This window comes from Geitlerinema calcuttense NRMC-F 0142 (assembly GCF_030285425.1).
This window is the reverse complement of sequence record NZ_JASVEJ010000012.1, coordinates 1-45,001: the sequence shown is the minus strand read 5'-3', so window position 1 is coordinate 45,001 and position 45,001 is coordinate 1. Positions and strand designations below refer to the sequence as shown.

Genomic DNA, 45,001 nt, shown 5'->3' with positions numbered 1-45,001 from the left:
CAAAGTTCCGAGTTCCTAGTAGGAAGACAGTTGCCTGAGTTAATCGTTACCAAGTTTTCCTATCTCTTCTTCCCCCAACTCCTAACTCCCAACTCCCAATTCCCTTCTGCCCCCATCCCCCACCTCCTCATCTCCCCATCCTCTTCTTCCCCCAACTCCCTCTTCTTCCCCTATGCCAAAACCCCGCAACCTAAAAGGCTACGGGGCTAAGTGCTATCGGAATTTGGTGGCGGGGAGCGGATTTGAACCACTGACCTTCGGGTTATGAGCCCGACGAGCTACCAGACTGCTCTACCCCGCGTCGGCTTTTCTAGTATAAACCCAAGTTCCTAAAAAGTGCAACCCCTAAAACTCACTTTTTTTGAAAAAAGCCCGAAATGCTTACAGCAAGGACAATTCGCCGATGACCTCTAAGCGCTTGTAGCGATCTAGAGTCATATAGGTTTCTGAGAGGGATTCTGCAACCGCCGGGGCGATCCAACCCATCTGCTTGAGTAAATGAATCGCGACGGCGTGCTTGGCGCGTTTGGAGCCATCTAGGGCTTTAATCGCTAATCCCATTCCTTCCCCGACGCGGCTAATGGCTTGAACGCCTTCTGCACCACCTTTACTGACTAACTCGCCACTACTCAGGCGCATCAACTCGGTGTCAAAGGCACCCTCCCCTGCTACGAGGTGGGGGTGGTGGCTCATGGCGCGGACAACGCGTTCCATATCTAAATTTTCGCCAGAAGCCAGTTGCGCGTAGAGGGAGGCAATTTGACCGAGTTGCATCACGTAGGTGGGCGCGCCGCAGTCGTCGCGGGCGCTGATGAATTCTTCCCCCGGCATTTTCAACAATTCGGCAATTTTACTTAAGATCAGTTGTTGAACGGGGTGCTTGCGCCGCAGGTAACTTTCGGTGGGCCAATTGCATTGCTGACAAACGGCGAGCATTCCGGCGTGCTTGCCCGAACAGTTATGTTGCAAGCGGCTATGTCCGCCTTCAGGGACGGGACATTGCAGGGCGGTGGGATCGATGTCGCAACGCCACAGCACGTTAAACACTTGGCGGGCGTGTTCGGTGGTGCCTTGATGGGAACTGCAAATAATCGCTAAGTCGCGATCGCTTAAATCGTAGCGCTCTAAAACCCCCGTTTTGGTAACGGCAAGAGCCTGAAAGGGTTTGAGGGAGGAACGAGCAAAGGTTGCTGTTTCAGCACTTCCCGCAACAGACAGAACGCGCCCGCGATCGTCACAAACGACCGCTTCAACGTGGTGAATGGATTCAATAATTCCTTCTCGGAGCAGCCTGACTTCTAACTCTGCTGCTTGAGTGCGTTTTCCCCTCGTCATATTAATTACTAATGGTGTTGAGCTAAATAAATGGTTTCAGTTTAGGGCAAGCAATACCAAACTAAACCCCCGAAGCAAAAACTACCGGCTAGCCCAGCAAATGTCCACCGCAAACGTTTAAGGATGGGTTGAATTTGATAGGTCGCAATTAAGCGATCTTGCACGAGAACTTCAGGGGTTTTTGTCCAGATTTGTCCATCATACCAGCCGGATTCTTCATAACAGATCGCAGGGCGATTGAGGCGATCGCTCACGTAAGCCCATCCTAAGTAAAGCTGCAATAACACTAAGGTCAGCAAGATGTTAGCCCCAAGGGTTCCCCACAGGAAAAAGGAAACCGGATGCTTGGCAATGGGAAAGCTTGCGGCTGCAACTGGCCCGGAAATCAGCCAACTGAAACTCCAGATACAGGTGAGTTTGGCGAGATAGCGTTTCAAACCGAGGGTTCCCCAGCTAAAAAACCAAGATTCGCTGAGGGTTTTGTACTCATTGAGGGGCTGTTGTTCCGATGGAACGGGGCAAGCGGAAACCGAAGACTCCATCATGATCGCGATCGCTTATGAGTTGGCAAGGCTGGTATATTCAATCCGTTCTGCGTGACCCCAGAAGGCTTCTAAATTATAGAACTGACGTTCCTGGGGCATAAAGATGTGAACGATGACTTCGCCATAGTCATGCAAAATCCAACTGCCTTCGGCTTTTCCCTCGGTTCGCAAGGGGTAGCGCTGCCAATCTTCTTCGACTTTATCTTCAATGGAACGCGCGATCGCCCGCACCTGAACGTTAGAAAATCCCGTAACCAAGACAAAGTAATCTGCCAGGTAGGAAACTTCCGACACGTTCAGTAGAATAATATCCGAGCCTTTGCGATCGTCGGCGGCTTCAGCAATTGTTAAGGCTAATCGCTTGCTCTCTTCTAAGCTAAGGCTGTCGGGTTGTTGGATCTCTGTCGGGGCAACAGAGGAAGAAGAAATCGGAATAGGAGAGTAATCAGACATGCAAAGGTATCTTTTAAAAGGACAGTTAAAGCGGAAAACTTAGGCGATCCGTAGCTGGAATCGCGTTAAGCTGAAAGGGAATCTGACCGGCCAGAAGCGGGTCTGCCAGCCTGTTGTAAAAACCAATTGCGCGTTAAAAGGGTGCGCGGATGGATAGAACGGCGCGTTTCCAGTAAATAGCGAATGGAATAATCGCAGGTTAGCCAGACCGCTTGGGTCAAGTTTTGCTGGCTGGCGTGTCGCAACTGCTCTAATTCTGGGGTATTTCCCCGACCGGGTTCTAGGGTATCTGCGAGAAAGACAACGCAGCTTAAAGGACTCATGCCGGGACGACCCAAGGTATGATTGGCGATCGCCTCGATCACCTCTGGATCGTCAACCCCGAATTCTTGGGTGGCAACGACAGCACCCACCTCTGCATGTAAGAGATGGGGATGGAGACGATCGACCGGATCGATCGCGATCTCGGCCGCTTGAGCGATCTGCAATAACCGTTGCGGTTTAAAGTATTTGGCCAGATCGTGTAAAAGCCCAGCTTGAGCTGCCTTAGAGGGGTCTAAATCATGGTGGCGAGCGAGTTCAATCGACATTTGCTCGACTCTCAAAATATGTTGAATTCGAGAGTCGGGCACGTTTTGAGCCAACCACACCAGGACGGCTTCGCGTAAAGAACCATTGGGGCAGTCGCGCATTGACAGAGGCAAACTCCTAAGTATCGCTTTGATCGGGACTAGCCGATGATTTCGATCTTAGCTTACGCGCCCCTATCTGCTTCAGATGCGATCGCCCCGCTCGCAATTTTCAGCGCGAAGAATCTCCCGGAAGCTCGCGACCCAATTCCGGAAGCGGCTGCATCTGAGGTTGGCGACGCTTGGTTAAACTCATAAACAAGTTTTCGTATTGATTGAGGGCTTGTTCTAAGGAATAATGCTCTAAAGCGTAGCGCCGACCTTGTTCGCCTAAGTGCTTCACCTTTTGGCGATCGCGATAAAGCGCTAACACCTGATCGGCAAGGGCTTGCGGATCTTCCGGCGGCACAATTACGCCACCACCACTTTCTCGAATGCCTCGCGCGGCGGTTCCATCTAAAGGTACTGATGCAATAATGGCGCGTCCGCTAGCCAAGAGTAACGGAATTTTAGAGGGCATATTAAACGACGTGACGCGGTGCTTTTGCACGACTAACCCCACATCAGCAGCGGCAAGCATTTCCGGTAACTGAGCGCGAGGTTGGAACGGCAAGAGCAAGACATTGGTCGCTTTTAAGTTATGGCAATCTTGCTCTAATCCTCGTAACGCAATCTCTTCTCCCACAATCACAAACACAATATCTTGATACTCGCGCAAACTTGCGGCAGCTTTAATGACCGTTTGTAACCCTTGAGTTAAAGCAATATTGCCGGAGTAAAGAACAACAAACTTGCCCTCAAGATGATGCTTTTGCCGAAAAGAATTATTTTCTTGAGGCAGGGGCTTGATAAAGTTTGTATCCACCCAATTCGGAATGCAGACAATTTTGTCAGGCGATACGCCCTGAGAGATTAATTTATCTTTAAACCCCTCGGCAATCACGCTGACTTTACTAGAAGTTTTGTAGGCAAACCGTTCGAGAGCATCAACCGCCCAACTCAGCCAACTCCCTTTTTTGAGCAGCTTCACGCGTACGGCTGCTTCTGAAACAATATCTTGAACGTTCAGAACAATCGGACATCCTCGCAACCAACCAAACAGCGCCACAGGAACGCACACGGGAAGGGGAGGAACGGTAACGAAAACCACATCCGGCCGCCAGCCGCGATACGCTTGCAGAAAACTGGAACAGACGAAACTGCCATCAAGTAAAAAACGATCGAGCAGGGTGGGATGCGGCCCGCGAACGCGAACATAACTGCGCTGAATCGTGACGTGATTTCTTTCTTCAGTCAGATAAAATTTGCCTTGATATTCCTCGTAAATTTGTCGTTGAGGATAATTCGGCATTCCGGTAACAACTCTGACTTGGTGCCCTCGCCTTACCAAATTCTCTGCCAATTCGGTCATTAAAGGAGCGATGCCGATTGGTTCTGGATAGTAGTTGTACGAATAAATCAAAATACGCATAATCGCTTCGGTAAGTTGGGTAAAGATGGCATTCAATCACCAGGCAAAGGCGCAAGTTAGAGGAGTCATGAAGAACGAATTTCCATTCTTAAGGTTCCCAAAACGATTATGACTCAACCAGGGAATTGCAGGTATGGGCCAACTCTTTTGGGTCTCGGTAGAGAATAATCTACAACGGGGAGTTCGGTGGGTAGGCGGATACCTTAGCATTTCGTGTAAACAGCAAGATCGATATTCCCTTCTTTTCAAAATACAGACCATTTTCTTTCGATCCGGCTAGGTTCTTCACCGATTGCACCTAGAAAAGCGAACGTTTGAGCGACAGCCTGTGGAGACAAACAGGTTGAGGCTAGATATACTGTACCCTCATAGTAAAGAAATCATAGCAACTTCATGATTGCCCTTCGCAACCGGAAAGATGGCCAGAAGGCTTGCTCGATGTGGGATTTAGCCTGATTCCAAGAAAAACCCGCCCTCGGTTGAAAGCGGGAAGACTTTAAAAATTGAGGGGACTTTTCGAGCCTCTAGAAGCTGATTTCCACGCTCATGAACCGACCACTGAGTTGATCGGGTCGCACGTTATCAACGACAGCCAGGTAAGTGTTGGATTGGGAAATGCGGATCGCTGTACCGTTTGCAAGTCCTTCTAGCACTAGGTTGGTGGAGGTTAAGCCGTCTGTTAACCCAATCCAGTCTAAATTGACTTGAAAATCGAGGATGCGATCGCTATTTTCTAAAGTCTTGCTACTCATAGGCGTGCGGAGGATAAACCAATCGCTCCCACCCCCGCCAATCAGGGTATCTTGACCGCGATCGCCAATTAGGGTATCGTTGCCATCGCCTCCTTGCAGCCAATCGTTACCTTTACCTCCCCACAGCACGTTATTTCCGGTCACGCCGTAGAGGAAGTCATTGCCATCATTCCCCATCAGGGAATCATCGCCCCTGTCGCCGTAAAGGGTATCGCTGCCTTGGTCGCCAAAGAGGGTATCGTTATCTTTGCCGCCAAAGATGATGTCGTTGTCTTTGCCCCCAAAGATGATGTCATTCCCCTGACCGCCAAAGAGAATATCATCGCCTTGGTTGCCCAGGATTGAGTCATCGCCCAGTTGACCGTAAACGGTATCGCAATCTTCGATCGCCGCTGAGGGTATCGTTATCTTTACCGCCGTAGATCAGGTCATCGCCTTTACCGCCGTAGATGGTATCGTTACCGCGATCGCCAAATAGGGTATCGTTCCCCTGGTTGCCTAAGATTGAATCATCACCCAAATGACCGTAAACGGTATCGCTGCCTTGGTCGCCGGATAAGGTGTCGTTGCCTTTTCCGCCAAAAATTAGGTCATTATTCTTGCCACCGTGAATGATATCGTTACCGCGATCGCCATATAAGGTATCGTCGCCTTGGTTGCCCAATAGGGAGTCGTCGCCCTGATGGCCGCGAACAACATCATTATCGCGATCGCCTAACAGAGTATCGTTGCCTTTACCCCCAAACAACCAATCATTCCCTTTACCGCCATGCAACCAATCATTCCCCAAATCGCCAAACAGCGTATCGTTATCCTGGTTGCCTAACAGCGAATCATCCCCGATATGACCAAACAGCAAATCGTTATGTTTGCCACCATGAATCGTATCGTTGCCTTTGCCGCCATAAATCGTGTCATCGCCTTGATTCCCCAACAGCGAATCATTGCCCAAATTGCCAAAAATCTCATTATTAGCCACTTCGGGGAAATTAATCGTGTCATTCCCTTCGCCTCCAACATGAGCAATATATAGCGTTGTCGGACTCGGACGAGCCGGTGGTGCGACAAACGGAGGATCGTCGGATTGGGGAACACATTTGCAATCGCAATCTTTCTTGGGCTGCTCGGAAACAGGTGGAGGCGTTGGCGAAATTGGAGGAGTGGGAACCCCCGGAGGCGCTGGCGGAGGAGTCGGTTGGGGTTCGCCCCCAAGATCGGGAATCGGACGCGGCGTTGGAGTGGGAGGGGCAATGGGTGGCGGCAAAATACCTCCCAACAGGGATACCGTTCCTGCTGCCGGGGCTACTAATCCTTCATTATCCGTTGCCCTGTAGGTAAAACTGGCTCCTGTAAACTGCCCGGTCGGTCGGAAAAACAGTTGATTAATTTGAGCGGGTGTAAGTTGTTGACCGAGGGTAATGGGAACTCCCCCTTGTCCTGGATCGCCCAGGTACAAAATCCCCTGCTCTGGGGGCGGTAAAGTCTCAATGGTATAGAAAGCAATACTGCCATCCGGGTCTTGACCAAACATTCCAGAAATGGGCAGGACTTGACCGGGAACAACGGGCGTATTGACATTTCGGACAATCGGCGGCTGATTCACTTCTGGCGAAATCAGCGCGACTGTGGCGCGAGCAGGGGTGCTTTCGCCGCGATCGTCTACGGCACTATAGGTAAAGTTAGTTCCGGTAAAGTTGCCTGCGGCTTGGAAAAAGAGGCGATCGCGATCTTCTGGGTTAATCTGTTGACCCGCTTGGACGGGGACTAACTGGTTGGTGAGCGGATCTCGTAGGAATAAGGTTCCTTGGGCAGCAGGCGGTAAAGTATCAATTCGGTAAAAATCAACTTCACCATCCGGATCGGTCGCCAATAAACCCGTTACCGGGATGAGCGAACCGGGAAGGGCAGACACATTAACATTATTGGCAACGGGGGGCTGGTTGATAGCTGGGGAAGGCGTTAATGAAACCGTTCCATTCGCTGGAGTAGTTGCCCCGCGATTATCGGTGGCGCTGAAGGTAAAGTTTGCCCCGGTAAAGTTACCCGTCGATTGGAAGAATAACTGACTGGCTTGTTGGGGAGTCAGTTGCTGTCCCGCTGTGACCGGCGTTCCCCCGTTATTCGGATCGCCCAAGTATAAAATCCCTTGGTTTTGGGGGGGAAGATTGGTAATCGTGTAAAACTGAATCGAACCATCTGGATCGTTGGCAGAGAGGGGGAGTAAGGCAATAGCACTATTAGGTGCAATGGGGTTCGCTGCATTGTCTGCCCGTGGAGGTCGATTGGCGATCGCGGGCGGCGTTAAAGCAACCGTTGCAGGATTCGGCGAGGGTTTTCCGTCATTATCCAGCGCGCTGTAGGTGAAGTTTGCCCCCGTAAAGTTACCCGTCGATTGGAAGAACAACTGATTGGCTTGTTCTGGAGTCAATTGTTGTCCCGGCGTGACGGGCGTTCCTCCGTTATTGGGATTGCCTAAGTACAAAATTCCCTGATTGGCAGGCGGTAGGGTATCAATCCGATAAAACTCTACCTCTCCATCCGGATCGCTCCCCGATAACCTGGGAACTGGAACCGTACTGCCTGGAAGTACGGGATTATTGAGATTCTCGACTACTGGCGGCTGATTGGGAATTGTTCCTAAAGTAACCGTCGCTGGCAGCGGATCGATTGCCCCATTATTGTCAATGGCTGCGTAGGTAAAAGTGGTTCCTGTAAATCCGGGCGTGGATTGGAAAACCAGGTTATTGATTTGATTTGCTGGAATATTTTGCCCGACTGTCACCGGCTGACCGTTGAGCAGCAAGGTTCCTTGCTCTGGCGTCGGAAGCGAAGTAATCCGAAATTGGTTTACCGTGCCATCTTCATCGGTTCCCCCTAATCCAGTAATCGGCGTGCTGCTGTTGGGCGGAATATTCCGGGCTGCATCTAAGGTATTAGGTGGCAGATTAGCCGGACTCAAGGTGACAGGAGCCGGAGTGGGATCGACAACGCCTTGATTATCGATGGCTGCGTAGGTAAATCCCGTACCGCTAAATCCGGGAGTGGATTGAAACTGTAAATTACCAATCTGGTTCGCGGGTATTTCTTGACCGACGGTTACAGGTTGACCGTTAAATAGTAAGGTTCCCTGCGTAGGATCGGGTAGAGAAGTAATCCGAAAACGGTTTACTGCGTCGCCTGCATCGGGATCGTTGCCACCGAGTCCGGGAATGGGGCCTGTCGTGTTAGGCGCGATCGTTTCGGTGACGGGAGTCGTATCGGGGGGACGATTTGCGGCTGATACAGGAATGGTAACGTTTCCAGGTTGGGGGCTTACTGCCCCTAGAGTATCGACTGCTGCATAGCTAAAGGTTACATTCCCCGTAAAGTTCGGATTGGGAACAAAAGTTAGCTGGCTGGCTTGTTCGGGTGTGAGAGACTGACCTGGGGTAACTGGATTGCCGTTGAGTAATAGGGTTCCTTGCTCGCTAGGGGGTACGGTACTGATGATAAAGCGATCGACGCGATCGCCAGGGTCAGGATCGCTTCCAGTCAATGGGGGAAGGGCAACTGGAGTATTGTTCGGCGTACTCGGTGCAGTAATGTTATCAGTTTGAGGCGGTTGGTTAATCGCCGCCGGGTTGAGGGTCACTTGTGCGGGAGTCGGGTCTACAGCACCTTGGTTATCAATTGCTGCATAGTTAAAGGTGGCTCCTGTAAACCCTGGAGTCGATTGGAACTGCAAGTTACCAATTTGGTCAGCCGGGATTTCTTGATCGAGGGTTACAGGTTGTCCGTTGAACAGCAGTTGACCTTGGGTTGGGTCGGGTAACGAGGTAATCCGAAACCGTTGAACGGTACCGTCGGGGTCAGTTCCCCCCAATTGAGTTAAAGCAGTAGTGGTGTTGGGTGCTAGGGTGTTGGTGGCTGGGTTGGTGTCGGGTGGCTGGTTCGCTGCTGCTGTAACGGGAATTCTAATTGTTGCAGGGGTTGGATCGGTAGCACCGCGATTGTCGGTTGCGGTATAGCTAAAGGTGGCATCTCCCACGAATCCAGGAGCAGGTTGAAAGGTGAGTTGAGCTGCTTGAGCTGGGGTGAGGTTCAGGGGTTGGCTGGTGTCTACTGGGATACCATTAAGCAGTAACGTTCCCTGGTTAGGGGGTGGAAATCCAGTAATGGTAAAACTCGCAATGGGGTCGCCATCGGGATCGGTGGCACTGAGGGGAGGTATAGGCGCGATCGCATTATTAGCAACAGGATCGGCTGTTTTACTGTCAGCAACTGGCGGTTGGTTGGCCGGAATGGGGACGATAATTGTCACTGTGGCGGTATCGCACAGCGCTGGGTTTCCCGTATCGCAAACTTGGTAGGTAAAGGTATCTGTTCCCTCAGTAAAACCAGGGTTTGGCGTATAAGTAATTGCTCCTGTTACTGGATTGATGGTGACTGTACCATTCGCGGGTTCTCCCCCTTGGGGAATCCTTACGGACGCTGGATTAAGATTGTTATCTGGGTCGGAGTCATTTGCCAGAACATCAATCGTAACAGGGGTATCTGGCTCGGTAGCGGCTCCATCATCGCTTGCTTGGGGAGGGCGATTTGCTTGGGTAACGGGGAGGGTAACGGTTGCAGGCGTGGGATCGACTGCCCCACGGCTATCTGTGGCAGTGTAGCTAAAAGTTGCATCCCCAACAAAGTTAGGATCGGGTTGGAAGGTCAATTGAGCCGCTTCAGCAGGCGTTAAGACCTGATTGGGACTAACGGGTTGTCCGTTGAGTAACAGCGTTCCTTGATTAGCTGGAGGAATTGCTGTAATTGTGAAACTGGCGATCGGATCGTTATCAGGATCGGTAGCGCTTAAGGTTGGAACTGTGACGGGTGTATTGTTTGGCGTAGATGGGGCGGCTAAATTAGTGGCATTGGGAGGCTGATTGGGGATTGCCGTCACAGGAATGGTGACGGTTGCAATGTTGGAATCTGCGTCACCCAAAGTGTCTGTTGCTAGAAATCTGAAGGTAGCGTTGCCTTCAAAATTGGAATTGGGTTGAAAAGTCAGTTGAGCGGCTTGAGCTGGGGTCAATATCTGACCGTTGGTAACGGGTTGACCATTCAGGAGCAATGTCCCTTCAGTGGGGAGGGGAATTTGAGTGATAGTGAAATTGGCAATGCTATCTCCCGGATCGTTCTCAGTGGCGGTGAGGGTAGGAATTGCGATCGCCGTATTATTCGGCGTTGAATTCGTTAAAATATCTGTTGCGATCGGCGGATTATTATCATCATCAATAATAATTCCCAGTGCTTCCCTCGCTGTTGGGTCAATTGCTGCTCCTTGAGAACTATTCAATCTGACCGTAAAATTTTCATCTGGTTCAACGCGAGTGTCGCCAACAACTTGAACAACAATCGGTTTTTCCATTTCCCCAGTGGGATTGTTAACCCCACGAGGGGCAAAGGTTAAGGTGCCATTATTGGGAATAAAATCGCCATCTGTAACCGTTGCTGTTCCATCATTCGTCGTATACTCAACAGTAACGGGGATATAACTAACGTCGGTAAGTTGTGCTGTATAGGTGTAGAATTTTGTCCCCGTATCGCCTTCTACATCTGAAATCTCTTCAGGAATGAGTCTAACTGTGTTGTTAAAAACAACATTACTTAGGAGTGCAATTCCATGAGGATCTGGGTTGGGACGAGAAGTAGGTCCTTCACGGAAAATAATTTCAAAGCTACTGACAGGCGTCTCAAACCAAACGGTCAGATTACCTCTGGCTGTATCTACTAAGGCGACATTATTAGGACCTCCTGGCTGGTTAGGAGAGTTTCCAGTACCTGTAATAACATTCCCGTTAATTTCGTAGGAGCGATTAGCTGACGGAAGAAACAGGGGATTAACAGTTGTTGCCCCATTGAAGCCAGTAACTACAACTTCATCCTGCCAAAGGGGTGGGTTTTGGGTGGTATCAATATCTATGTCATAAATCTGGAAATTAACATCAAAAACGGGCTGATTGAATGTTACCGTTAGTACCATTCCCCGCTCAGGTTTAACATTTTGTGGGGACTGAAGTTGAAAGTGTAAGGCTTGGGGTGCCGTTGGATAACCTGCGTTAAAAAAGGAAAAATCATTAGGAGTAACGGTTTGACCCGGTAAAGCAACTAGGGTAGTTCCCTGGTTTAACTCCACATTCATATTAATATTGATGCCGCTGCCACCAACGTTGGTATAGGATGCAGAAAGCGCACCCGCACTAGGCCAGTTTAAAACAGACCAATCTAGGGTAGGAAGAATACCGGGGTAGGTTTGTAGGACGCAAGTATTAAAGGGTAGAGCTGTATTAATATTGCGAGTTTGATAGGCTAAATTCCAGGTGCCTCCTAGGTTGGAGTTGCCAACGGGGGTTTTTGCGGCGGCAATTGTTGCGCCTGTGAGTTGGCTGAGGTGGCGAACGAAGGTTTCTCCGGTTTCACCCTGGGCCACGTTACAGCCGTACAGTAAAATTTCGGCTTGGGGGGCGAGCGATGCAGCCCATTTTTTGAGTTGAGGGGCGTAATGGGGTAAGGTGGTTTGATTTAAGCTCCCCGTACTGAAATCTAGGCTGGCAGGCTTTCCGTGGGTAACGAGGTGCAGGCTATCGATGCGTTGGCGTTGTGCTAAAAGTTGCGTAATTTGCTCAATGGCATTTTGAGCGGGATTGAGGATAATGACTTCTATGCCAGGTAAAGCGCCTTCAGCCAGAATTTTGTAGTCTGCAATGCTTTCATCGATGAAGAGAATTTGGTGAAGTTGGATTGGATTGGATTCTGAAGCGGGCTTTTGTTTGAGGTTGCTAGGGGTGCAGCGAGATAGGACGAGAGATGCAGAAATTTCCCGATTTTGGGTTGAAGCGAAAAGATTGTGTGACATACGTTTGACGATCTGGCAGATACACGAAATGGAGACATCATGCATGTAAGGCGATCGCATCCTTGGTTTGCATCACCCCGAAACGGTTACTCGCTGGTGGTGTCTGCAAGGATTCAATCGCTGTTCATGCGACCCTTGATAAAGTAAAAACGTTGCACCCCTGGCTTAGGATGCCCTATTTTCCCATCTTTCTTAACATTAACTGCCTGTAAATGCCCAGAAAAAACTGAATTTTTTGTATAAAAGGGTAAATCTTATTGAATTGAGTCGCTGTCAAGTCATTATTAATACAAACTTTAATAGAACGCTGTTGGGTATTCTATTCCGGCTGAGGGGATAGTTGACGATAGACCCATCTGCGGACTCAAAATTATAGATTACTTATGAGCTTAAATTGAACTTCTAAATGTTACCAATCGCAGTCTAGAAAGTATCCAATGACACAGGGTCTGATTGTCGTTGAGACCAAGACTCGCCTGCGCTAAAGGCAACAAACGGATCGTCTATCACAACGTCAACCAGACCCTACAAGCGGAATCAGCTAAAATTTTAGGATTTAACTGAGCGATTGGTTAACTCTAGCGTCTGCCGCGTACGGGGACTTTGTTCAGATAATCAATATCGTGAGCCGAAACCCGTTGCGCGTAGTTGCGCGAGTTAGAAACAGAGGCTGCCATATTGCGGAACTTGCGCGGATCGCCTTCGGCCAGCTTGGATTCTTGATACTTGCGAGAGTAGAATTTCTCCAAGGTAAAGCGCCAGTCGGTTGTAACCGTACCTGCTTTTTCGCGGAATTCTTCGCCGTAACGAGGAGTCACGAGGTTAAAGGGACGCCCTTCTTTACGTTTGCGTTGGTAAGGAACGGTGTAATCCCCAAAGCTGTTGGTATACTCTTCGCTATCGAGTAGCGCATCTACAAAGCCGTAGAAGCCAACGGTAGCAATTTTAATCGACCAAGCAATTTTTTCGTCCTGATTGTAGGCTGACCGACCTAAGAAGCGGCGCAAGCAAACATCAACAAGACGGTAGTTGTCGTTAACTGAAACAACGAGACGATAAAAGGCTTCAGATTTGGCTAAACCCCGGATGAAATCGCGAACGGTTAAGTTACCATTTTTGATTTGCGATTCGATATGGGGTTGGCGGTTAAATTTGAGAACTTCGTGTTCGCTGAAAACTTGGCGATACGCTGCACCAATTAAGGTATCCACATCGGAAGCAGAGCCGCAATCTTCTAAACGGTAGATGTAAGGTGTATCTTCGTTAAGATCGGCAACACCAAAGCTCTTAACCCGTTGATTTTGCGTGGTTGGTTTGTAATCCAGTAATGGCAGTGCCATTGAATATCTCCTAAATAAACTAGAGAGGCAAAATGAATTGCAATGGAAAAGCTGTTAACTCATGGAGTTAACAAGCAAAGATCACAAGGGAAAACTCGCAGTAGGGCTAATGGAAACCGGAACGTTGGGTTTCGTTTCCCGCGTCGTATCAGGAATGGTGATATTAGCGGTGGTGACATTTGTATTTGTTGTTCTGGCTTTGGGCTTAATTTCCCGTGCCATATCTAAGAAGTTCCGAACATCGCCCCACTTGTAGCGTTGTTCTTCGAGCTTATCACGCCAGTATGACCCATAGCGGGGAGTGACGAGATTAAAGGGTCGATCTTTAAACCGACGCCGTTGATAAGGAACGGTATTATCCCCAAAGTTTTGGGTATATTCTTCGCTATCAATGAGGGCGTCAATAAAACCATCAATGCCTTGGGTGGCAATTTTGATTGACCAAGCAATTTCTTCGTCTTTGTTGTAAGGAGCGCGTCCTAACAGCCGTTTGAGGGAAACTTCAACGAGGCGATAGTTGGAGTTAGATTCAACGACGAGGCGATAGAAGGTTTCGGACTTGGCTAAACCGCGAATGAAGTCGCGAACGGTGATGGCTCGGTTCTTCAGTTGAGATTCGAGGTTGGTTTGGCGGCTGCTTTGCAGGATGACGTGTTCGCTGAAGATTTGGCGATAGGCAGCCCAAATCAGTTCTTGGACATCGCCAGCATCGAGGCAGTCTTCGATGCGATAGATATAGGGGGTATCTTCACCGGGAACTTCATAACCTGCAACCCGTTGATTTTGGGAAGAGGGTTTGTAAGTAAGTAAAGGGATGGACATGATGTGCTTGTAATAATGGATTTTTGGCGTTAAGCAATCCGTTGAGGGCGCTCAAAGATTAAGTTTGAGCGGGACTCAAAGCTGTCCGCACCTAGGATTTAGGTGTGGTTGGCAGATAGCGGTAGGGTAAAGCAACATTGTTCCGACCAACGAGGGGTTGATTTTCAATTTCCCGCGTGGTGTCCAGAAGGGGGTTATTTCTGACGTAGTTGCTGGCGCGGTCTGCCATTTGTTGATAGTTTACGCCGGTGGGGGTCAATCCGCGAGCCATTTGGAAGAAGGTATCGGGGACGGAACGACGAGCAACGCGTTTGTCGGGGTTGCCTTGGCCGGCGAGGCGCACTTGGTAGTAGCTGCCTTCGAGGTTGATTTGACGGGTGCGCCAGTAGTCGCTGTAGCGGGGGTTAACGAGGTTAAAGGGGCGTTCTTTGAATCGACGGCGTTGGTAGGGAACGATGTCGTCGCCGAAGTTTTGGGTGTATTCTTCGCTATCAACGATGCTGTCGATGAAGCCGTTTAAGCCTTGGGTGGCGATGATGATGGATTGGGCGATTTGCTCGTCTTTGTTGTAGGTGGCGCGTCCGAGAAGGCGCTTGAAGGTGATATCGACGAGGCGATAGTTGGAGTTGGTTTCGCCAACTAAGCGACGGTATACGTCGGATTTTCCAAGGCCTCGGACAAATTCGCGGACGGTGATGGCGCGGTTGCGAAGTTGGGATTCGAGGTTGGGTTGGCGGTAGCTGTCGAGGATGAGGTGTTCGCTGAAGATTTGGCGATAGAGGGCCCAAATCAGTTCGTTAATGTCGGTGTCTGTGGTGGCTGCGGAGAGCCGATAGATGATGGGGGTGTCTTCGTTGCCCACTTCGTAACCTTCGACGCGCTGGTTTTGGGTTACGGGGGTGATGTTGAGAAGGGGTATGGACATGGTGTTGTTTCCTATTTTGGGTATAGGTTTAGGCGCGAACTGTAGGAGGGTGGAGTTGCTGGCTGGCGAGTTGGATTCGCGATCGCACGCTCAGGTCTTGCTCGGTATTGAGCAAGGTTTCAAGCTGTTGGGCGATGGGGGTGCGAATCTCTGAACCGCTCTTCAGCGCCAGGGCTTGCAGGCCGACAACTGCGGCATAGCGAATTGCCCAGTCGGGGTCTTGGGCAATGGTGAGGAGGGCTTGGTAAGCTTCTGTTTGGGCTGCAAGCAGGGCTTCGGGGGCGAGTTGCTGCCAGTTGAGCATTCCCAACCCTTTACAGGCGGCGCGGCGGACGCTGGGTGCAAAGTCAAATTGCGCGGCCTGAAGTAAGACTTCTAAGGCTCGCGGATCGGCGATCGCCGCGAGGGCGCGAGTTGCGTAGGCTCTTGCCCCGTAGTTATAGCCATCAAGCTGTTGCAAGATGGGGGTAACGGCAACTTCGCCGAGTTGAACTAAGCCATCTACGGCAGCTAACGCTGCGCCGGGATTGTTATAGCCCAAAACCGCGATTAGGGTAGGAATCGCGGCTTGGGTTTGCGCTTGGCTGAGGGCTTGGACGGCCTGGACAAGGCGCTGGGGGGTATCGGCTTGTTCTACGGCTTGGATGAGTTGTCGTTCGGTCTGGGACATAGGCTCGCACAACAGAGTCATAGCGTGATTAATTCTCGATCTCGATTTGACTCTAGGGAAATAGCGTTTGATGCTCCTAGAGTAAGGAGTCCATCAGATGCATGACTCGGATGGTGGCATCGGTTAGCTCGCCAGAGGAGCTTTGACCCACTTGATGTTCGAGGATGCCTTTGAGGGCGAGGAGTTTAAAGCTATTTTCTACGGGCGCTTGGGCGATCGCATCGGCTGCGGGTAGGTAGCCAGTAGCGCCGAGGTCTGATAGGGCAACGCGACGGAGTTTCAGGTCAGCTCCGGCGAGGGCTTGAATCAGCTTCTCAGCATAAAAAGCCTCTCCTGTCAACTGGTACATGGCTCGCGCGGCGGCGTAGCGTACTCGTTCTACAAGATGGGCTGTAAAGGGTTGAATCAGCGCGATCGCTTCTGTGGCTTGGAGTTGTCCCAAGGCTTCCATGACGGCTTCGCAGGGCTGGGTTAGGTGAGGGCGGCCCGGAACCTGTTGATTGGCTTCGACGCCACCAGAGAGCAAATGCATCAAAGGCTCAACTGCACGTCGATCTTGAAGCTGTCCCAAGGCTTGGGCTGCGGCTTCTCGAACGTAGAAGTCCGAACAGGTCAAGCATTGAATGAGTTCTGGAACGGCTCGCGGGTCGCCCAGCTTTCCCAAAGCACGGGCTGCATTGCGCCGCAGCGGATACCCTCCCAACTCTGTACGGTCTTCTTCGTCCGTCAGGGCAAGTATAAGGGCATCAACTGCGGCCGGGTCTTGGATGCGGAATTTTCCAAGCCACCAAGCGGCGTAATAGCGGAGACTCGTGTCCTGATGGCGCAGATTCGCGATCGCCTGTTCAACGGTTAGCTGAGGTGCTGCAACGTCGGTTGCAAGACTAGGCTCTGACATATTTGGCTCAGTTACAAGTTTTAAGGGCTATGCGGGCGAATGCTGGCGTTCGGACAATGGCAGTTAAAGCTTATTCAGATTTTTTCGCTTTTGCCGCTTTTCCTTTGCTTTCGCTATCAGGCTTGAGGGCAGATTCTGCCGTCATCGGTTCAATATTAACAATCCGACCGCCGAGGCGAGAAATGCGTTGCATTTCTTCGTTCATGCGGTCGTAGGGAACGGTAATAAAAACACTACCGCTACTGCGAATAGGATATTTATTGCGATCGGTGCTTTGGTTTTGGCGCAAGCCGACGACTTCGTAGCGAAACATCCGGCTAGCTGCGGAGTTCAATCCACCTGTACCAACAACGGTCTGACCACGCATGATTCTGATATCTCCTACAGAAATTTTTCGCTGATTGGCATCTGGCTCAACGTTAAGGTTACGCTGGGCTAATGCTGACGATTTTTGCCCCAGTTTTCTGTAACTCTTGCATTTTGCTGGAGAGTCGTTCGTAGGGGACAAAAATGGCGGTGCTGCTGCGACGGACTTTAGGATAGCCGGGGGAAAGGACGCCGGTGACTTCGATGCGATAAACGCGATCGCCTTCACCCACTGCATTTCCGAGGGTCTGACGCGGTGCGAGGTCGCCCGATGCGCGGAATGCCCAGTTGGGGTTGCTGCCCGATGGTCCAACGATGGAAGAAGCGCTGTTTCTGGCGAGTTCGCGGGCGAGGCGAGAGCTGGTGCCTTCAACTTGAGCGCGATCGCTGTTGGCATAGCCCCGGTACAGGCGGAACATCCGGTTAAAACCAACCGTTTTTTGACCGGGTTGGGTCGCAAATCCCCGATAGTAAGGAACGATATTGTCCCCAAAATTGGAGGTATACTCTTCTGAATCGATGTAGGAGTCGATTTCAGCGTCGTAACCTTCGTTGTGGTACAAGTCGAGGTGATAAATCACCTCTGCTTCATCGTAGGGAGCGCGCCCTAACAGATGCTTGTAGTTCAGTTCAATAAACCGAGTCTGAAAATTGTTGTAGAAAAACTTTGTTTTATACAGCTCTGACTTGGCGACGCAGCGCACGAACTCGCGGACGCTGATGTTACCATCTCTGAGCAAAGATTCGGCACTCGTTAGGCGTTCAGATGCCATTAAATAGTCGTTGCCAAGCAGTTGCCTGTAAGCGGCACGAATCACCATTTCTACATCGGCTTTCGTCCAGTTCTGGCGCAGTTCAACTTTTGCCATATCTGAGAAAGCGGACGTTCCCAGTCTTGATGCTGCTGCTGTAATTGCCATGTTTTAACCTCCCAATTGCTGTGCATCGATAGATAAAACAATGCCCGGAGAGATAAACAGTTACTAACTCATTTGCTAGCACCTGCATACCTTTCCGGGCAACACGACCGACGTTTAGCTCAGGGCGTTGATCGCGTAGTCGATGTAGGTGTTGGCTTCGTTAGCCGCTTGTCCGCTCAAACCGTGGTTCGCTTTGATGTGCTTGAGGGCTTCAACATACCAGCTAGGAGATAGGTCGAAGGTGCGGTTGATTTCGTCTAAACCAGCAATCAGGTACTCATCCATAGGACCGGTTCCACCTGCAACTAAGCAGTAGGTAACCATGCGGAGGTAGTAGCCGATGTCACGAGCGCACTTGGATTTGCCACGAGAGTCAGAAGCGTAGTTAGCACCCTGCATTTGAGTGGTGTAGGGGAACTTCTGATAAACTGCGTTAGCAGCGCCATCGATCAAGCTTTGAGCTTTGTTGGTCAGAGCGCGAGCAGCTTCCATGCTGGCAACAGCACGCTCGAAACGACCGTTAACCGCTTGGAGTTCGGTGTTACCGAGGAAACGTCCTTGGGTATCAGCAGCGGCGATTGCTTCAGTAATCGGAGTTTTCATCGTTGAGAGATCTCCCTAAAATTAGTTTTGTACTTGAGTTCAAAGAGTTAACGTAGACTAAGCAACAGCAGAAGCTGCACGATCGAAGTAGCCAGCTAATTCAGAAACTAACTGAGAGCAGTCACCTTGGGTGATGCCGCTGGGGTCGTTAACGATTTGAATTGCTGCGTCTTTCATTTTTTGAACGCCAGCAGCAACCGAACCACCGGGTACGCCCAGAGCTTGGTAGGTTTCACGGAGACCATTCAAGCAGCGGTCGTCTAGAACGCTAGAATCACCTGCGATCGCAGCATAGGTGACATAGCGGAGGATGATTTCCATGTCGCGCAAGCAAGCTGCCATACGACGGTTGGTGTAAGCATTTCCACCGGGTTGGATCAGTTGGGGTTGCTCTTCAAACAACGCGCGAGCAGCGTTGGAAACGATGGTAGAAGCGTTGCTGGTGATCCGGTTAACAACGTCTAGGCGCTTGTTGCCTTCTTTCACCATGTTGGTGAGGGCGTCGAGTTGAGCGCTGCTCAGGAACTCGCCCTTTGCATCAGCCTGAGAAACGACCTTGGCGAATGCGTCTAACATGAATTCAATCTCCTACTTGCAAAAATTTAGTGGGATTTTGTTAAGCCAGTTTATAGCTGTTGGATCAGCTTTTTGGAGTCAGATAGTTACGACTGCTCAAAATTCATCTTTGGCTATTGTGGCTTGACTCAATTCTGAGAATCTTACCACTGAAACCGATCGGTTTCTGAGAGATTTTCACATTTGTTTGTGAAACAGCAAGCTTAATGATACTGAGCCTTTGTTGAACTTTGGAGCGATCGTTTATCCCCTCCAGGTTACTTTTATACAATGCTCTCAAGGCTTTTTGCATTAAGTTTTGTAAAAAATATTCACTCTTGACTAACTTAAATCCCTATCCGCTTCGTAATCCTGGAAAGCTGGACCCCAAATGTACATATTTCTTAACAAAGACAAGTATTTTTGCTCATCTTTCTGGAAGGCAACTTTTAGATTTTCTTAAGCTTTGATAGTAACAAATACTCACGACAAAAATCGGGCTGGAAGCTATAAGTCCCAGTCCAAGATCCAATGGCAAACGCCACCTTAGATTTAGCAGCGCTCAGAGAGCGTCATCTAGGCTTGATGAGGGTCTAGAGTTGCGATATGTTTAGCTAAAAGCCTCTCCACCGGAGAATCGCCGTTCTAACTTGTCCTCAGCGTTATGGCTACAGCCATAGAAAAAACGCGCAGATAAATCGAAACTTATCTGCGTCGCTTCTAGTTTCACCAACAAAGGACAAGGATCGACTCTAACCAGTCACCTGTTCGGGAAAGCTACACAGCCGCAATATTGACAATTCGACCGCCGCGCTTATGAATCTCTTGATATTTTGTAGAGAGTTGGTCATAAGCAACCGTATAAACCTGTTTGCTGAAGCGAATCGGAGCCGTTTTGCCAACCGGTCCTTGCACCACCTCAATTTTAAACATCCGGTTGTCCGAACGCGCCGAAGGATTGGCTAAGGTACCGCCCCTGAAGTCAGCAGACTCAATCGCACCAGTTGGAGGAGAAATCGAGTTTGCCAAATTCATCGATAAATTGGTTCGCAGCCGAGCGCCTTTACCGCCAAATTGGGCATTATCGCTATTACCATCGCCGCGATAGAGACGAAAGAAGCGATTGTAACCGACTGTTTTTTGACCGGGAAGCGAGCTAAATCCTCGGTAGTAAGGCACTACGGAATCACCAAAGGCGCGATCGTATTCTTCGCTATAGATATAGGAATCAATATCGGCATCATAGCCTTGGGTTACGTACAGATCGACGTGGTAGGCAATTTCTGACTGGTCGTAGGGGGCGCGCCCTAATAAATGCTTGTAGTTTAGCTCGATAAACCGACCCTGGGAGTTGTTATGAAAAAAGCACTCCCGGTAAAATTCGGATTTAGCCAAGGTTTGGATAAATTGCCGGACTGTAATTTTGCCATTTCGCAGCAATGACTCTGCATTGATAAATTGGTCTTTGGCGTAAACGCTAATTCGCCCAAAAATTTGTTGATAAGCTGCACGAAAAACCTTTTGCAGATCGTCTTCTGTCCAGGGCGATCGCAGTTCCACTTTGGGGCTATCGAACTCGCTCAGACCAAACCGCTCTCTTACAAGATTGCTCATTACCGAAAAGCTCCGTTTAGTAGTATCTCACAAGGCCTAAAAGCGATAAGTGGTCAGTAGGCGCAAGAACTCGAAATTTCTAAACGCCCGCCTTCCTATCGCTTGAGTTTGAGTCAAGGGCTAGAAAAGACCATTAATGCGATCGCGGCTGAGGACTCTGGCACAAGCATCCAGCAGGTTTGATATCTCCTGAAGTTGAGATCGGCGCGATCGCTCTCCCATCCAAGCCACTGCATGGGGGCTGCATTGACGTTCGTTGCTTGACGAATGCCATGCCAAACCCAGACCAAATTAGAAAAGCCCCCAAGGGTTGCAATAATTTGATACAAAATAGGCGGAATTCTGAGAAAAAGTGACTTGATATCTGAGAGGTTTAATGAAATCCGAACCGATTCAAAGTCCGACCTCGTTAGTGTTATTAAAACTTCTCAGCTCCTTTTACACAAGGGGGAAATACTGATTTTTGTTGCGAAAAGTAAAGTTGGCTTAATATTAAGAGGTTGTAAAGTAAGCTTGAATCTGTCAAGGTTTAGGTTGTCTATTTCTCTGGTGAAATCCCCAAAAAGTAAAATAAGTTCATTAAGTTTTGTAAGCTCGATCGCCAGAGGAATTTAGCCCTTGACGCGGGCTTCTCTGACTGCTACTTCATTTCACGCCCTTCTGCCTCTTTCATAAATGAGGAAGGATTTAATATTTATTCATCTATTGAGTAAAAATTGGGTTGAATTTGTTATCGGTGTAACTGAAATTATGAACTGAGGTTCAACTTCTCAAAATTGAGTGTTATCCCAAAGTCGTTAAGCGGCGTCTGAGGACTTGCAGCAGCGTGGTGAAGCTTGCGGGTAAAGGCGCGATCGCCTCCACCGTTTCCCCCGATATGGGATGCTGGAGTTGCAGACGCCAAGCATGTAGCGCCTGTCCGGGAAGATTCACCCCCACCGATCGCCCCGAACTGTACTCCGGATCGCCCACAATAGGATGTTTGATCGCCGCGCAGTGAACGCGAATTTGATGGGTTCGCCCCGTTTCCAGTTGAAAGTGCATTAACGTATAGTTGCCTAAACGTTCCCGAACCTGCCAATGCGTCACCGCCGATCGTCCCCCGCGTTCGATCGGGACAACCGCCATCTTTTTGCGATCCACCGGATGGCGTCCAATGGGTCGATCGATCGTACCGCTAGCTGCGGTTGGCGCGCCGTAAACCACGCCCAAATATTCCCTTCTGGCGGTTTTGGCTTGAATTTGCCCTTGCAAGTGATTGAGGCTAAAGTCATTCTTGGCGATCGCAATCGCCCCAGTCGTATCCTTATCTAAACGATGGACAATGCCCGGTCGCTTCTCGCCGCCGATGCCTGCCAGGTCGGGACAATGGGCTAAAATGGCGTTAACCAGAGTCCCGCGTTCGTGACCGGGGGCGGGATGCACCACTAAACCCGCAGGCTTATTGACAATCAGCAAATCGCTATCTTCATAGAGGATATCGAGGGGAATATCTTCAGGGATGAGTCGATCGAGGATTTGAACCTCTGGAATTGTGACCTGAAGGCGATCGCCCTGACTGACCAAAAGCTTTTTTGAAGTACAAACTTGCCCGTTAACCTCAACCTGACCGTCTTCAATCAACTTTTGAATGCGAGAACGGGATAAATCCGGTAAAGTCTCTGCTAGATAGCGATCGAGTCTTTGCGATTGACCTTCAACTTCAATAACTTCTCGATCCTCACCGTCCACGCGTATCGCCCTGCACCAAATATCACCCCATTATTTTAACCTGCGATCGCCCTAGGAAAACTCAGCTTAACGAACCATGCTCGATTCGGACTGAGTTCAAGATAATAAACATAGAATCGATCAACCGTTTATAAGGATTTCATGGTTAATCCTGGTTCATCCACACCCAAAAGCAAACTCTTACAGTGGTGGGAAGCATTTACACCCTTGTCCCGCCTGTTGGCGATCGCCCTTGCAGCCCCCTTAGCCGTTCTCAACGCTTGGGCTTTATCGGAAATCTTTGGCTATTTTGAATCTTTATTCGTCATTCTGCTAGTCGCCGCCCTACTCGCCTTTTTACTCAACTATCCCGTCAGTTGGCTAGAAAAACAAGGCGCAAAACGGGGTCAAGCCGCCGTTTTGGTTTTCCTGTGTGCCCTCTTAATTTTACTGGGACTGGGTTTAACCTTATTTCCCCTAGCCCTAACCCAAGCGCAACAACTCGTCGCCCGCCTGCCCGAACTCATCGATTCAGGACAGCGGCAAATTATGATGTTAGACGACCGCATCGAAGCATTAGGATTACCGATCAGCCTAGATGGGGTGATTCCGCAAATTAACACCCGCCTGAAAGTTGAATTGCAGCGGTTAGCCGGACAAGCCCTCAACCTCACCTTAAGCCTAACGGTCTTAACCGTCGTCCGCTTACTCGATGTTTTGCTAACCGTCGTGTTGACCTTTTATCTGTTACAACACAGTAACGATATTTGGGACAGTATTATTGAATGGCTGCCCAGTCGGATTCAAAAACCTTTTTCCGATACTCTGCGCCTCAGCTTCCAAAACTACTTTATTGGACAAATTATCTTAGCTACCTGTATGGGCTTAGGGTTAACCTCGCTATTCCTGTGGCTGAAAGTTCCCTTTGGTCTATTGTTTGGCTTAACCGTTGGGTTAATGGCGTTGGTTCCCTTTGGGGGAACTGTGGGGATTATTACCGTTACTCTGCTAGTTGCGTTACAAAATATTGGGTTAGCCCTGCAAGTCTTAGCCGTCTCGTTAATCGTGCAGCAAATTGTGGAGAATATTATTGCCCCGCGAGTTTTAGGCAGCGTCACGGGGTTAAATCCCTTTTGGGTATTTGTCTCGATTTTAACGGGTGTCAGAATTGGCGGACTGTTGGGGGTGATCGTCGCCGTTCCAACGGCGGTGGTGATTAAAGAAGCCCTGATCGCGATTCGTTCGGTGAGAAAAGCCCATCCCCCAGAAGACGATCCAACCGCTACAACCGTATACGTTAGCAGCGAGACGCCCCAAAAGTCAGAAATCCATTAAAAAAGGGGCTAAGTTAGCCCCTCGGTGAATTAGAAACGAGTGCGATCGCCAATGGCTGCTTGCAACCGTTCAATCACTTCAGATACGGTAATTGCGCCTAAATCTTGCGACTCCTTCCCAGCTTCCCGGATACGAACGCTAAGGGTATTAGACTCAACCTCCTTCGCCCCAATGACTGCCATGACGGGGATTTTCTCCTTCTCGCCATTGCGGATCATCTTAGGAAGGCGATCGCCGCTAGCATCCACCTCAACCCGCATCCCCAAGCTTCGCATTTGATTGGCGACTTGGTAGGCAAAATCGCGCTGAGTATCGCTAACGGGGAACAGGCGAACCTGCACGGGCGCTAACCACAACGGGAAATCCCCCGCATACTCTTCAATTAAGATACCCACCAAACGCTCAATTGAGCCAAAGGGGGCGCGGTGAATCATCACCGGACGCTTGCGCGTCCCATCTTCAGCCACATACTCTAAATTGAAGCGTTCGGGTAAGTTGTAGTCTACCTGTACCGTTCCCAACTGCCACTCGCGATCCAAGGCATCGCGGAAGATGAAATCGAGTTTGGGGCCATAAAAGGCGGCCTCGCCAATGCCCTCAAAATGTTCCATCCCCAAGGTTTCCACCGCCCGACGAATCGCGCTTTGGGCCTTATCCCAAGCCTCATCAGAACCAATGTATTTATCCTTCAACTCCGGATCGCGGAAACTCAACCGCGCCCTAAAGTTACTTAAACGCAGCGTCTTAAACACCGATAGGGTTAAGTCCACCACATTCATAAATTCCTCGTCTAGCTGTTCTGGCGTGACAAACAGGTGCGAGTCATCTTGGGTAAAGCCGCGTACCCGCGTTAACCCCCCCAGTTCTCCCGATTGTTCGTAACGGTAAACAGTGCCAAATTCAGCTAGGCGCATGGGTAACTCGCGATATGAACGCAAGTCGCTTTGATAGATTTGGATGTGGAAGGGGCAGTTCATCGCCTTGAGGACAAAACCTTCCTCTTCCGATTCGCCCATCATCGGAAACAGGTCATCTTTATATTTTTGCCAGTGACCCGATTTTTTGAATAACTCAACTCTGCCGACGTGAGGCGAGACGACTTGCTGATAGCCGCGCTTGACTTGTTCCTGTTTGAGGAACTCTTCTAGCAACTGGCGGATGGTGGTGCCTTTGGGCGTCCACAGGGGCAAACCCGGCCCCACGAGATCGGAGAAGACAAACAAACCCAGTTCTTTACCTAATTTGCGGTGATCGCGTTTGAGGGCTTCTTCTTTGCGTCGCTTGTATTCTGCAAGTTGTTCGGGGGTTTCCCAAGCGGTGCCATAAATGCGCTGAAGTTGGGCTTTGGTAGCATCTCCGCGCCAATAAGCCCCGGCGACGCTTTCAATGTCGAAGGCTTTGGGGTGCAGTTCTCCGGTATTTTCTAAGTGGGGGCCGGCGCACAAGTCCCACCATTCTTCGCCGAGATGGTAGAGGGTGATGGGTTCGGTTTTGATGTCGTCGAGGATTTCGAGTTTGTAGGGTTCTTTAATTTGTTCGATCCGCTGTTTGGCTTCTTCGCGGCTGACTTCTTCGCGAATGACGGGCAGTTTGCGGTTGATGATTTTGATCATCTCTTTTTTGATCGCCTTCAGGTCTTTTTCGCTGAAGGGTTCGGGATGATCGAAGTCGTAATAAAAGCCGTTTTCAATCCAGGGGCCAATTGTCACCTGTGCTTTGGGAAACAGCTTTTGCACCGCCATTGCCATTATGTGAGAGGTTGTGTGACGGATTTTTTTGAGGGTTTCCGATTCACTGGTACGAGGAAGATGTATTGGGGCAGTTGGCTGTTGGACTTCTTGGAGTTCGGAAGCGGGCATGGGTTGTTTCACTTATTCCATCGTCTGGGTGACTTTGTATCCTGACGCAGCACTAGGGATAGCACTACGGTTGGGGATTGAAAGGCAGCAAGCTGAGAGCGAAAGCTGAGGGGTTTGACTCAGCAGTCGGCTATAGCTCTATCTTACCGATTTGAGGATGTTCCTGTTGAGGCGATCGAAAATAAAGAAATTTCAGGCAAAATGTAACAAAACGTAAATCAGGTTAAGATTATGAGATAAGCTTAGTCATTCGTTTTAGTTTGATGTTTAACTCGAATCCGCCTGACCCAGAGCTACTGAAGTCGGTATTGCAACCTCTGCTTGAAGATTTTCAGTATTGGTTTGCGCGATCGCGTTCTATGCTAGAAGTTCAGGAGATCTCTTTTCTGAGCGACGCCGAACAAACCGACTTGCTAGAGCGAGTTAAACAGGCACAAGGGGAAGTCAGTGCAGCGCAAATGCTGTTTAAGGCAACTCAGGGTCAAGTTGGCATTGAAACGGCAACATTGATGCCTTGGCACCAACTGGTAACGGAATGCTGGCAAGTGGCGATGCGGTGTCGGCAAGAACAAGCGACTCGCATTCAACAGCAGTAATCGCTTTCCCTCCTGAAGGCGAGATGATGCAGAGTCAAAACTGTTGCGATGCGTCTATTGCCTGGGTTTATGGGTTGCTCATATTTGTGAATAACACTCTGGTTTGGAGGAACCTTTTATGTTACACCTGCTCTATATTTTGGCATTTTCTGTTCTCGCCATTTTAGCGGTTGGCAATTTGATTCGCAGCTTGCTAACTCTAGGGCTGGAATCAACGCGCAGCTACTCTGCACCATCGGGTTTCTCAGGAATGGGTCAAAATGCTTATGGGAATGGTTCGGTTCTCTCTCGCCGTCCTGTTCCTCATCCTGAGTTTTTAGATGATACGGGGAATGTGATTAATGAGCCTTTGCTGATTATGCGCTCGATTACGGTGGAAGATGCTCGCGAACAGTTAGATGCGCTTTACAATTCGTCTCCGAATACGCCAACTAACGATCGTCGTGAAGAGTCATAGACTGTTTGCGGGGGAAGGGTTTCCATTAAATTCCCTCCCATTTGGATTTAAATTTTGATTCGTTGAGAATATCGTTTTTAAAAAATGGTTCAGCTACTATAAAAATCCGCTTTGGGGAGAGGTTCATCAGAATCTCTCCCTTTTTGGGTTCTAGGCTAGGCGAAACAGAGGGTTGACTTTTAAAAGTTCTGGATCGAAGTTTTGCGCCCAGTTGACAAAGGCTTCTGTCATCAGGTTCCGTTCTTTGACGCGCACTAGCAAGGCGGTGTATTGACTTTTTTGCTTGACAATTACGGCACTATACCCTTTAGAGTGGATGGTGGCATGGTGAAAGCCTTCGAGTTGGAGAGAAGACATCAGGAGCGATCGCAGACCCAAGGCTTGGAAAATGGTCTGCACCCAACTCATGTTATTGATTTCCTCTGCAATTAAATATTCTCTGGGCAAACCGTTCAAGTCAAAAATTGCAGCACCGACAACAAAGTCTGTATAAGATCCCCCAGAGGCAGGAGAGAAAGAAGTCTCAGAGTTTGGATCGGGCGACATAGGAAACTCGGATGGAAGGTGCGATAACTCAGAGTGAGGGGATAAGCAAATCACTGAAACCTCTGGGAATTCATACACCCAGTTGTGGTTAGCCAATTCGCTAGCCTGAGTCCCTACAAGAACAATTTTTAAGTCGGGGTAGAGGTTCTGCACGCGCCAACACAGGGATTGAGTTTGTTTGTGCAGCAGTTCTACATCCAACAGTAATACATCAATAGCGCGATCGCGCAGACCCTTCACCAACTCCAACTCGTTCGGGCAAACCCAACAATCTGCCTTGCTTGACCCCAAAATCGTGGGTAAACAGCTTGGATCTAATCGATTAGACGCCAAAATTGCTTGCAGGTTGTGAGTGGGGTTGATTAAATGGGTCAAAGGTTTAGTCAATTGCTATCTCCTTTTTATTATTGCCGGATTCAAGGCCGATGAACTAAAACAACTGCGATCGCCTTGAGCTTTTAACCTGAAAGACGCCCATCGTTAACTGAGTTTGCTATGCTCATAGACTTATTCTAAAAAGCTTATAAATTTTTTTGCGACCGTACATTCGACACGCATGGAGCTTCAACCCTTCGATCGAGTTTTAACCTCGCTGTGTATTTTTGCGGATATTGGTTAAAGACTTTATGTGCCTTAAGCAACTTTCGGAAGTTTTTCTGAGCTTAACCCTCTTAAAAGGTCGATCTCGTCTGTGCGGATACTTTAAACTGGGTTTAGCCCAAAGTCAGACCTGTCAAAATGAAGCATCTATCGCGGTTAGAAATTGCTGAAGCGATCGCCATTTTCCTAGCGATCTTGGGGTTAATTGCGACCTCGATTACCCAACAGCTCTTTTATAGTCTGGTGCCGCTAACTGCTTCTCTGGTGTTGAACTGGATTAACCGTCGCCGTGGATTCCGCTTGCACGCCCGTCGGTTAAAAAAAGCGCTAGGGCAGACAGAGCAGCGTTTAGAGACGGTTCGGATCTCAGATCCTTCCTCCAGGGAATTGTCTCTAGCGTCCTCAGAACTCGATCTCAATGGGTTGGTTGCCACCTTAGATAAATTGCATCAACAGCAACAAACGATTGAGCAATCCATCGCCCCCATTAAACATCAAATCGATCGCTTAACCGAACAATTTAAACAGCGTCCCGAACTGAGTCAAATTGAAAGCTTAACCAGCGTTATTATCGATTTACAACAGTTCATCAATCAACTGCCTCAATGGGGAAACCTCCAACAGCGACAACTGATTGAATTACAAGAGAAAGTGGATAGCGCCCTTGCCCAATTAGAGCAAAAAATGGCTGCAATTCCGTCTCAAGTTGAAGTCGCTTTGCACGATCGTTTCCACAATTCAGATCAAAGTTGAGATGGGGTATCGGGAGCCACTTCAATCCCCCCCATCCGCTGAACAGTCTGTTGATCGGTAATTAAATCGCTAAGTTCGTTAACTTGCACGCCAATGTCTTGACAAGCTCTTTTTAACTCTTGCTTAAAAGTGTTGAAATCGCTGCCATAACCGCATAACTCGGTAGCAGCTTCAATCCCTTGTTTAGCATTGGCTTTTGCACAATCAATCAACTCAGTTCCTTTCAGGGGTTGGGATGCAGACATAAGTACCTATATCTTAAATTTCCAAAGGGTAATCGTAATTGAAAACAATGATTATTTTGGCGAGAACAACTGAACCCCTTAAATTGGGTTTAGTCAAAGCTCAATGCGATCGCGCTCTTGTTGCAGGAAATTGTACGAATAAACACGCGCTAATTCCATCCCCCTAGAGAAAGAAACCTTCGCCCTCAGCTCAACCAATATTTATAGGCGGAATACGCCAGCGTCACCACTCCAATGACAATTGCCGACTCATCCACTTCAAAGAGGGGGTGATGCAGGGGATGATTCACTCGGTTTGGATATCCCACCCCTAGCCGGAACATCGTACCGGGTGCGTGTTCGAGAAACAGAGAAAAATCTTCTGCGCCTAAAGAAGGTTCCGGGAGAATCTGAACGCGATCGCTCCCCCAGGCCTCTCGCGCCGCTTCCTCCACCAGTTGAGTCAATTGCGGGTCATTTTGCACCGAAGGAACGCCTCGCCGATAGTTCAGCTCGTAGCGAGCGCCGTAGGTTTGGCAAACATTCGCCACAATCTTCTCAATCCAACTGGGCAAATTCGCGCTGGTTTCAGGATGGAGCGATCGCACCGTGCCCACCAAGCGAACGCGATCGGCAATTACATTAGAAGCGCGTCCTCCCGTAATCTGACCGATCGTTAATACCACCGGACGCAAGGGATTCTGGGTGCGGCTAATCGCCTGTTGCAAGCTCGTAATCACCTGGGCGGCGATCCAAATGGCATCAATCGCTTCATGGGGTCGAGCGCCATGACCCGATTCCCCTAAAATCGCAATCTCTAGCTCATCGGCGGCTGCCGTTAGCGCCCCGTAGCGGACGCCAATACTTCCGGCGGGAATGGAGGGGAACACATGCACCCCTAAAATCGCATTAACATTTTCCATTGCCGCATCTTGCACCATCCAGCTTGCACCTTGAGCAATTTCCTCAGCCGGTTGAAACAAAAAGCGTACGGTGCCCGGTAAAGCCTCCCTCAATTGGGATAAAACCATTGCCGTTCCCAAACCGACTGTAGTGTGTACGTCATGGCCGCAAGCGTGCATAATTCCGGTTTGGCGCGAGGCAAAATCCAAAACGGCCTGTTCTGTAATGGGCAAAGCGTCCATATCGGTACGGATGGCAAGGAGACGGCGATCGCTACCGCTACTTTTTAGCTCGCCAATCACCCCAGTTTTGCCAACCGCCTCTTCAACGTGCAAACCCACTGATGAGAGAACCCCGGCAACATAGGCGGCCGTTTGGTACTCTTGGCCGCTCAGTTCGGGGTGGGCATGAATGTGACGGCGAATTTCAATCAGGCGGGGGGCTAATTCAGCAGCGATATCTTTGATGCGAGCGAGCATAGGGGGAGTATTTATAAAGTTTAAATATTGGCACCTCGATAACTTACTAGCTTAACGCGCAATTTCAGCGAATGCGGGTTGATGTACGGTTACGCACTCAGCAAGCCGGACGATTCGCTGCGGTTTCTCATCGATTGAATCTTGGAAGTTTGAGCTTTTCAAAAGGACAAAAAACCCCTAGTTTTAGAACTAGGGGGAATCGGGTTTATCGGATTAGGTAAATCACCAAAGCGTTAATTTAATGAGTCTGGCAAGTTTTTTCTTGGCTGTGCAGTAAACTTTCGCAAGAATCCCAACTGGTTTTTAGGGCCGCAACGGATGCCTCATAGCCGCTATTGTAGGGTTGATGGCAGACTAAAAACACTCTATAGAGGTTATATTCAAAATCAATAAATTCACCCATTGCGGGAACTCTACTGCATTCTAAGATTTTTTTCGTTGACCTGCTATCAGGATCTTCTTTAAGGTACAAACAAATTTTGATCATAGGTAAGCTCCTGATTAAATCAGTTTGAGGCGCGTCAGGACAGTTGAGAATTAACCGAAAAGTTACATTAACCTAGGTCAAGTCGAGTCACGAACCCAAATCTAACGCTTCAAAGATCGAAGCATTAATTTCGGATATTCGTTACATTAGTTTACATTGACCCTGTTGTAAAAGGCACCCAGTTCGTCAAAAACTTCGTAAGACTACCGAATTCCAGTTGAGGTTTTGAGAGATTGAGCGATTTGCTCTAGGACTCTGCCAAAATCGCAACAGGGTGAGGAACCCACGCTTTATAATTAAGATTTATTGCAACGAACTGGAAACTAGCGCTCCAGATTCGGGCAATGGCGAGGGGCAATTTGCGTTGGCAAAACCTTGACGAAGCCATGCCCGCAGATCTATTACCGCAGGCTATAGCATTCGCGGAGCGATCCGATGTCTCCGAGTCAAACTCGGTGCGAAACTCGCTCTTAAATCTCTCCGGGAATTGCTCTTTTAGACTGGCGAGTAAACCGATGGCGACCGTTGGCTGGCGGTTCGCTGGCGCAACTGTACCGCCTGGTATTCTCACCTCAGCAAAGCAATTGGAGAACCTCATGCTGCGACTCGAACACATCAGTAAAACATACTCAACGGGTGAAGTCCTAAAAGATATTAACTGGGAAGTCAAACCGGGCGATCGCGTCGGTTTGGTGGGGGTCAATGGGGCCGGGAAATCGACCCAACTGAAAATCATCGCAGGTGAAGAGGAACCCACCAGTGGCGAGATGATTCGACCTGCGAGTTTGCACATTGCTTACTTGACTCAAGAGTTTGATGTCGATCCGGGTTGTACAGTGCGTGAGGAGTTCTGGAAAGTTTTTCAACAAGCCAACCACGTTCAGCACGAACTGATGCGGGTGCAGCGACAGATGGAGTCGGCTAGCCCAGAGGAACTCGATCGTCTGATTCATCAGCTTGATAAGTTCCAACGTCAGTTTGAAGCCTTGGATGGTTACGGCCTAGAGGCTCAAATTGAGAAGATGTTACCAGAAATGGGATTCGATCGAGAAGATAGCGATCGCCTGGTGAGCGCTTTTAGCGGTGGCTGGCAAATGCGGATGCAGCTTGGGAAAATCCTGCTTCAGTCGCCGGATCTGTTGCTGCTAGACGAACCCACCAACCACCTCGATCTAGAAACCATTGAATGGTTAGAGAACTATCTTAAGAGTTTAACTATCCCAATGGTGATTGTGTCACATGACCGGGAATTTTTAGACCGCCTCTGCACGCAAATTGTTGAAACTGAACGCGGCATATCCACCACCTATCTCGGCAATTACTCGGCTTACCTGCAACAGAAGGCGGAAAACCGGGAAGCCCAAATGACCGCCTACGAACGCCAACAGAAGGAACTCGAACGCCAGCAGGTGTTTGTCGATCGCTTCCGGGCTAGCGCCACCCGCAGCACCCAAGCCAAAAGCCGAGAAAAGCAATTGGAGAAAATTGAGCGGATCGAAATTCCGGAAGGGGATTTAAGAAGCCTGCATTTCCGCTTTCTCCCCGCGCCTCGCAGCGGTCGGGAAGTGGTGATTATTAAGGATTTGACCCATACCTATGATGAGAAGATTCTATTTTTAGGGGGGGAGTTGCTGATTGAAAGAGGCGATCGCATTGCCTTTCTCGGCCCCAATGGTTCCGGCAAATCTACCCTCCTGCGCCTGATGATGGGCATGGAACAACCCACAGAAGGAACCGTCGAACTAGGGAAACACAATGTCATTGCGAGTTATTTTGAACAAAACCAAGCCGAAGCGCTGGATTTAGAAAAGACGGTCATGCAGACCATTCATGATGAGGTTCCCGACTGGAAAAATGAAGAAGTCCGCACGCTTTTAGGTCGATTTTTGTTTAGCGGCGATACGGTGTTTAAGCAAGTTAAGGCTCTCAGCGGTGGAGAAAAAGCGCGACTGGCTCTGGCTAAAATGCTCTTACAGCCTGCGAATTTGCTGATTCTGGATGAACCGACTAATCACTTGGATATTCCAGCCAAAGAGATGTTAGAGGAGGCGCTACAGCACTATGATGGAACTGCAATTCTCGTTTCTCACGACCGCTACTTTATCTCTCAAGTGGCCAACAAAATTGTAGAAATTCGAGATGGCGAGTTCCGCGTTTACCTGGGCGGCTACCCCTACTATCTCGATAAACTCGAAGAGGAGAAAGAAGAGGTGAAACTGGCTGCGATCGCGGCTGATAAAGCAGCTAAAGCGGAAGCCAAACGCGCTAAACAAAAAGAAAAAGAGAAACTGCGAAAAGAAGGTAAATCAAAAGCCAAAGGTTAATTGTTGTCAAATGCTAGTCACGATCAAAATCCACTGGCTAATGGGTGCGATCGCGCTATTGGGAAGTCTGGTACCGTCCTTAAGTGCGATCGCTCAACCCTCAGAAAACGCGACCTGTCCGCAACAACCCGCCCTCTCTCGCCTTACCCGCCATCGGGTGGCTGCGGGAGAAACCATTGAGAGCATTGCTGAGAAATATAACCTGATGCCAGCAACCCTGATGGGAATGAATCCTGTTTTGCAGGGGGGAACGGCTCCGGTTGGGACAGAGTTGGAAATTCCCCCTTATAATGGCATCCGGGTTCAAGTCCCGGCAGGACAAACGTTACCAGAGATTGCTGAAGCCTATAATGTGCGTCCTGATGTGCTTTTTGAGGTGAATGGCTGTCAAACGAATCTGAGGGTTGCCTTTGTACCGGGGGTGAATTGGTCTCCAGGTCGTCCGGCCCCCCAAGTGCTGACCCAGCTATCGGGCTATCCTTTACCCCAGGTGGTAGAAGTTGCACGGGGTTATGGTTGGCAAGTCAACCCCTTGAATTCTCAGGTTTCGTTTAATAGCGGTGTGGCGTTACAAGCCGCAACCGGAACGCCCGTTTTAGCCGTCGGTGAAGGGACGGTGGCGTTTGCGGGCGATCGCGGGGCCTATGGCAATCTGGTGGTGATTAATCATGCCGGGGGTCGTCAATCCCGTTATGCTCATTTAGCGACCCTCTCGGTGGCAGCAGGGCAACAGGTGCAACAGGGCGATCGCTTGGGGACAGTGGGAACCACGGGAACTCGCGCCTTATCAGAACCTCACTTACATTTTGAAGTCCGCTACAATTCGCCGTTGGGGTGGGTTGCTGAAGATCCGGGGTTATATATTCAAGCCATTCAAAACGCCCAGAAATACTAAGCACAAGAGCCGAATCAAACAGCAACCTTGGCGGGAAAACCAACTTGAACGGCGGTTTGATGCTCTACATAAGACCTGAGAAACCGGGTTTCTCGACGAAGAATAAAGGGTTTCAGCTTGAACAATTGGCAAGAAACCCGGTTTCTGGCACGCGTCATTTAAAGCACAATGGGTTTAGCCGAAGCGTTCAGCTAAACCCACCTTAAAAAACAATCGCTAACGATTAAGAAACGCTTGCCAGTTCTTCAGAAGATTGGGGTTCTTCTGGGGGTAGGCCTTTAATTTCGCGATAGACTTTGATGTATTCTTTGGCGCTTAATTCCCAGCTAAAGTCTTGTTGCATTCCCCGTTGTTGCAGGTTTTGCCAATCAGACTTAAAGCGGAACGCTTCAGAGGCTCTCACCATGCAGGTGTACAAGTCTAAGGCTTCGTAGCGGTCAAAACAATAACCCGTTCCCAGTTGCTTGCTTGGATCGTTGTGCGATACCGTATCGACTAAACCACCCGTGCGCCGGACAATGGGAACGCAACCATAGCGCATCGCCAGCATTTGACTAATCCCGCAAGGTTCAAAGCGCGAAGGCATTAAGAACGCATCGCAACCCGCATAAATTCGGCGAGATAGGGCATCATTGTACAGCAGTTGCACCGACATTCGTCCCCGGTAGCGAGAGGCTAGCTGCCACATTTGGGTTTCGTAATGGCGATCGCCTGTTCCCAATAAAATAAACTGAGAATCGGTATAGGCCAAAAAGCGATCGAGGACTTGCATCGTCAAGTCAATCCCTTTTTGCTCTACCAACCGCGTCACCATCCCCACTAAGAAAATATTGCGGTTGACTTCTAGACCAACTTCTTCTTGCAGGGCGACTTTATTCTTAATGCGATCGCTAGTTTGCTTAGAGCTAAACTGCTGAGGGATATACTTATCCGTTGCCGGATTATAACTCTCCGTATCGATCCCGTTAATAATCCCAACCGTTCGACCGCTAATAAACGAGAGCAAGCCTTCTAGTTCTTCTCCATATTCTGCCGTTTTAATTTGCTCGGCATAGGTGGGAGAAACGGTTGTCACCTTATCGGCATACTGCACGGCTGCCGCCATTGTATTGTGACCTTGCATATACCAAGGACACCAAGTCATTTTCTCTAAGCGCCAGCGCCAAGGACCTTGATAGGCAAGGTTGTGAATTGTAAATACCGTGCTAATATCTGGCGACTGGTGCATCCAAACGGGAATCATCCCCGTATGCCAGTCATGACAATGGATAACATCCGGTTTCCAGTAATTCCAAGCAAACTCGGCGGCACCATTGGCAAATAGGGTAAACCGCCAGTCTTCATCGCTTCCGGCATAAATATTGCGACCAGAAAAAGAGAGATGACCAAACAAGTATAGAGGGACATCGGTTCCTGGTAGGGTGGCTTCGTACACCGCGAAGCGTTCAAACATGGCATCTCCCCACCAAATGGGTTCGGCCGGGACATCCATTTTATCGGGTAAAAAGCCATAGTACGGCATGAAGATGCGAACGTCATGACCCATCTTCCGCAAGACTTTAGGCAATGCACCCACGACATCACCCATACCGCCAACTTTTGCAATGGGTGCAGCTTCGGCTGCAACAAATAATATTTTCATGCAATCCTAATATCCAGTCTCTTCTGTCAATTGTCTTTCATCTCCTGCACATTACAAAAGTTTTATCCTTTAAATCAATAAAACCCGCGATCGCGGGTTCAAAAAGATGCCAGCAGGAATTAGCGTTTAGCGTTGAATTTCGGCAAAAATTTCGTTTAGGATCGCTTGCGCGCCTTGGTCTTTGAGTTTATTCGCCAATTCAATACCCAATTCTTCCGCTTGAGTTGCTGCACCGCTCGTCGTATCTTTAATCAGACGCTGACCATCTAAGCTCGCCACCATTCCGGTTAAGGTGAGGGTTTCGCCTTCAATGACGGTTTGCACGCCGATGGGAACCTGACAGCCGCCTTCGAGTTCTCGCAGAAAGGCGCGTTCGGCATAGCAGCGTTGGGCGGTGGGTTTGTGTTCTAAGGCTTTGAGGAGTTCTAGCACTTCAGCATCTTCAGCCCGACATTCAATCCCTAATGCCCCTTGTCCGACGGCGTGGAGGGAGACATCTGAGGGGATCGCTTGGTGGATGCGTTCGGCCATGCCCAGGCGTTGCAATCCGGCCACTGCTAAAATCAGGGCATCGTATTCGCCTGCATCCAGTTTAGCGAGTCGGGTGTTGAGGTTGCCGCGAATATCTTTAAATTCTAAGTGAGGATAATGGTGGCGCAGTTGGGCAAGTCGCCGCAGGGAGGAGGTGCCGACAATGGTTCCGGGGGGCAGGGTGTCGAGTTGTTTATCTTTATGCTTTTCGTGAACCACTAGGGCATCGGCGGGGTTTTCCCGTTCGGTGACGCATCCTAACACTAAGCCTTCGGGAAGGTTGGTGGGGAGGTCTTTGAGGGAATGTACGGCAAAGTCAACTTGGTTGTGCAGCATCCCCAGTTCCAGTTCTTTGGTGAACAGTCCTTTGTCGCCAATTTTGGAGAGGGCAACATCAAGGATATTGTCCCCTTGGGTACTCATGGTATGCACTTCAAAGGTGCGGTTGGGGTAGTGTTTTTGCAGTTGTTCTTGTACCCAGTGGGTTTGCACGAGGGCCAGTTGACTTTTGCGAGAACCAATGCGAATGGTACGGGAGGGACTGGAAACTGTGGATGTCATAAAGCCGTTTGTTTATCTAGGAGCAACATTAGAGTCACTCGATCTAGACTACCGCAGGGAAGACCCTCTGGAAGCTTTAAAGTCGATTGGTGTTGACTCGGATGCTTGAGGGAATTGCAATTAAACGGAGGCGGGGATCGGCGCGCCCTAAAGTTAAGTTTTATGACAATTTCTCAAAGTATTTCTGCCGATATTTGTCGATTGGGGGTGATTTTTGTTAATAAATGCGCCGGGGATCGCGAAAATAGGTGCGATCGCCTCCAATCTAAGTTGTGTGGGTCGTGTTAACTCGGCTACCGACAAAATTTGCATTGTGAAGTACAATTTTATGCATAGACCCCATTGAGGTGAGGGATTCTTAATTTACAGATTCGGATAGATTTTGCTAGTGATGCGGAATTTACTCAGGGTAATTTGTAGTATTAAGCGATACCTATTTCGTTAGCAAGCGATCGCAGAAAGTACAAGTACAGTTATCTTGGCTCTTCGATCGAATCAGTTTTGAGAGATTGCACAGAGGTTTGGGCACAATCGCTTGAGAAAGTGAGTCCACCAGATTCTGGTATTGGACCTACCGTGCGCGATCGCGCTTCAGGGGTTGGTTTGTTAAGGAGTGCCTACCATGTTAGAAAGACTATTTCTAGCCATTTCAATGACATTGCTGCTGCAAATGCTATTGAATGCTCACTCGCCTTCGGTTAGACAAGCAGCATCCTCTTCAACGATTGAAGCAGGTTATAAATTGACTTGGGTTTCCCAAAAATAAATAGCTGAATAGCAAAAAAACTGCATTGTGCAAATTTACCTGTTGGCACAATGCAGATTTTTTAGAGAGTCATTTAATCGATCCAAAGACAATGATTGATCGCCCACTTCAATCAATCAACGATGCAAGAAGATTTCTAGAGATTGGCTAAGTTTCCAAAAATTCCATGTCCGGTTAAGACCTCAAGAACGAGCAGCGACACAAAGCCAATCATCGCTAGGCGTCCGTTGAGCTTTTCAGCATAGGCGGTGAAGCCAGCAGTCGATTGCTCTTGAACATACACTTGAGGTTCGATGGCAAAATTGTTCATTTTGCCTGCTTCGTCAACTATAGAGCCGCTACGCATAAGGTTTTCTCCTGAAAAGGTTTTATTTAATTATCTTGTTAACAAATGTAACAGAGATGTTTAGTTTTGTAAAGATAATGAGATTCGCTTGCCCCAATGGCGAACCTCTAAGCCACCATCCGGTTAAGTTCTGGCAATGTCGGAATGTGTAAAGTACAGACCACTCACAAAAAACAATGAATGTGGACGACTTATTAAAGCTCTACGCCACAGGGGAACGGAACTTTGCTCAGGCGCATTTACACGAGGCGTACTTGAGTCGAGCAGACCTAATGGGTGCTAATTTACAAGGGGCGGATTTAATCGGGGCAAATCTTGCCGATTCCAACCTCAGCCGCGCCAACCTCAGTCAGGCAAACTTAAGCCGCACCAATCTCACTGGCGCAACTCTCGCGAGTACCGACTTATCCAATACAATTCTGATTGGAGCCAATCTCTATCGGGCGAACCTGATGGAAGCGGCTCTCAACCGGGCAAATTTGAGCGGTGCTAACTTACGAGAAGCCAATCTTGCTGGAGTTAGCTTAGTGAAGGCGGTTCTGGGCGAGACTGATTTGCATGGGGCGAACTTGTTTGGCGGAAACTTGCGTTGGGCGACACTAACCGATGCAGATTTGATTGGAGCGAATTTAGGGCAGGTAGACTTGCGAGGAGCAGACTTAAGCGGAGTCAGTTTAATTCGGGCGGATTTAGCCGGAGCAACGTTAAGCGCGGCTGACTTGAGTTATGCCAACCTGTTGGGGGCAAATTTAAGCGATGTGGATTTGACGGGGGCAGATTTGAAGGGGGCGATTTTACCCGATGGTAGCCTTTCTCATTAACGATGTTTGCCAAGGGCGATCGCAATTGAGCCAGCCATCACCAGCCCTGCTCCCATTATCCCTAAAAGGGTGAGTTGTTCGGGGGGAAGCAGGTGGGGCAAAAACTGAGAAAACACCGTGACAGAAGCGAGCGTCACGATGGGAGTTGTTGCCAAAACGGCGCTGACTCGCGAGGCTTCCCAGTGTTCTAAAGACTCTGCAAACGCGCCATAGGCGACTAAGGTATTTAACGCGCAGAAAATCAGCATTCCCCATTGTACGGGGGATAAATCGAGGACTTGTCCGGGCGTGGCAAAGGGACTAAACAGCAATGCACAAGTCCCGTAGACGATCAACATGATATTCGAGGAGGGGAGTTGTTGCAGCAGTTGTTTTTGGGCGAGGGCGTAGACTGCCCAAACTGCGGCCGCGATCGCAATCAGCAGCGATCCGCTAATGTATTGGTTAGCGGAGGCAATTAGGTGTTTGAGTTGTTCGTGAAAAAAGAGGCTAAAGCCTGTGGTGAGAATGGCGACGCCTCCCCACTGTGTCAGGGTGTAGCGTTCTTTGAAAATGGCTAAACCGCCAAATCCCATTAACACGGGGGCAAGTTGAATTAAAACTTGGGCATTGGCGGGAGAAGTTTGAACTAAACCTTGCAGATACAACAGATAATTAAGACCGAGGAACAGAGTTGCGATCGCCAACAGTCCCCAAGAGGTAGAACGCAGCGTTTTTAGGGTGGGTAATTGTTGCGTTTTTGCCAGATAAAGCGCCAGCAAACTAAAAGCGGCTAAAAAGCGAAACCAGGTAAGCGTGTAGACATCTAAGGTTTGGAGCGTAATGCTAAGGGCAATGGGAAGAACTCCCCAAAGGCAGGCGGTGAGTAAAGCAAGCGCTAAACCGTAGCGCCAACGTCCTGAAGTTGTATGTAGCGTCATGGGATGAAAAATGAAACTAACCGAAAGGTCAGTCAGTTCTGTTAGCAGACTTTCAATATAATCATTCCCAAATTTTGCCTCTACCTCCAGTTGGGCGATGTCAGGTATCCAATTCTCTTTAGACCATTAAGATTTACCCTAACAATTTATGTCAAATTCTCAGTTAGAGAGTTCTCAACCCTCAAAGCAACAACCTTGGCTCAATCGACGTTCTTGTACAATAGGTTGTTTGGGCTATGTTGCCGGGTTGATTACCTTCCCCCTAATCGTCATTCTACTGACGAATACGCCCCAAAATCAGAAAGAGAGATTGCTAGAAGGAAGAAGCCAGAATTGCCAGAACTGCGATTTTTCTTATGAAGACTTATCCTTTGCCCAACTCAATAAAGTCAACTTGGCTGGGGCTAACTTGGAAGGTGCTATTCTGGGGGCGGCTCAGTTAAATGGGGCAAATTTATCTAGGGCTAATTTGAAGTCTGCAATATTGCGACAGGCTCAGTTAAATCATACTAATTTTGAGGGTGCAGATTTGACTGGGGCAGAGTTTCGCTGCGGTGCAGGAACCTGTACGGATTTAACGGGAACCCTTTTTATCAATGCAAATCTCACCCGCGCAGATTTTCGCGTCGTGGGGTTTACGCCAGTGGGTGAAGTGGGGTTAGAAGGGGTTGATTTTACAGGAGCAAATCTAACAGAAGCCAACTTTGAAGGGGCAAGTTTAAAGGGAGCATTGTTAGAACAAGCCAAGTTTTGTAAAACTACAATGCCTGATGGAACCCTTTCTAATCGGAATTGTCAGGAATTGGCTGGCGAATAGAAGGTTTGTTTCAGATGTTTAACTGATTTGAAGCAGTTCTAAAAGTTGAGATTCGTTTAATTGAGTAATTCCGAATTTCTCTGCTTTTTCGAGTTTGGAACCGGCTTCTGCGCCGACGACGAGATAGTCAGTTTTGGCGCTGATAGAACTTGTGACTTTTCCGCCTGCATTTTGAATGAGGGCTTTGGCTTCATCCCGCTTTAAGGTGGGTAAAGTGCCGGTAATTACAAAGGTTTTGCCTGTCAGTTGTCCAGTTGTGGGTGATGATGTTGACGCTGTGGCGGCGAGTTGCAACCCGACGGCTTTTAAGCGTTCAATCAGGGTTTGGTTCGCCGGAACTTGGAACCACTGGGCAACCGCTTGGGCAATTTCTGGGCCAATACCATAGATGCCTTCAATTTTAGCGGCACTGGCAGCGCTCAGTTGTTCGACGTTGGGGAATTGTTGCGCCAGGGTTTGGGCGTTGACGCTACCGATGTGACGAATCCCCAAACCATATAATACGCGATGCCAGGGTTGAGTTTTAGATTGCGCGATCGCACTTATCAATTTTTCCGCTAACTTTTGCCCCATTCTCTCTAGAGACAAGAGTTGTTCTAGGGTTAAATCGTATAAATCTGCAACAGAATGCACTAAGCCTTTATCCACCATCTGAGACACCAGTTTTTCACCCAAGCCGTTAATATCCAACGCATCGCGGCTTGCCCAGTGAATCAGGGAACCGCGTACAATAGCATCGCAGGAAGCATTAATGCAGCGGGTAACGGCTTCTCCGGGTTCGCGTACCACTTCGGAACCGCAAACCGGGCAATGGGTAGGCATTTGGAAGGGTTGGGCGTCAGGGGGGCGCAAGTTGGGGAGTACGCGCACCACTTCGGGGATAATTTCACCCGCTTTACGGACAATGACGGTATCGCCGATATGTAAGTTTAACTCGCTAATGCGATCGCGATTATGCAGCGTCGCCCGCGATACGGTAGTTCCCGCCAATTGCACGGGTTTTAACTCTGCCACTGGGGTAAGTGCGCCTGTTCTTCCCACTTGGACGGTAATTGATTCTACCAGGGTGGGCGCTTCCTCTGCTGGATATTTCAGCGCAATTGCCCAGCGGGGAAACTTTTGGGTAAAACCCAATTGCTTTTGTAGCCCAAAGGCATTTAATTTCACCACCACCCCATCGGTAAGATAAGGTAACTGGCGGCGTTTGGTATCCCAATAGTCGTAATACTCAGCCACCTCTTGTAAAGAAGGACATAATTTACGATTAGGATTCACCTTAAATCCCATTTTCTGAAGGCTTTCTAAAGCATCCCATTGGCTATGGGTATTTCCCGAATCTTGAGATTGAATAGAAGCCATTAAACCCGTTTCTACAGATTCTTCACTAGCGCGTTGTTCGGCTAGGCTGGGAATATGCAAAGTATAGGCAAAAAAGTCTAAATGCCGTTGGGCAACAATCCGGGAGTCTAACTGGCGTAAGGTTCCCGCCGCTGCATTTCGAGGATTGGCAAATAAGGCTTCTCCGGCTTTTTCTCGTTCGCGATTAATCCGTTCAAAAACCTCTAATCCTAAAAACGCTTCGCCTCGCACTTCCACCCTAGGAGGCGGATTTTCTAGATTTAAGCGTAGGGGAATAGAACGGATGGTTTTCACATTTTGGGTGATTTCTTCTCCGGTTATTCCATCGCCGCGCGTCGTTCCTCTAACTAAGATGCCATCTTCATAAGTTAAGGCTAGCGCCGAACCGTCAATCTTGAGTTCGCAGACATAGGCAAAGGGGTCTAACTTTTCAATTTGTCTTTGCCAGCGTTCCTGCCATTTCTTTAACTCTTCAATATTAAAAGCGTTCTCTAAACTATAGAGCGGAATATTATGCTTAACTGAAGTAAACTGGGAGGCGGGTTTATCTCCTACCCGTTGGGTTGGACTATCTGCAACCCTGAGTGCAGGATATTGCGTTTCAATATCTTGCAATTCGCGATAAAGTTGGTCATAAATTGCATCCTCCATAATTGGAGCATCGAGAACGTAGTAAGCATAACCCGCCTCTTGGAGTTGTTTGCGGAGTTGTTGAGTACGCGCGATGATTTGGGGGGAGGGTTCTAACATTGTTTCGGTTTAGGAATAAAAATGCAACGCTATTTGCGTTTCCTGGCTTCGGGAGATACATTCTTAAGATTGAAGTCCCTCTTTTTAAGGAAGATTGTACTGTATCTCACCAGAGAGAAAGCCGCTATCCATGAAGTTTAGATCCAAACAGATAAATTTGAAATAATCCGTTGGTAATATTAAGTTGCAAACAAAGGGCGTACTCTATTGTACACCCAAAAGCTTGCAGTTTAATTGGCTTTAACGCGTCCAATCTTCAACTTCGTATAAAAAGCGAGTTCCGCCTAGCAGTTTGCGATTATAAGAGGTACTTTGGACAAAGACGACATATTTTTCTAGATTGCTAGGCTTAATTCTGGCGGTGCTTCCTTCGGGTAAACCTAACATTTCGCGGGCGGCTTCTCCTTCAAATAAATCGCCAGTATTTCTATCCATCAGAACAATCTCTTTTTGGCTTTGAATTGTTTCGGTTTTGGTGAACTCATAAAAGCCGCGCCCGGTTTTGAAAGTCAATCCATTTTCTTGAACAAAAACCTTGATTGGACTATCCTTATCAACATCTAATACTTGAAAACGTCCCGGAGAAACGGTTCGCAAATCAGCGGCTTCGTAATGAGTGGAACTCTCGCGGTTAAGCAGCGTATTAAAGATTTTATTTAATCCCCGACTCATCCGCCCAGAGTCAAGAATTTCTTGTTCGTAAGATTGAAGTTTATCTGTTGAGTCTTGCTGATAACAAACCGCCAGAAATAAGTCGGTAATGTAGGAAAATTGATCGAGAGAAATATGAAAGCCACCCGATTTGTTGGCGAGTTCTTGATAAAAGGGAGTCGCGTGACGGCGATTTAAGGCTTGCACGCCATATACAGTAACCTCTTGATTGGATAATTTTTCGAGTTCCTCGCGCCAATTGAGTTGTTGAGGGTTTTGTTTTGGGGCGTGCGGTAAATCGTCGCCAATTAAAACAAAGGACTTGGTTGCAGAGGATGTCCAATTTAAAGATTGGGCTTCATGTAAGACTAATTCATAACATTCTGGCGCATCGCCTCCACCTGTAGGTTCAACGGTTTCGATAAATTGGCAGATTTTATCAATATCTCGCGATAAGTCTAAGGTTTTGGTAACATAGGTGGAGTTGCGATCGCAATAATCGCCATGCGCGATAATTCCAATCCGAATTTCGGGTATTTCTTCAATCAGCCGAGTGACAGTGCTTTTCACTTTTCGGCGCACCTGGGTTAAACAAGGATACATACTCCCAGTCGTATCAAAGCTGAATACAACTTCAATAGAATTCGTCATCTGAGTTGTCTCCAAAGTTAAGGTTTTTAGCGAGTGCTGCTCGATGGGTTGAAGTCTGTAACGATTCTAGTCTAACTTATGTTGATTATATTTTCAACTTCCTGTGATAACGCCTGCTATGTAAAGCTTTCAGTAATTTTATCGGGAGATGAGAGAGCCAGATTACTCGCAGCCTTGGAATCGGGTTTACAGGCTCAGTGCGATCGCTGTACCATAGGGAAAAAATCCTAAAACGCCCCTGAATTTCAGCCAATGCGATCGCCCATTATTATCGCCCATCGGGGAGCCAGCGGATATCGCCCGGAACACACCCTAGAATCCTACACATTAGCGATAGAATTGGGTGCGGATTTCATCGAACCCGATTTAGTCATTAGCCGAGATGGACATTTAATTGCTCGTCATGAAAATAACATTACTGAAACCACAGATGTTGCCGAGCGAGCAGAATTTGCAACGCGCAAAACGAGTAAAATTATTGAAGGTAAAACCGTCACGGGTTGGTTTAGCGAAGACTTTACCTTAGCCGAACTCAAAACCTTAAGAGCCAAAGAACGTTTACCCTTTCGCAATCAAACCTATAACGGACAATTTCAAATCCCCACCTTTCAAGAAATCCTGCAACTTGCCCAACAGAAAACCCAAGAAACGGGACGAGAAATCGGAATTTACCCAGAAACTAAACATCCTAGTTATTTTCAATCTATCGGCTTATCCTTAGAAGAACCCTTAGTCGAAATTTTGGAGGACTTCGGCTATACTAGCCCCAATTCCCCCTTATTTATCCAATCCTTTGAAATCGCGAATTTAAAAAAACTGAATCACCTCATTGATGTTCCTCTAGTTCAGTTGCTTGGCGAGAAAAATCAGCAACCCTACGATTTTGTCTTACAAGGCGATAAGCGTACCTATCAAGATTTAACCACTCCTGCTGCATTATCCCAAATTGCGGATTATGCTGATGCTATAGGCCCAAGTAAGCGATTAATTATTCCCCAAGCACAAGACTCTCAACTGCTACCGCCTACCCCTTTAATTCAGGAAGCGCATCGAGTAGGATTGAAAGTTCACGCTTGGACTTTTCGTACTGAAGCTTGTTTCTTAGCACCAGAGTATCAAAACCAGCCAGAGAGAGAATACCAACAGTTTTTTCAGTTAGGAGTTGATGGCGTGTTCAGCGATTTTCCAGATGTCGCGTTCAAAGTCCGCCAGAGCTAACGCTTTTTGGGCAACACCC

The 45,001-nt window shown here is 48.7% G+C and carries 41 protein-coding genes and 1 tRNA gene; 11 read left to right on the top strand and 31 right to left on the bottom strand.

Annotated elements, in window-relative coordinates:
• On the top strand, positions 1 to 210 hold a 210-nt coding region (locus QQ055_RS03260; protein WP_286004229.1), incomplete at its 5' end, for a hypothetical protein.
• A gap of 14 nt (positions 211 to 224) precedes the next feature.
• On the opposite strand, the gene QQ055_RS03255 is transcribed toward QQ055_RS03260, so the two are convergent.
• The 20 genes from QQ055_RS03255 to QQ055_RS03155 all read right to left on the bottom strand — a co-directional run bounded on the left by QQ055_RS03255 (position 225) and on the right by QQ055_RS03155 (position 22,512).
• Positions 225 to 301, bottom strand: a tRNA-Met gene (locus tag QQ055_RS03255).
• A gap of 80 nt (positions 302 to 381) precedes the next feature.
• Complete coding sequence (locus tag QQ055_RS03250) at positions 382 to 1,335, bottom strand: asparaginase (RefSeq protein WP_069969244.1); 954 nt, start codon at positions 1,333 to 1,335, stop codon at positions 382 to 384.
• 41 nt (positions 1,336 to 1,376) lie between these two features.
• Positions 1,377 to 1,880, bottom strand: coding sequence for a CGLD27 family protein (locus tag QQ055_RS03245; protein ID WP_069969243.1), 504 nt, complete (start codon positions 1,878 to 1,880; stop codon positions 1,377 to 1,379).
• A gap of 12 nt (positions 1,881 to 1,892) precedes the next feature.
• Complete coding sequence (rsfS, locus tag QQ055_RS03240; protein WP_069969242.1) at positions 1,893 to 2,333, bottom strand: ribosome silencing factor; 441 nt, start codon at positions 2,331 to 2,333, stop codon at positions 1,893 to 1,895.
• A gap of 65 nt (positions 2,334 to 2,398) precedes the next feature.
• On the bottom strand, positions 2,399 to 3,025 hold the full coding sequence (gene yqeK, locus QQ055_RS03235; protein ID WP_069969241.1) for a bis(5'-nucleosyl)-tetraphosphatase (symmetrical) YqeK: 627 nt from the start codon (positions 3,023 to 3,025) through the stop codon (positions 2,399 to 2,401).
• Between the two features lie 109 nt (positions 3,026 to 3,134).
• Positions 3,135 to 4,433 carry a glycosyltransferase family 4 protein gene (locus QQ055_RS03230; protein ID WP_286004228.1) on the bottom strand — a complete coding sequence of 433 codons (1,299 nt, stop codon included), beginning with the start codon at positions 4,431 to 4,433 and terminating at the stop codon, positions 3,135 to 3,137.
• Positions 4,434 to 4,957: 524 nt separating this feature from the next.
• On the bottom strand, positions 4,958 to 5,524 hold the full coding sequence (locus tag QQ055_RS03225; protein WP_432805994.1) for a calcium-binding protein: 567 nt from the start codon (positions 5,522 to 5,524) through the stop codon (positions 4,958 to 4,960).
• Positions 5,525 to 5,531: 7 nt separating this feature from the next.
• Positions 5,532 to 12,068, bottom strand: a complete 6,537-nt coding sequence (locus tag QQ055_RS03215; protein WP_286004226.1) for an Ig-like domain-containing protein — start codon at positions 12,066 to 12,068, stop codon at positions 5,532 to 5,534.
• A 578-nt stretch (positions 12,069 to 12,646) separates the two neighbouring features.
• Complete coding sequence (cpcG4, locus tag QQ055_RS03210; RefSeq protein WP_286004225.1) at positions 12,647 to 13,408, bottom strand: phycobilisome rod-core linker protein CpcG4; 762 nt, start codon at positions 13,406 to 13,408, stop codon at positions 12,647 to 12,649.
• A gap of 81 nt (positions 13,409 to 13,489) precedes the next feature.
• The gene (gene cpcG2 / locus QQ055_RS03205) at positions 13,490 to 14,230 is read right to left on the bottom strand and encodes a phycobilisome rod-core linker protein CpcG2 (protein ID WP_286004224.1); all 741 of its coding nucleotides are present in this window, start codon (positions 14,228 to 14,230) and stop codon (positions 13,490 to 13,492) included.
• A gap of 91 nt (positions 14,231 to 14,321) precedes the next feature.
• Positions 14,322 to 15,155, bottom strand: a complete 834-nt coding sequence (gene cpcG1 / locus QQ055_RS03200) for a phycobilisome rod-core linker protein CpcG1 (RefSeq protein WP_286004223.1) — start codon at positions 15,153 to 15,155, stop codon at positions 14,322 to 14,324.
• A gap of 28 nt (positions 15,156 to 15,183) precedes the next feature.
• Positions 15,184 to 15,825: a C-phycocyanin alpha-cysteine-84 phycocyanobilin lyase subunit CpcF gene (cpcF, locus tag QQ055_RS03195; RefSeq protein ID WP_283360563.1), complete on the bottom strand. Its 642-nt coding sequence runs from the start codon at positions 15,823 to 15,825 to the stop codon at positions 15,184 to 15,186.
• Positions 15,826 to 15,901: 76 nt separating this feature from the next.
• Positions 15,902 to 16,723 (bottom strand): C-phycocyanin alpha-cysteine-84 phycocyanobilin lyase subunit CpcE, encoded by an 822-nt coding sequence (gene cpcE, locus QQ055_RS03190; RefSeq protein WP_286004222.1) that lies wholly within the window; start codon positions 16,721 to 16,723, stop codon positions 15,902 to 15,904.
• Between the two features lie 70 nt (positions 16,724 to 16,793).
• The gene (gene cpcD / locus QQ055_RS03185; RefSeq protein ID WP_283360561.1) at positions 16,794 to 17,090 is read right to left on the bottom strand and encodes a rod-capping linker protein CpcD; all 297 of its coding nucleotides are present in this window, start codon (positions 17,088 to 17,090) and stop codon (positions 16,794 to 16,796) included.
• 58 nt (positions 17,091 to 17,148) lie between these two features.
• On the bottom strand, positions 17,149 to 18,009 hold the full coding sequence (locus QQ055_RS03180; protein ID WP_069969233.1) for a phycobilisome linker polypeptide: 861 nt from the start codon (positions 18,007 to 18,009) through the stop codon (positions 17,149 to 17,151).
• A gap of 114 nt (positions 18,010 to 18,123) precedes the next feature.
• The gene (gene cpcA, locus QQ055_RS03175) at positions 18,124 to 18,612 is read right to left on the bottom strand and encodes a C-phycocyanin subunit alpha (RefSeq protein WP_069969232.1); all 489 of its coding nucleotides are present in this window, start codon (positions 18,610 to 18,612) and stop codon (positions 18,124 to 18,126) included.
• A gap of 57 nt (positions 18,613 to 18,669) precedes the next feature.
• Complete coding sequence (cpcB, locus tag QQ055_RS03170) at positions 18,670 to 19,188, bottom strand: C-phycocyanin subunit beta (protein WP_069969231.1); 519 nt, start codon at positions 19,186 to 19,188, stop codon at positions 18,670 to 18,672.
• 756 nt (positions 19,189 to 19,944) lie between these two features.
• Positions 19,945 to 20,781 carry a phycobilisome linker polypeptide gene (locus QQ055_RS03165; RefSeq protein ID WP_286004221.1) on the bottom strand — a complete coding sequence of 279 codons (837 nt, stop codon included), beginning with the start codon at positions 20,779 to 20,781 and terminating at the stop codon, positions 19,945 to 19,947.
• A 113-nt stretch (positions 20,782 to 20,894) separates the two neighbouring features.
• Entirely contained in the window at positions 20,895 to 21,110 is a 216-nt protein-coding gene (locus QQ055_RS03160; RefSeq protein ID WP_283360560.1) for a hypothetical protein, read from the bottom strand.
• A 454-nt stretch (positions 21,111 to 21,564) separates the two neighbouring features.
• On the bottom strand, positions 21,565 to 22,512 hold the full coding sequence (locus tag QQ055_RS03155; protein WP_286004220.1) for an RluA family pseudouridine synthase: 948 nt from the start codon (positions 22,510 to 22,512) through the stop codon (positions 21,565 to 21,567).
• A gap of 141 nt (positions 22,513 to 22,653) precedes the next feature.
• On the opposite strand from QQ055_RS03155, the gene QQ055_RS03150 reads away from it, so the two are divergent.
• Positions 22,654 to 23,826 carry an AI-2E family transporter gene (locus QQ055_RS03150; protein WP_283360558.1) on the top strand — a complete coding sequence of 391 codons (1,173 nt, stop codon included), beginning with the start codon at positions 22,654 to 22,656 and terminating at the stop codon, positions 23,824 to 23,826.
• A gap of 29 nt (positions 23,827 to 23,855) precedes the next feature.
• Here the strand turns inward: QQ055_RS03150 and thrS are convergent, their stop codons facing one another.
• On the bottom strand, positions 23,856 to 25,685 hold the full coding sequence (thrS, locus tag QQ055_RS03145; RefSeq protein WP_286004219.1) for a threonine--tRNA ligase: 1,830 nt from the start codon (positions 25,683 to 25,685) through the stop codon (positions 23,856 to 23,858).
• A 263-nt stretch (positions 25,686 to 25,948) separates the two neighbouring features.
• On the opposite strand from thrS, the gene QQ055_RS03140 reads away from it, so the two are divergent.
• Together QQ055_RS03140 and QQ055_RS03135 are read left to right on the top strand one after the other, a co-directional pair.
• Entirely contained in the window at positions 25,949 to 26,281 is a 333-nt protein-coding gene (locus tag QQ055_RS03140) for a DUF2605 domain-containing protein (protein ID WP_069969226.1), read from the top strand.
• 118 nt (positions 26,282 to 26,399) lie between these two features.
• Complete coding sequence (locus tag QQ055_RS03135; RefSeq protein WP_069969225.1) at positions 26,400 to 26,738, top strand: DUF2973 domain-containing protein; 339 nt, start codon at positions 26,400 to 26,402, stop codon at positions 26,736 to 26,738.
• 150 nt (positions 26,739 to 26,888) lie between these two features.
• Here the strand turns inward: QQ055_RS03135 and QQ055_RS03130 are convergent, their stop codons facing one another.
• The gene (locus QQ055_RS03130; RefSeq protein ID WP_283360555.1) at positions 26,889 to 27,671 is read right to left on the bottom strand and encodes a hypothetical protein; all 783 of its coding nucleotides are present in this window, start codon (positions 27,669 to 27,671) and stop codon (positions 26,889 to 26,891) included.
• Between the two features lie 351 nt (positions 27,672 to 28,022).
• On the opposite strand from QQ055_RS03130, the gene QQ055_RS03125 reads away from it, so the two are divergent.
• Positions 28,023 to 28,637 carry a hypothetical protein gene (locus QQ055_RS03125; protein WP_286004218.1) on the top strand — a complete coding sequence of 205 codons (615 nt, stop codon included), beginning with the start codon at positions 28,023 to 28,025 and terminating at the stop codon, positions 28,635 to 28,637.
• On the opposite strand, the gene QQ055_RS03120 is transcribed toward QQ055_RS03125, so the two are convergent.
• The 3 genes from QQ055_RS03120 to QQ055_RS03110 all read right to left on the bottom strand — a co-directional run bounded on the left by QQ055_RS03120 (position 28,628) and on the right by QQ055_RS03110 (position 30,646).
• Positions 28,628 to 28,882 (bottom strand): hypothetical protein, encoded by a 255-nt coding sequence (locus QQ055_RS03120; RefSeq protein WP_069969223.1) that lies wholly within the window; start codon positions 28,880 to 28,882, stop codon positions 28,628 to 28,630. The genes QQ055_RS03125 and QQ055_RS03120 overlap by 10 nt on opposite strands.
• Positions 28,883 to 29,067: 185 nt before the next feature.
• Positions 29,068 to 30,243, bottom strand: a complete 1,176-nt coding sequence (locus QQ055_RS03115) for a M20 family metallopeptidase (protein WP_069969222.1) — start codon at positions 30,241 to 30,243, stop codon at positions 29,068 to 29,070.
• A gap of 238 nt (positions 30,244 to 30,481) precedes the next feature.
• Positions 30,482 to 30,646: a hypothetical protein gene (locus QQ055_RS03110; RefSeq protein ID WP_158020435.1), complete on the bottom strand. Its 165-nt coding sequence runs from the start codon at positions 30,644 to 30,646 to the stop codon at positions 30,482 to 30,484.
• Between the two features lie 680 nt (positions 30,647 to 31,326).
• Between QQ055_RS03110 and abc-f the strand changes: the two genes are divergently transcribed.
• Entirely contained in the window at positions 31,327 to 33,054 is a 1,728-nt protein-coding gene (gene abc-f, locus QQ055_RS03105; RefSeq protein ID WP_069969219.1) for a ribosomal protection-like ABC-F family protein, read from the top strand.
• A gap of 10 nt (positions 33,055 to 33,064) precedes the next feature.
• Positions 33,065 to 33,949 (top strand): LysM peptidoglycan-binding domain-containing M23 family metallopeptidase, encoded by an 885-nt coding sequence (locus QQ055_RS03100; RefSeq protein ID WP_283360552.1) that lies wholly within the window; start codon positions 33,065 to 33,067, stop codon positions 33,947 to 33,949.
• Positions 33,950 to 34,172: 223 nt separating this feature from the next.
• Here the strand turns inward: QQ055_RS03100 and glgA are convergent, their stop codons facing one another.
• Positions 34,173 to 35,591, bottom strand: a complete 1,419-nt coding sequence (gene glgA, locus QQ055_RS03095) for a glycogen synthase GlgA (RefSeq protein WP_283360551.1) — start codon at positions 35,589 to 35,591, stop codon at positions 34,173 to 34,175.
• Positions 35,592 to 35,717: 126 nt separating this feature from the next.
• On the bottom strand, positions 35,718 to 36,683 hold the full coding sequence (hemC, locus tag QQ055_RS03090; protein WP_283360550.1) for a hydroxymethylbilane synthase: 966 nt from the start codon (positions 36,681 to 36,683) through the stop codon (positions 35,718 to 35,720).
• Positions 36,684 to 37,305: 622 nt separating this feature from the next.
• On the opposite strand from hemC, the gene QQ055_RS03085 reads away from it, so the two are divergent.
• On the top strand, positions 37,306 to 37,449 hold the full coding sequence (locus QQ055_RS03085) for a hypothetical protein (protein WP_158020434.1): 144 nt from the start codon (positions 37,306 to 37,308) through the stop codon (positions 37,447 to 37,449).
• Positions 37,450 to 37,585: 136 nt separating this feature from the next.
• On the opposite strand, the gene QQ055_RS03080 is transcribed toward QQ055_RS03085, so the two are convergent.
• Positions 37,586 to 37,795 (bottom strand): chlorophyll a/b-binding protein, encoded by a 210-nt coding sequence (locus QQ055_RS03080; protein WP_069969215.1) that lies wholly within the window; start codon positions 37,793 to 37,795, stop codon positions 37,586 to 37,588.
• 176 nt (positions 37,796 to 37,971) lie between these two features.
• On the opposite strand from QQ055_RS03080, the gene QQ055_RS03075 reads away from it, so the two are divergent.
• Positions 37,972 to 38,616, top strand: coding sequence for a pentapeptide repeat-containing protein (locus QQ055_RS03075; protein ID WP_286004217.1), 645 nt, complete (start codon positions 37,972 to 37,974; stop codon positions 38,614 to 38,616).
• Here the strand turns inward: QQ055_RS03075 and QQ055_RS03070 are convergent.
• Complete coding sequence (locus tag QQ055_RS03070) at positions 38,613 to 39,536, bottom strand: DMT family transporter (protein WP_286004216.1); 924 nt, start codon at positions 39,534 to 39,536, stop codon at positions 38,613 to 38,615. The two genes, QQ055_RS03075 and QQ055_RS03070, sit on opposite strands and share 4 nt — an antisense overlap.
• 148 nt (positions 39,537 to 39,684) lie before the next feature.
• Between QQ055_RS03070 and QQ055_RS03065 the strand changes: the two genes are divergently transcribed.
• Positions 39,685 to 40,353, top strand: coding sequence for a pentapeptide repeat-containing protein (locus QQ055_RS03065; protein WP_286004215.1), 669 nt, complete (start codon positions 39,685 to 39,687; stop codon positions 40,351 to 40,353).
• Positions 40,354 to 40,371: 18 nt separating this feature from the next.
• On the opposite strand, the gene ligA is transcribed toward QQ055_RS03065, so the two are convergent.
• Both ligA and QQ055_RS03055 read right to left on the bottom strand, forming a co-directional pair.
• Positions 40,372 to 42,462, bottom strand: a complete 2,091-nt coding sequence (gene ligA / locus QQ055_RS03060) for an NAD-dependent DNA ligase LigA (protein ID WP_286004214.1) — start codon at positions 42,460 to 42,462, stop codon at positions 40,372 to 40,374.
• Positions 42,463 to 42,702: 240 nt separating this feature from the next.
• On the bottom strand, positions 42,703 to 43,764 hold the full coding sequence (locus tag QQ055_RS03055) for a vWA domain-containing protein (protein ID WP_286004213.1): 1,062 nt from the start codon (positions 43,762 to 43,764) through the stop codon (positions 42,703 to 42,705).
• Positions 43,765 to 44,016: 252 nt separating this feature from the next.
• On the opposite strand from QQ055_RS03055, the gene QQ055_RS03050 reads away from it, so the two are divergent.
• Positions 44,017 to 44,982, top strand: a complete 966-nt coding sequence (locus QQ055_RS03050) for a glycerophosphodiester phosphodiesterase (RefSeq protein WP_286004212.1) — start codon at positions 44,017 to 44,019, stop codon at positions 44,980 to 44,982.
• Positions 44,983 to 45,001 lie beyond the last annotated feature (19 nt).

Coding starts and splice junctions, on each gene's coding strand:
- thrS (WP_286004219.1), bottom strand. CDS start 25,685: ATGCCCGCTTCCGAACTCCAAGAAGTCCAACAGCCAACTGCCCCAATA.
- QQ055_RS03070 (WP_286004216.1), bottom strand. CDS start 39,536: ATGACGCTACATACAACTTCAGGACGTTGGCGCTACGGTTTAGCGCTT.
- QQ055_RS03150 (WP_283360558.1), top strand. CDS start 22,654: ATGGTTAATCCTGGTTCATCCACACCCAAAAGCAAACTCTTACAGTGG.
- abc-f (WP_069969219.1), top strand. CDS start 31,327: ATGCTGCGACTCGAACACATCAGTAAAACATACTCAACGGGTGAAGTC.
- QQ055_RS03135 (WP_069969225.1), top strand. CDS start 26,400: ATGTTACACCTGCTCTATATTTTGGCATTTTCTGTTCTCGCCATTTTA.
- QQ055_RS03115 (WP_069969222.1), bottom strand. CDS start 30,243: ATGCTCGCTCGCATCAAAGATATCGCTGCTGAATTAGCCCCCCGCCTG.
- QQ055_RS03080 (WP_069969215.1), bottom strand. CDS start 37,795: ATGCGTAGCGGCTCTATAGTTGACGAAGCAGGCAAAATGAACAATTTT.
- QQ055_RS03125 (WP_286004218.1), top strand. CDS start 28,023: ATGAAGCATCTATCGCGGTTAGAAATTGCTGAAGCGATCGCCATTTTC.
- cpcB (WP_069969231.1), bottom strand. CDS start 19,188: ATGTTAGACGCATTCGCCAAGGTCGTTTCTCAGGCTGATGCAAAGGGC.
- QQ055_RS03165 (WP_286004221.1), bottom strand. CDS start 20,781: ATGAGCAATCTTGTAAGAGAGCGGTTTGGTCTGAGCGAGTTCGATAGC.
- QQ055_RS03100 (WP_283360552.1), top strand. CDS start 33,065: ATGCTAGTCACGATCAAAATCCACTGGCTAATGGGTGCGATCGCGCTA.
- glgA (WP_283360551.1), bottom strand. CDS start 35,591: ATGAAAATATTATTTGTTGCAGCCGAAGCTGCACCCATTGCAAAAGTT.
- QQ055_RS03140 (WP_069969226.1), top strand. CDS start 25,949: ATGTTTAACTCGAATCCGCCTGACCCAGAGCTACTGAAGTCGGTATTG.
- QQ055_RS03065 (WP_286004215.1), top strand. CDS start 39,685: ATGTCAAATTCTCAGTTAGAGAGTTCTCAACCCTCAAAGCAACAACCT.
- cpcF (WP_283360563.1), bottom strand. CDS start 15,825: ATGTCCCAGACCGAACGACAACTCATCCAAGCCGTAGAACAAGCCGAT.
- hemC (WP_283360550.1), bottom strand. CDS start 36,683: ATGACATCCACAGTTTCCAGTCCCTCCCGTACCATTCGCATTGGTTCT.
- ligA (WP_286004214.1), bottom strand. CDS start 42,462: ATGTTAGAACCCTCCCCCCAAATCATCGCGCGTACTCAACAACTCCGC.
- cpcG2 (WP_286004224.1), bottom strand. CDS start 14,230: ATGTCCATCCCTTTACTTACTTACAAACCCTCTTCCCAAAATCAACGG.
- rsfS (WP_069969242.1), bottom strand. CDS start 2,333: ATGTCTGATTACTCTCCTATTCCGATTTCTTCTTCCTCTGTTGCCCCG.
- QQ055_RS03180 (WP_069969233.1), bottom strand. CDS start 18,009: ATGGCAATTACAGCAGCAGCATCAAGACTGGGAACGTCCGCTTTCTCA.
- cpcE (WP_286004222.1), bottom strand. CDS start 16,723: ATGTCAGAGCCTAGTCTTGCAACCGACGTTGCAGCACCTCAGCTAACC.
- cpcG4 (WP_286004225.1), bottom strand. CDS start 13,408: ATGGCACTGCCATTACTGGATTACAAACCAACCACGCAAAATCAACGG.
- QQ055_RS03075 (WP_286004217.1), top strand. CDS start 37,972: ATGAATGTGGACGACTTATTAAAGCTCTACGCCACAGGGGAACGGAAC.
- yqeK (WP_069969241.1), bottom strand. CDS start 3,025: ATGCGCGACTGCCCCAATGGTTCTTTACGCGAAGCCGTCCTGGTGTGG.
- QQ055_RS03085 (WP_158020434.1), top strand. CDS start 37,306: ATGTTAGAAAGACTATTTCTAGCCATTTCAATGACATTGCTGCTGCAA.
- QQ055_RS03245 (WP_069969243.1), bottom strand. CDS start 1,880: ATGATGGAGTCTTCGGTTTCCGCTTGCCCCGTTCCATCGGAACAACAG.
- cpcG1 (WP_286004223.1), bottom strand. CDS start 15,155: ATGTCCATACCCCTTCTCAACATCACCCCCGTAACCCAAAACCAGCGC.
- QQ055_RS03215 (WP_286004226.1), bottom strand. CDS start 12,068: ATGTCACACAATCTTTTCGCTTCAACCCAAAATCGGGAAATTTCTGCA.
- QQ055_RS03250 (WP_069969244.1), bottom strand. CDS start 1,335: ATGACGAGGGGAAAACGCACTCAAGCAGCAGAGTTAGAAGTCAGGCTG.
- QQ055_RS03120 (WP_069969223.1), bottom strand. CDS start 28,882: ATGTCTGCATCCCAACCCCTGAAAGGAACTGAGTTGATTGATTGTGCA.
- QQ055_RS03050 (WP_286004212.1), top strand. CDS start 44,017: ATGCGATCGCCCATTATTATCGCCCATCGGGGAGCCAGCGGATATCGC.
- cpcA (WP_069969232.1), bottom strand. CDS start 18,612: ATGAAAACTCCGATTACTGAAGCAATCGCCGCTGCTGATACCCAAGGA.
- QQ055_RS03110 (WP_158020435.1), bottom strand. CDS start 30,646: ATGGGTGAATTTATTGATTTTGAATATAACCTCTATAGAGTGTTTTTA.
- QQ055_RS03055 (WP_286004213.1), bottom strand. CDS start 43,764: ATGACGAATTCTATTGAAGTTGTATTCAGCTTTGATACGACTGGGAGT.
- cpcD (WP_283360561.1), bottom strand. CDS start 17,090: ATGCGTGGTCAGACCGTTGTTGGTACAGGTGGATTGAACTCCGCAGCT.
- QQ055_RS03230 (WP_286004228.1), bottom strand. CDS start 4,433: ATGCGTATTTTGATTTATTCGTACAACTACTATCCAGAACCAATCGGC.